This is a genomic window from Yoonia maritima (assembly GCF_003003285.1).
Classification (GTDB): Bacteria; Pseudomonadota; Alphaproteobacteria; order Rhodobacterales; family Rhodobacteraceae; genus Yoonia; species Yoonia maritima.
Genome location: NZ_PVTP01000013.1, coordinates 54701 through 111821, shown reverse-complemented (window position 1 = coordinate 111821; position 57121 = coordinate 54701). Strand labels below are relative to the sequence as shown.

Annotated in this window: 56 protein-coding genes (2 of these 56 cut by a window edge); 28 read left to right on the top strand and 28 right to left on the bottom strand. The window is 52.4% G+C overall.

What is annotated here, in order from left to right; genetic code table 11:
* The 5 genes from CLV80_RS16235 to CLV80_RS16215 all read left to right on the top strand — a co-directional run.
* Nucleotides 1-1087 carry the 3' portion of a DEAD/DEAH box helicase gene (locus CLV80_RS16235; protein ID WP_106358989.1) on the top strand. It extends 737 nt beyond the left edge of the window, so the window shows 1087 of its 1824 coding nt (coding positions 738-1824); its start codon lies off the left edge, out of view; the stop codon is at nt 1085-1087.
* Nucleotides 1084-1512 carry an EcoRII N-terminal effector-binding domain-containing protein gene (locus tag CLV80_RS16230; RefSeq protein WP_207766604.1) on the top strand — a complete coding sequence of 143 codons (429 nt, stop codon included), beginning with the start codon at nt 1084-1086 and terminating at the stop codon, nt 1510-1512. Before CLV80_RS16235 ends, CLV80_RS16230 begins: the two co-directional genes overlap by 4 nt.
* Before the next feature lie 26 nt (nt 1513-1538).
* Nucleotides 1539-3701: a sigma-70 family RNA polymerase sigma factor gene (locus CLV80_RS16225; protein WP_133169788.1), complete on the top strand. Its 2163-nt coding sequence runs from the start codon at nt 1539-1541 to the stop codon at nt 3699-3701.
* Nucleotides 3702-3925: 224 nt separating this feature from the next.
* Nucleotides 3926-5182 (top strand): hypothetical protein, encoded by a 1257-nt coding sequence (locus CLV80_RS16220; protein ID WP_106358986.1) that lies wholly within the window; start codon nt 3926-3928, stop codon nt 5180-5182.
* Entirely contained in the window at nt 5179-6540 is a 1362-nt protein-coding gene (locus CLV80_RS16215) for a hypothetical protein (protein WP_106358985.1), read from the top strand. Before CLV80_RS16220 ends, CLV80_RS16215 begins: the two co-directional genes overlap by 4 nt.
* A 279-nt stretch (nt 6541-6819) precedes the next feature.
* Here CLV80_RS16215 and CLV80_RS16210 read toward each other — a convergent pair whose 3' ends face one another.
* A complete protein-coding gene (locus tag CLV80_RS16210; RefSeq protein WP_106358984.1) occupies nt 6820-7323 on the bottom strand; it encodes an EamA family transporter in 504 nt (167 codons plus the stop codon).
* A gap of 53 nt (nt 7324-7376) precedes the next feature.
* Between CLV80_RS16210 and CLV80_RS16205 the strand changes: the two genes are divergently transcribed.
* Nucleotides 7377-7871, top strand: coding sequence for a MarR family winged helix-turn-helix transcriptional regulator (locus CLV80_RS16205; protein WP_106358983.1), 495 nt, complete (start codon nt 7377-7379; stop codon nt 7869-7871).
* Between the two features lie 216 nt (nt 7872-8087).
* Here CLV80_RS16205 and urtE read toward each other — a convergent pair whose 3' ends face one another.
* From urtE to CLV80_RS16140, 13 genes are all read right to left on the bottom strand, one after another.
* Nucleotides 8088-8783 (bottom strand): urea ABC transporter ATP-binding subunit UrtE, encoded by a 696-nt coding sequence (gene urtE, locus CLV80_RS16200; RefSeq protein WP_106358982.1) that lies wholly within the window; start codon nt 8781-8783, stop codon nt 8088-8090.
* Nucleotides 8783-9526, bottom strand: a complete 744-nt coding sequence (gene urtD / locus CLV80_RS16195) for an urea ABC transporter ATP-binding protein UrtD (RefSeq protein WP_106358981.1) — start codon at nt 9524-9526, stop codon at nt 8783-8785. Before urtD ends, urtE begins: the two co-directional genes overlap by 1 nt.
* A complete protein-coding gene (gene urtC / locus CLV80_RS16190; protein WP_106358980.1) occupies nt 9523-10686 on the bottom strand; it encodes an urea ABC transporter permease subunit UrtC in 1164 nt (387 codons plus the stop codon). The genes urtD and urtC overlap by 4 nt, the downstream gene beginning before the upstream one ends.
* 4 nt (nt 10687-10690) lie before the next feature.
* Nucleotides 10691-12625, bottom strand: a complete 1935-nt coding sequence (urtB, locus tag CLV80_RS16185; protein WP_106358979.1) for an urea ABC transporter permease subunit UrtB — start codon at nt 12623-12625, stop codon at nt 10691-10693.
* Nucleotides 12626-12687: 62 nt separating this feature from the next.
* Nucleotides 12688-13917, bottom strand: a complete 1230-nt coding sequence (urtA, locus tag CLV80_RS16180; RefSeq protein WP_375342203.1) for an urea ABC transporter substrate-binding protein — start codon at nt 13915-13917, stop codon at nt 12688-12690.
* A gap of 444 nt (nt 13918-14361) precedes the next feature.
* On the bottom strand, nt 14362-15141 hold the full coding sequence (locus tag CLV80_RS16175; RefSeq protein ID WP_106358977.1) for a hypothetical protein: 780 nt from the start codon (nt 15139-15141) through the stop codon (nt 14362-14364).
* 36 nt (nt 15142-15177) lie between these two features.
* Nucleotides 15178-15540, bottom strand: a complete 363-nt coding sequence (locus CLV80_RS16170; protein ID WP_106358976.1) for a hypothetical protein — start codon at nt 15538-15540, stop codon at nt 15178-15180.
* A gap of 86 nt (nt 15541-15626) precedes the next feature.
* Complete coding sequence (locus CLV80_RS16165) at nt 15627-16493, bottom strand: dynamin family protein (protein WP_106358975.1); 867 nt, start codon at nt 16491-16493, stop codon at nt 15627-15629.
* On the bottom strand, nt 16493-18577 hold the full coding sequence (locus tag CLV80_RS16160) for a dynamin family protein (RefSeq protein WP_106358974.1): 2085 nt from the start codon (nt 18575-18577) through the stop codon (nt 16493-16495). The genes CLV80_RS16165 and CLV80_RS16160 overlap by 1 nt, the downstream gene beginning before the upstream one ends.
* Before the next feature lie 161 nt (nt 18578-18738).
* Nucleotides 18739-20079, bottom strand: coding sequence for a GTPase family protein (locus CLV80_RS16155; RefSeq protein WP_106358973.1), 1341 nt, complete (start codon nt 20077-20079; stop codon nt 18739-18741).
* Entirely contained in the window at nt 20079-21092 is a 1014-nt protein-coding gene (locus CLV80_RS16150; protein WP_106358972.1) for a PP2C family protein-serine/threonine phosphatase, read from the bottom strand. The genes CLV80_RS16155 and CLV80_RS16150 overlap by 1 nt, the downstream gene beginning before the upstream one ends.
* Nucleotides 21076-21885 carry an FHA domain-containing protein gene (locus CLV80_RS16145; RefSeq protein WP_106358971.1) on the bottom strand — a complete coding sequence of 270 codons (810 nt, stop codon included), beginning with the start codon at nt 21883-21885 and terminating at the stop codon, nt 21076-21078. The genes CLV80_RS16150 and CLV80_RS16145 overlap by 17 nt, the downstream gene beginning before the upstream one ends.
* 55 nt (nt 21886-21940) lie before the next feature.
* On the bottom strand, nt 21941-24106 hold the full coding sequence (locus CLV80_RS16140; protein ID WP_106358970.1) for a serine/threonine protein kinase: 2166 nt from the start codon (nt 24104-24106) through the stop codon (nt 21941-21943).
* 464 nt (nt 24107-24570) lie between these two features.
* Between CLV80_RS16140 and CLV80_RS16135 the strand changes: the two genes are divergently transcribed.
* The 12 genes from CLV80_RS16135 (at nt 24571) to phbB (ending at nt 35603) form a co-directional block, all read left to right on the top strand.
* Nucleotides 24571-25545 (top strand): type I glyceraldehyde-3-phosphate dehydrogenase, encoded by a 975-nt coding sequence (locus tag CLV80_RS16135; protein ID WP_106358969.1) that lies wholly within the window; start codon nt 24571-24573, stop codon nt 25543-25545.
* 102 nt (nt 25546-25647) lie between these two features.
* A complete protein-coding gene (locus CLV80_RS16130; protein ID WP_106358968.1) occupies nt 25648-26574 on the top strand; it encodes an ABC transporter ATP-binding protein in 927 nt (308 codons plus the stop codon).
* A complete protein-coding gene (locus CLV80_RS16125; RefSeq protein WP_106358967.1) occupies nt 26571-27332 on the top strand; it encodes an ABC transporter permease in 762 nt (253 codons plus the stop codon). Before CLV80_RS16130 ends, CLV80_RS16125 begins: the two co-directional genes overlap by 4 nt.
* 36 nt (nt 27333-27368) lie before the next feature.
* A complete protein-coding gene (locus tag CLV80_RS16120; RefSeq protein ID WP_106358966.1) occupies nt 27369-28163 on the top strand; it encodes a S49 family peptidase in 795 nt (264 codons plus the stop codon).
* A 160-nt stretch (nt 28164-28323) separates the two neighbouring features.
* On the top strand, nt 28324-29100 hold the full coding sequence (locus tag CLV80_RS16115) for an SDR family oxidoreductase (RefSeq protein ID WP_106358965.1): 777 nt from the start codon (nt 28324-28326) through the stop codon (nt 29098-29100).
* 283 nt (nt 29101-29383) lie between these two features.
* Nucleotides 29384-31252 (top strand): excinuclease ABC subunit UvrC, encoded by a 1869-nt coding sequence (gene uvrC, locus CLV80_RS16110; RefSeq protein WP_106358964.1) that lies wholly within the window; start codon nt 29384-29386, stop codon nt 31250-31252.
* Nucleotides 31253-31342: 90 nt separating this feature from the next.
* Entirely contained in the window at nt 31343-32008 is a 666-nt protein-coding gene (gene pgsA / locus CLV80_RS16105; protein WP_106358963.1) for a CDP-diacylglycerol--glycerol-3-phosphate 3-phosphatidyltransferase, read from the top strand.
* Nucleotides 32008-32253: a molybdopterin converting factor subunit 1 gene (moaD, locus tag CLV80_RS16100; RefSeq protein ID WP_106359001.1), complete on the top strand. Its 246-nt coding sequence runs from the start codon at nt 32008-32010 to the stop codon at nt 32251-32253. The genes pgsA and moaD overlap by 1 nt, the downstream gene beginning before the upstream one ends.
* Nucleotides 32254-32694 carry a molybdenum cofactor biosynthesis protein MoaE gene (locus CLV80_RS16095; protein WP_106358962.1) on the top strand — a complete coding sequence of 147 codons (441 nt, stop codon included), beginning with the start codon at nt 32254-32256 and terminating at the stop codon, nt 32692-32694.
* Between the two features lie 68 nt (nt 32695-32762).
* Nucleotides 32763-33560 (top strand): EAL domain-containing protein, encoded by a 798-nt coding sequence (locus CLV80_RS16090; protein ID WP_106358961.1) that lies wholly within the window; start codon nt 32763-32765, stop codon nt 33558-33560.
* Between the two features lie 75 nt (nt 33561-33635).
* Nucleotides 33636-34811: an acetyl-CoA C-acetyltransferase gene (locus tag CLV80_RS16085; RefSeq protein ID WP_106358960.1), complete on the top strand. Its 1176-nt coding sequence runs from the start codon at nt 33636-33638 to the stop codon at nt 34809-34811.
* A gap of 66 nt (nt 34812-34877) precedes the next feature.
* Nucleotides 34878-35603, top strand: coding sequence for an acetoacetyl-CoA reductase (gene phbB, locus CLV80_RS16080; RefSeq protein ID WP_106358959.1), 726 nt, complete (start codon nt 34878-34880; stop codon nt 35601-35603).
* Between the two features lie 166 nt (nt 35604-35769).
* Here the strand turns inward: phbB and CLV80_RS16075 are convergent, their stop codons facing one another.
* The 3 genes from CLV80_RS16075 to CLV80_RS16065 all read right to left on the bottom strand — a co-directional run bounded on the left by CLV80_RS16075 (nt 35770) and on the right by CLV80_RS16065 (nt 37024).
* Nucleotides 35770-35937, bottom strand: coding sequence for a YdcH family protein (locus CLV80_RS16075; RefSeq protein ID WP_106358958.1), 168 nt, complete (start codon nt 35935-35937; stop codon nt 35770-35772).
* A 120-nt stretch (nt 35938-36057) separates the two neighbouring features.
* Nucleotides 36058-36813, bottom strand: a complete 756-nt coding sequence (locus CLV80_RS16070; protein ID WP_106358957.1) for a tRNA1(Val) (adenine(37)-N6)-methyltransferase — start codon at nt 36811-36813, stop codon at nt 36058-36060.
* Entirely contained in the window at nt 36806-37024 is a 219-nt protein-coding gene (locus CLV80_RS16065) for a putative signal transducing protein (RefSeq protein ID WP_106358956.1), read from the bottom strand. Before CLV80_RS16065 ends, CLV80_RS16070 begins: the two co-directional genes overlap by 8 nt.
* A gap of 54 nt (nt 37025-37078) precedes the next feature.
* On the opposite strand from CLV80_RS16065, the gene CLV80_RS16060 reads away from it, so the two are divergent.
* On the top strand, nt 37079-38077 hold the full coding sequence (locus CLV80_RS16060) for a polyprenyl synthetase family protein (RefSeq protein WP_106358955.1): 999 nt from the start codon (nt 37079-37081) through the stop codon (nt 38075-38077).
* 19 nt (nt 38078-38096) lie between these two features.
* On the opposite strand, the gene CLV80_RS16055 is transcribed toward CLV80_RS16060, so the two are convergent.
* The 4 genes from CLV80_RS16055 to sfsA form a co-directional block, all read right to left on the bottom strand.
* The gene (locus CLV80_RS16055; protein ID WP_106358954.1) at nt 38097-38612 is read right to left on the bottom strand and encodes a hypothetical protein; all 516 of its coding nucleotides are present in this window, start codon (nt 38610-38612) and stop codon (nt 38097-38099) included.
* A gap of 131 nt (nt 38613-38743) precedes the next feature.
* Nucleotides 38744-39778, bottom strand: coding sequence for a TRAP transporter substrate-binding protein (locus tag CLV80_RS16050; protein ID WP_106358953.1), 1035 nt, complete (start codon nt 39776-39778; stop codon nt 38744-38746).
* 107 nt (nt 39779-39885) lie between these two features.
* Complete coding sequence (gene map / locus CLV80_RS16045; RefSeq protein WP_106358952.1) at nt 39886-40758, bottom strand: type I methionyl aminopeptidase; 873 nt, start codon at nt 40756-40758, stop codon at nt 39886-39888.
* Between the two features lie 54 nt (nt 40759-40812).
* Entirely contained in the window at nt 40813-41514 is a 702-nt protein-coding gene (gene sfsA / locus CLV80_RS16040) for a DNA/RNA nuclease SfsA (protein WP_106358951.1), read from the bottom strand.
* 41 nt (nt 41515-41555) lie between these two features.
* Here sfsA and CLV80_RS16035 point away from each other — a divergent pair, with 41 nt between their 5' ends.
* Genes CLV80_RS16035 through CLV80_RS16025 form a run of 3 tightly spaced genes read left to right on the top strand, consistent with a single transcriptional unit; the run spans nt 41556 to nt 43982 of the window.
* The gene (locus tag CLV80_RS16035) at nt 41556-42278 is read left to right on the top strand and encodes a competence/damage-inducible protein A (RefSeq protein WP_106358950.1); all 723 of its coding nucleotides are present in this window, start codon (nt 41556-41558) and stop codon (nt 42276-42278) included.
* Nucleotides 42275-42997, top strand: coding sequence for a GNAT family N-acetyltransferase (locus CLV80_RS16030; RefSeq protein ID WP_106358949.1), 723 nt, complete (start codon nt 42275-42277; stop codon nt 42995-42997). Before CLV80_RS16035 ends, CLV80_RS16030 begins: the two co-directional genes overlap by 4 nt.
* A 4-nt stretch (nt 42998-43001) precedes the next feature.
* Nucleotides 43002-43982: an OmpA family protein gene (locus CLV80_RS16025; protein WP_243394603.1), complete on the top strand. Its 981-nt coding sequence runs from the start codon at nt 43002-43004 to the stop codon at nt 43980-43982.
* 4 nt (nt 43983-43986) lie between these two features.
* On the opposite strand, the gene CLV80_RS16020 is transcribed toward CLV80_RS16025, so the two are convergent.
* From CLV80_RS16020 to CLV80_RS16010, 3 genes are all read right to left on the bottom strand, one after another.
* Nucleotides 43987-44727 carry a GGDEF domain-containing protein gene (locus CLV80_RS16020; RefSeq protein WP_243394602.1) on the bottom strand — a complete coding sequence of 247 codons (741 nt, stop codon included), beginning with the start codon at nt 44725-44727 and terminating at the stop codon, nt 43987-43989.
* A gap of 83 nt (nt 44728-44810) precedes the next feature.
* Nucleotides 44811-45716, bottom strand: a complete 906-nt coding sequence (locus tag CLV80_RS16015) for a LysR family transcriptional regulator (protein WP_106358948.1) — start codon at nt 45714-45716, stop codon at nt 44811-44813.
* A gap of 141 nt (nt 45717-45857) precedes the next feature.
* Nucleotides 45858-47882: an NADPH-dependent 2,4-dienoyl-CoA reductase gene (locus CLV80_RS16010; RefSeq protein ID WP_106358947.1), complete on the bottom strand. Its 2025-nt coding sequence runs from the start codon at nt 47880-47882 to the stop codon at nt 45858-45860.
* Between the two features lie 160 nt (nt 47883-48042).
* Here CLV80_RS16010 and CLV80_RS16005 point away from each other — a divergent pair, with 160 nt between their 5' ends.
* Complete coding sequence (locus tag CLV80_RS16005) at nt 48043-48978, top strand: LysR family transcriptional regulator (protein WP_106358946.1); 936 nt, start codon at nt 48043-48045, stop codon at nt 48976-48978.
* 129 nt (nt 48979-49107) lie between these two features.
* A complete protein-coding gene (locus CLV80_RS16000; RefSeq protein ID WP_106358945.1) occupies nt 49108-49944 on the top strand; it encodes a DUF481 domain-containing protein in 837 nt (278 codons plus the stop codon).
* An 82-nt stretch (nt 49945-50026) separates the two neighbouring features.
* Here the strand turns inward: CLV80_RS16000 and CLV80_RS15995 are convergent, their stop codons facing one another.
* The 4 genes from CLV80_RS15995 to ilvD are packed head-to-tail and all read right to left on the bottom strand — an operon-like array spanning nt 50027 to nt 53573.
* On the bottom strand, nt 50027-50389 hold the full coding sequence (locus tag CLV80_RS15995; RefSeq protein ID WP_106358944.1) for a hypothetical protein: 363 nt from the start codon (nt 50387-50389) through the stop codon (nt 50027-50029).
* Nucleotides 50390-50409: 20 nt separating this feature from the next.
* Nucleotides 50410-51183, bottom strand: a complete 774-nt coding sequence (locus CLV80_RS15990; RefSeq protein WP_106358943.1) for a DUF6478 family protein — start codon at nt 51181-51183, stop codon at nt 50410-50412.
* A gap of 43 nt (nt 51184-51226) precedes the next feature.
* Nucleotides 51227-51835, bottom strand: a complete 609-nt coding sequence (locus tag CLV80_RS15985) for a dihydroxy-acid dehydratase (RefSeq protein ID WP_106358942.1) — start codon at nt 51833-51835, stop codon at nt 51227-51229.
* A gap of 4 nt (nt 51836-51839) precedes the next feature.
* On the bottom strand, nt 51840-53573 hold the full coding sequence (ilvD, locus tag CLV80_RS15980) for a dihydroxy-acid dehydratase (protein ID WP_106358941.1): 1734 nt from the start codon (nt 53571-53573) through the stop codon (nt 51840-51842).
* A 97-nt stretch (nt 53574-53670) separates the two neighbouring features.
* Here ilvD and CLV80_RS15975 point away from each other — a divergent pair, with 97 nt between their 5' ends.
* The 4 genes from CLV80_RS15975 to CLV80_RS15960 all read left to right on the top strand — a co-directional run.
* Nucleotides 53671-54588 carry a CPBP family intramembrane glutamic endopeptidase gene (locus CLV80_RS15975; RefSeq protein ID WP_243394601.1) on the top strand — a complete coding sequence of 306 codons (918 nt, stop codon included), beginning with the start codon at nt 53671-53673 and terminating at the stop codon, nt 54586-54588.
* Nucleotides 54589-54692: 104 nt separating this feature from the next.
* Nucleotides 54693-55634, top strand: a complete 942-nt coding sequence (accD, locus tag CLV80_RS15970; protein ID WP_106358940.1) for an acetyl-CoA carboxylase, carboxyltransferase subunit beta — start codon at nt 54693-54695, stop codon at nt 55632-55634.
* Complete coding sequence (locus tag CLV80_RS15965) at nt 55631-56905, top strand: bifunctional folylpolyglutamate synthase/dihydrofolate synthase (protein WP_106358939.1); 1275 nt, start codon at nt 55631-55633, stop codon at nt 56903-56905. The genes accD and CLV80_RS15965 overlap by 4 nt, the downstream gene beginning before the upstream one ends.
* On the top strand, nt 56902-57121 hold the 5' portion of the coding sequence (locus tag CLV80_RS15960) for a hypothetical protein (protein ID WP_106358938.1). It continues 287 nt past the right edge of the window; only the first 220 of its 507 coding nucleotides appear in the window; it begins with the start codon at nt 56902-56904; the stop codon falls past the right edge of the window. The genes CLV80_RS15965 and CLV80_RS15960 overlap by 4 nt, the downstream gene beginning before the upstream one ends.

Sequence of the window (57121 nt, the reverse complement as noted above, 5' to 3'; positions counted from 1 at the left end):
TTACGACACGATGGTGAACGATATATCAATTTTTTCTGCGTTTGAATGGTCCTGGGTGGTATGTGATGAAGCTCAAGCGATCAAAAACCCTCACTCAATTCGACGTCAAAGTGTCGCTACTATTCCTCGCAACCATACTATTCCTATGACGGGGACGCCTGTCGAAAACAGTTTAGTCGACTTATGGTCATTGGCTGATTTTGCGGTACCCGGTATTTTGGGGTCTCTGTCAGAATTTGAGGCGCGGTATCCCGATGGTATAGATACAGCAAAAGAAATCTCTGAAATTGTTGAACCATTGATGCTCAAGCGGCGCGTTGCTGATGTCGCGGGTGATCTGCCTCCTCGCATAGACATCGACATTCCATTGGAAATGGAAAACGAACTTGTCTCTCATTACAACGCCGTCCGTGAAGCTACACTAAAAAAATATCCTGTTGCTGGAGCTCTGGTCGCAACGTTACAATTGCAACTTGTTTGCTCTCACCCGTGGTTAAGACAAGAAGACGAAAGTGACGAAGAAGGTGAGGACGCCGTCATCGATCCGGCGCCAGGTTTGCCTCTGATGAATGCTAAGATGGATCGAGCACGGTCTCTTATTGGTGAAGCTTTTTCCGGGGAGCGAAAAGTCATAGTTTTCGCGATGTTTAATCGAATGGGAGGCCTTCTTAGAGAAGCTTGCCAAGATTTGCCATCAGCATATTGGGGAGCGATTAACGGCAGCACACCATCAAGTGAACGGCAATCGATTATTGATACATTCTCCTCACATAAAGGTCCTGCAATTCTGGTTTTGAACCCAAAAGCTGCAGGCGCGGGCCTTAACATTACTGCCGCGACAGTCGTTATACATCTGACACCAGTTTGGAATCCTGCACTTGAAGCGCAAGCAAGCGCGCGTGCCTATCGGCGCGGGCAGGAATTGCCCGTAACGATCTATCGGTTATTCTATGAAGACACTATCGAACGGGTCATGTTGGATAGATCTACGTGGAAAAATGCGATGGGAAATGAAATTACGCCGACCTTAGTTAGAGATAAAGGTGATCTTGAACAGGCGTTACTAATACAGCCGAGGAAACAATGATGCTGCAGGCGTACCGTAAGATCTTGAGTGCAAATGACACGGGACAAACAAAGAGCCACCAGGCAGGCATGCTCATTCCGAAAGGCGATAGTGAGTTTCGCGCCTTCCTTGGCGAACTAGATTCAAAAACGAAAAACCCTCGCAAAACGATACTCTGCCGGGACGAGAACGGAGATGAACTGGAGCTTCAATACATTCATTACAACAACAAACTCCATGATGAGAGAGGTACTCGAAATGAGTATCGCCTCACATGCCTAACCGCCTACTTGAGGCGGTCTGGAGCTCTTGCTGGCGATGAAATCGAGATTTCCAAGAACGAAATAAACAACTTCTATTACATAAAATTTCTGCCAAAGCATAAAGAAGATCAAAACAGCCAACCAACGAGGATAGTCTTGAAGGGCTGGAGGCGCGTACATTGACCTCCCCGAGTATCCGACATCTGCACATGGATCTACAGATTGCAGAACAACTGGAGGAGTTGGGCTGTGTTTGCCTGTCAGATATCTCGGGATTACTAGCTACCTACGAGCTAGATGACGAAATAAGCGAAGTCCTTGCTGAAACAAGTGCAGCGTTGATGGCATGTATATCGGGCGCAACAATTGACTGGTTAAGATTCTATGAGCGTCCAGAGTTTGAATGTAATGGACTGTTCTTTCAATGTGTAGAGTTTTCGAGTGTTGGCCTCGATACTCCAAATTTTGCAGTAAATCGCGCCAGTTTAGGGAACGCGGGGGCGATGTTAGAACGCGCAGGGCTTGATGATTTCGGTGTTCTGGTGAAAGAACTTCGTGAAGGTATGCGCGTACCGCCACCTGGAATGGGCGGTATCAAAACACTGGAGCTTTGGGAGAGCCTTACTCGGTTGGGTAAGGGTATGAGGGATGATGCGCCATTGCTCGAAGAATACGCCCAACGGTACCCAATCTATTCTTCAACCAGTGAACGGGGGCTTCGTGCCACAAGCAAACAAGTGTCGAATGAAGATATCTGCCAGAACGAGTTATCAGAATTAGCATTAAGTTTAGATATCGGAGTTCTGCACCTTGGCCCTAAGACAGAGAAACTTCGGAGCAAGGGTTTATCACGTGTCCGCGAATTGTTGGGCGTACCACTACCTGAGATACTGTCTTGGCAAGGTATGGGGCGGTCTACAACTTCCCGCATCCAAGAGGGTGTTGAGGCTCTTAAACGGGCACAAGTGCCCGAAGGGGACATCGATTGGGAGATTTACTGCGATCATATGCAGCTCACACTCCTTCCCAAACAGCCCTTAAGCCAAACGATGTCCGAAACGATTGTGCTCTTACCCTCAGTAATCGAGGAAACTGTTTTGGCAGGTGAAACAGAGGATAACCGTCTGATTTTGGAAAAGCGGATCATGAAACCGCCGGATGAAAGAATGACGCTCGAAGCCGTCAGCGAACTTATGCCTGTCAAAATTACTCGGGAACGCGTTCGCCAAAAAGAGGCCAAGATCCTCAAAAGACTGGCAAGTGCATTGATCTACAACGATTATGCTCAATCCCCTTATCATTTTCGCCCAGAATTTACAGCGCCTTGGAGCAAAGCTGCCGATCAGTTTGCCTCATCGGAGGATGAGATTTCTTTGACCTCTCTCGTTGAAGGATTGGAAATTGCTTGGGGGGTTTCGCGGGATGTATTTAGCGAACAGCTTCCTTTGATAACCGCAATAATAACGGGTGACCTTGCTTCCGGTGATGAGTTCAAGAGGGCTCTACCGGTAGAGATGCCACTGTTGCTCCAAGGGTCTGGCTTGGCCATGGAGCTACCTCTAAAACGATTGCAAATTGGGAAAGCTGCTAACAGCTTTGCAGAGATGGGCATCGACACAATAAGCGATTTTCTTAATGCGATTACATCAGGAGAGGTTGAAATTGACGAAAACACGGCCTCCAGAACGACATACGAACAAGTCAATATCTTTGCCCAGTGTGTAGAAGAGAACGGAGAGATTAACTGGCCGCAGTATGCTCAAGATGCGGGCGTTCCTGACCTACCAGCATACCAAATAGAAACCCCTCAAAACTTCCTCGAGGCTATAATCCCTACTGCAATAAGTGTCTTGCAAGCGCGTCAGCTTTCAGCAAGGGCCCCCGATATTTTCAAATTGCGCACGTCTGTCGGTCTTGCTACTCGCCCCACTATGGATGCGATGGCTGCGGAACTCGGCGGTTTTGGCCCAACAATAAAGCTCGTTGAGACCAAGTTACTTAGGTTTCTAAGCGAAGTATTCATTGAAGGAAATGTTGCGCTTGCACGGTCACATGTTGATGAAGAATTCTTATCATACTGGGCCATCTTAGATGATAGCTTTACGAAGTTTGATGGTGACGTTGAGCATCTAGTACGGGACCTGTGTGAAAAATGGGGTATCTCTGAAGAGGAACTTAACAAATATTTGCCGGCCATCGTCGCAATATTGACGGGATATCCCATGGGACGTCTTACTCGTCACAATACGGTTGATCGCAAAAAACCGACGTCTTCGCGAACCCGCCATGTGCAAAAGGTACTGAATGTTAGAGAAGAACACGATTTTGTTCCACGAATGGTGTCACTTCGTGGCTTTAGGCGTACACACTGAAATTCTCGATATCGATTTACGATGGTTTCAAAATGCCTATGACCGCAGTTTAACTTCGCTTCCGTCGCCAGCGCGGAAACCGCTCTTGGTAAGCGTTCCATCATACTAGGCATCATCGCTAAGATGGGCTTCGGTAGGCACTACCATTGACCTCGGTTGGGCGCCTTCTATGGTAATGCAGGCATCTTATTTTCCAGCCAACCGCCTCATCCAAGGAGAGATTGATGACATTGCAGGTCATAGACACCTTTGAGGAAGGAAACGCTAAGGGCTATTTTTGCCGCGTGGGCGCTCTCGACTTCATAGACAGCTTACCGATTGGGTTTAAAGACTATTTCGTCCAGCGCGGCATAGTCAGCAATCGCTACCTCGATACACTTTGGGAAACGTTGGAGCAGCGGCTCCACATACCAATAATTGTGGTCGTTGGCGATCCAAGCATTGAGGATTTTCCCAATCCAGAACTTGTAGGTAATTGGAAAATACTAGACGGCCTGCAAAGAACAAATAGACTTAAGATTATTGTCGATACGGCTAGGTTCATTGATCAAGAAATAACTGTTCAAACCGAGCTCTTTACAGATGGTCATTTAGACGTTCGGGGGCTCACCAAACACCACAGATCTAGGCTCAATGAATTGGGTTGCCCGCCAGTTCTCTTCGCAAAAATGGTGAGAACAAAGGCTAAAGAACGAAGTCAAACCCTATTGGATCTAATAGCAAAGAATACACTTTGGTTGGAGGTTTGGGTCGGGTTGACCGAAAATGAGCAAATCAAAAAGATGCTATTACTCAACGCGGGACATAAGTCAGTAAGTATCAAGCACCAAATTGAACTACTCTTTTCTTCGTATCTACCAATCTTTGAAGAGGCCTTTCCGGGTGGGATCGTTCGCGAACGAGAACAAAGTTCAACGGCGTACAGTAAGCGTAGAACGCAAGGCCAGTTCTTCTTCGCACATTTGGTAACAGCATTTGAATCATTGAAGCTTGGTCAACCTGTATCGACGAACGCAGAATTCGCTGCGGGTGTCGCAAATGAGAATCAAAGTTCTGCAGATACTTTCATAGACATTTCAGAAGCAGATTTACGTGATTTCTCCGGTTTTCTAGTAATACTCGACAATGAGTTTTCTGAGGATATTGAAATCCGCTGGCTCGGCAGAGAGGTTGTACTGGCAGGGTTGTTTGCGGCAATAGGTGTTTCATCAAAGCAAGCAAAAGTTCCGTTCCCTCAAATTTATGCAAAGCTGACTAACGATTTGCCAAGCTTCAAAAAATGGTTGGATCTGGATGAGTTTGAAGTTGTCCGAAATAGCCAAGACACAGGAAGTGTGAATATTGGCAACATGAACAAGAACGCTGTTATGTTGGCCGTCAAGGAATTCTTGGATAGTGGCGGCGCAGATAAAATAAGCTGGGACCAGTACTTTAGGCCTGACCGATCAGAGCTTGCCCGTTTGCGGGAGAGTGCGAGATGACCTTTGAAGAACATTTCGTTATGTTGCTTGCGGCTAACATTAGCTTCAATGGTGACGCCAATGAAGATGACTTGATCGCTGCCGATGATTTGCTAGGAAAACTGTTGGACGACGATAATCTCCCGTCAAGCAGGCCCGAAGATTTTTGGGCTTTTTTGACTGAACTAATCTCGCCGGACAATGCCCACGTAGACCTGATCACCGACCGTAATGCCAAAAACGTTGCAAGAATTATTGATGTTGGCAAAAAAATTAATCCGGAAAAATGGGCGGAGCCATACGATCCAGGACACGAGCTTAGCTTTCACTCTTTTCCCGAAGCTCACAACATACAAAAATCGAAAGGAATGGATGGTAAGAATACGGATTTTTACCATTACAATAGTGATGTAGGGTTTGCGAACTCTATGGCCTTCGTCGATTTTCGGGTTGATCCGACGATTGTTCTTGGAAGCAGGTTCAATGTTGGTGACGAACACATCCAAGTGATTGCATGCTTACTAATGATGGAGAACTTAACCGAATTGTCCGAAGGGAGCGTGCTTATTTCATCGATTGAGGACGTCAACCAAGCACAAGCGCAGCTACAGTACCATCTAGTCCTTTATGGAAGAAGTTGGTCTACGCCTGTGGAATTGCCAAGTGAAACAAAGGTGCGAATTCCTCAATTAAGAGCCTGCTTGGGAAGCCCTGAACACTATGTCCAGTTCCGTGAGCCGTTTTCCATGTTGAGCAGCGTGAACGCATCAACCGGTATACTCGAAGTTTTCATGAGTACTTACCATGCTTTAGAAAACTTTATGATCAGAAGCCAAGTGGCTAGCACTTTTACTGAGAACGCAAGCTTATCCCTCAATCGTGTGAGGGATTTTAAGCGTCTTGGGGCGCGCATTGACCAAAGTGAGAGCAGATTCTTGAAAGATTTGTTCGTTGGGTGTTGGGGCCATCAAGTTGGCGACCAGAGCCTTATTGAAATGGCTTTAGAATGCAGGCAGGCATTTCGCGATGAGCACCACGATGGATCAGAGGAACTCGATAGGTTCTTCAAGTTGCTGGATATCAGAAAGGCAAGAGATAAACCAAAACTAGAGTATGAAGCATTTATCAATGGCGATGATGATCATTTCCGTGGCTGGTTCTCATTTTTGATCTATGGCATTCGGTGTTCTGTCGTCCACAACAAGGCTACCGAGTTTCACATTTCGAATGAGAACCTAGCTGAAAATCCGGATTGGCAAGCATTGCTAGCAAAATTATGTATGCCGATAATGATTCAACTCGCATTCGGATTACCCTCAGTCGTCGCGCCTGAGAACCCCATTCGATACTCTACACCGACGATTTCCTTATATGAGTAGCTCATTTAAGCTTCGCATCCAGCAGAATGCTACTCTCTTACCAACACTGTCGCCCATTCTATTATCCTGCGAAGGTCTAGCTTGTTCCATGGTTGTTGGACTATTTTGAACACGCAGCAAACGTCCGGTTTTCGCCTTCATAGCCAGCAGACTAAACCACACACTTCAGTATCGGTAGATTTCGGCGGTTGCGCCCTCCCGCAACCAAATCTTACCAACATTATCAATGCTGTAGAGCCCCTTGGGGCGATTTTTGCATTTCGACAGAAATGCCCGGTGCTACAATGGTGCTACGTTTAGCGATTGCGTACCCGCCCCCATTGAGACTGCTCCGCCAAGACCTGCGAACAGTCCAATCGAATCCAGGGTACTTCCCCCGCCCAGTACAAGAAATCCAACACCCAACATGCCGATGGTGGCGGCAGCGACTGAACTCAATCTGATGGTGGTCCCCAGGATTGTCGAAGCGAGAAAGACAACAATAAGTGGCTGAACCGCCCCAACCGTCGCAGCAACCCCGCCCGGAAGTCGATAGGCGGCGACAAACAGCAACGTCCAAAATAGAGCAAAATTGAGCGCACCAAGTACAAACACGCGCGCCCACCAAACCCCTTGTGGCAATTGCCGGGCCAGAATGAGTAGTAACAATCCAGCAGGTAAAGCGCGCAGTGCAGCCATCGAAATTGGATATCCTGCTGGCAGGTACTCTGTCGTTACATAGTAGGTACTACCCCAGATCAAAGGCGCAATGGCTGTGATGGCGATGTCAAATTGGCGTTTCATGTTGAGCCTCCATGTATCTTGACGTCAAGATAAAATAGCTTTACGTAGTTACCATGGACCATATTGACCGCATCGTCTCGCAATGGAGCAGCGCTCGCCCCGACCTTGACGTTGGACCAATGGAAACTATCGGTCGATTGTTACGCCTTTCGATGCTGTTGAGAAGCGAGATGGAGAATACTTGGAAAACCTTCGGTCTAAACTCCGCCAGCTTTGATGTACTGGCGACATTACGCAGGTCAGGAAAACCGAATGGACTGTCCCCGGGTGAACTTCTGGAACTGACGATGGTGACGTCTGGCACTATGACCAACCGCGTTGATCAGCTGGTAAAGGCTGGACTGGTAAGGCGAGTTCAAAACCGCAATGATAAACGTGGCTTCCTTATTAGACTTACTGACGAAGGCATGACAGTAATTGAGGCTGCGGTAACCGATCATGTAGAAACACAGCATCGATTGATGGATGGGCTGTCTGTCAACCAAAAAGACGAATTGAACGGCCTTCTCATAAAGCTGACTGCATCAGTAAAAACTGGCGCAGATTAATTCAGAGCGGTCATTGCCGGGTGATCAACCAACGGCAGTTTCATCCCGCAGACTGTGAGTCCACCCGGTTTCGGGTGTTGCACTTGCAGCGAATGGCAGCAATGCGGGCTGCGGCCGCAGCATCGCGATCAGCCTGTTGGGCTGAATTCCGGCGCAGCCCTCGCAACCGTTGTCGCATTCGCTAACCGAACTCGCACAAAATTCACACCTTAGTTTTTAAAGAGCTAGCTCTGCCAGCATGGCTGCGGGAGTAACATCAGCTTTGTCGGCGCGGCGTTTGACTTCGCCGCGTGTAATGACAACAAAGCGATCTGCTAGTCCGTAGGCAAAGTCAAAGTTTTGCTCGACCAATACGATGGCCATGTTGCCCTGTTCGCGCAGCAGGCTAATCGTACGACCGATTTGCTGGATCACGTTCGGCTGGATGCCTTCTGTCGGTTCATCGAGAAGCAATACCTTAGGTCGTGTGATCAGTGCGCGTGCGATGGCCAGTTGTTGTTGCTGGCCGCCGGACAGATCGCCGCCGCGTCTTGCTTTCATGTCCAGTAGAACTGGGAAGAGCTGGAAAATCTCTTCAGGAATGAAACGTTCATCCTTGGGAAGGCAGGCAAAGGCAGTCTCTAGGTTTTCTTGGACTGACATCAGCGGGAAGATTTCGCGCCCTTGCGGGACATAGGCGATGCCCGCACGGGCGGCTGCGAATGCGGATGGATGATTAAGCTGCTGATCACCAACTGCCAACGTGCCATCGGTATAAGGGTGGCGGCCAGATATCGCCTTGAGCAGGCTGGTTTTGCCCACACCATTCGTCCCCATCACAGCGGTCACTTCGCCAACAGGTGCATTCAGCGTGATGCCATGCAGGATTTGGCTTTGCCCGTAATGCAGGGTCAGGTTCTCAACATTCAGCATTATTGGCGTCCTAGATACACATCGATAACGGTTTGGTCGGCGGTCACGTGGTCCAGCGATCCTTCGGCAAGAACCGATCCTTCGTGCAGCACGGTGACTTTGCAATCAAGGCGGCGCACGAATTCCATGTCATGTTCAACCACCACAACCGCACGCGTCTTGGCCGCGCGTTTTAACAGGTCAGTTGTCAGTTCGCGTTCCGCAGTTGTCATCCCAGCGGCGGGTTCATCGACGAGCAAAAGGCGTGGATCTTGGGCAAGCAGCATCCCGATCTCGAGCCATTGTTTTTGACCATGGCTTAATTCGCCAGCGCGGCGTGTCAGACTATCGGATAGGCCAATCTCGGCCGCTATTTCTTCGATCCGTTGGCCACCTTCTTTGGTCTTTTTATAGAATAGAACAGCGAATGGTCCGCGGGGGTTACGCAAAGCCATCGCAAGGTTTTCGCGTACGGTTTGATCTTCGAAAACAGTGGGCTTTTGAAATTTGCGCCCGATCCCTTCCATCGCGATCTCGCTTTCGGACATACCAAGCAAAGATATGTTGCGATCACCCCATGTGACACGCCCTTCATCCGGCTTTGTCTTGCCCGTAATAATATCCATAAAGGTCGTTTTACCTGCGCCGTTCGGGCCGATCACCGCGCGCAATTCAGGTTCGCCGATTTGGATGGATAGGTTGTTGATCGCGCGAAAGCCATCAAAGCTAACTGACACACCGTCGACTTCTAAAAGCGTGCTCATGATGGTTTCCTCACCAGATAATCAAACAATCCGCCGATGCCCTTGGGCGCGTATAGGGTGACTGCGACGAACGACACGCCAAGCAGCACAAGCCACCAGTCGGTCCATTGGATCGTGTAAAAGCCAAGTGGGATGGCCGGTGCGCCACCGCCTGTGAACCAGCTAGACAACAGCGACACAAATGCGGCCCCGATAACCGCGCCATAAAGCCGCCCGCGCCCGCCAATCGCGACCCAGACCGCCAAATAAATTGACGCGATAGGTGCGATTTCTGCCGGGTTAATGATGCCAGCTTGCGGGTAGTACAATGCGCCTGCAATGGCCGCCACCACGGCGGTGATCGTGAATACAAACAGCTTGTAGCTTTCCACGTGATACCCAAGAAACCGAACGCGAGATTCATTGTCGCGGATTGCCTTGATGACGCTACCCATCTTGCCGGATGTGACCCATGCAAACAGAACGTAACCAAGCGCCACGGCCAGTGCGGATGCGTAGAAGAACGCGAGCGAGATGGTGGATTGCGGTGTGTCTTCAAACCCCGGAATGTTTTGCAGTCCTGACAGGCCGTTATTTCCGCGTAACCCACTGTCGTTTTGGAACAGATACAGTGCCAGCGCGAGGGTCATCGCTTGGGTAAGAATCGACAGGTAGACTCCCGTGACCCGGCTGCGGAACGCGAGCCAGCCAAAGACGAGCGCGAGCAATCCCGGCACCAGCACGACCATTAACAGCTGAAGGAACAAACTGTCAGAGAACGCCCAGATCACCGGGAATTCAGAACTACCAACAACGCCAAAGATTTGGTTGCCGATGGCATCAGTGATTTCTTGCGCGGTTGGGGGGATGGTTTGCGTTGCAAGGCTGTCGAGCACGATCCCTTCGGTCCGCGCGTACATTAGCCACATGCCAACGGCATAGCCGCCAATCCCGAAGAAGGCGAAATGCCCAAGGCTTAGGATACCGCAATATCCCCAGACGACGTCCATCGCGACGGCAATCAGGCATAGGCATAGTGTCTTACCCAGCGTTTTCACGAATGACGTGGACATGATTCCAAGGCCGGCGTCGGATAGAATGGTAACGACGATGGTAAAGATGCTGAGCCCCAGCAAGAACCAAAGTGTCGACGGATTGCGTATTAGAAAGCTTTTATTCATTGGTTTAGTCCGCCGCTGCCCGGCCCTTAAGCGCAACGATGCCTTTGGGTCGGAACTGAATAAAGAGAATGATGAACAGGATCATGTAGGTCTGCGCCGCCAAGGTATTTGACGGGTTCAGCCATTCGATCCCTTTTTGCAGGAAGCCAATCAGCGAAGCACCCGCAAGCGTGCCCCAGACATTCCCAACGCCGCCAACAACCACGGTCATGAACGACTGCACGATATAATCGGCACCCATCTCGGAGGTGACCTTGGCGTATAGCCCAATCGCAACTCCTGCGATCCCCGCGATCCCCGAACCAAGTCCGAAGGTCAGCATGTTAATCCGGTCAGGGTTGATTCCCATGGATGCGGCCATGCCGGGGTTTTGGGTGACAGCACGTACCTCTAGCCCAAGCCGGGTGCGTTTCAGGACGAACAAGATCAGGAACAGGAAGATCACGGCGAGTACAAAAATCGCGATACGGATATAGCTGATTTGAACCACATCGTTGAACACCCATGCGCCGTCTAACCATGCTGGCGATGTCAGGGGGCGCGCTTGGGTGCCAAAGATGTTTTTGGCCAGTTGTTGTAGCGCGATTGAGATACCGAATGTCGCCAGCAGTGTTTCCAGTGGGCGGTGGTATAGGTGACGGATCACCAGACGCTCCATTGCGACACCAGCGGCAAAGGTGACCGCAAAGGCAAGCGGTAGCGCGATGATGATGGACAGCGTGTAGCTAGGAATGAATAGCTGCACGACATAACCGGTATAGGCACCCATCATGATGAATTCGCCGTGGGCCATGTTGATGACGCCCATAACGCCGAAGGTGATGGCAAGCCCAATGGCCGCCAGAAAATAGATCGAGGCTAGTGAAAGTGCATCAAGCGCGAGGTCGGCTGATTGGCCAACGGCAACGCGTGTCTCAACTGAGGCAAGTGCGGCCTTCGCGGCATCGGTGATGGCAGGATCGGCCTCGTTGTAAATCTCAAAGAACGTGTATTTCGCAAGCGCCGCATCGCGGTCTGTTTCGGTCACCATCGGTGGAACCGTACCGGAATGGGCTAGCTGTGCGTAGGCGCGGTTGCGGTTGGCTGTGGTGCCCAGTTGCGCGACAGGCACATCGCCAACGCGACCGTTGATAATGTTGGATGCAAGTGCCGCCTTGATCGTGTCCGCATCGGTACGTGGGGCGGCAAGGTCATCAGCGACCAGCAGTTCGTATGCGGCATCTAACGACATGTCTGCGCCGGGGTTCAGGACACGGGCGATATTGACGTCAGTTGGCAGTTCTTCGGCCAGTGCAGGGCTTGTGGTCAGGATTTGGTTTAAGACGGCACGTGCCTCGACGCTGACATCGGTGGATAGGCTGTTGATGGCTGCAATGCGGTCTGCAGTGTCCTCAGCAAAGCTCGCTGACAGGAAATTCGCGAGCTGGATTTTTCGAGCTTTTAGTGTGGAGTCTTCTTCGCCATCAATCGAACCAAGCAACGGGGAAAGCTGACTTGCCTCTGGGCGCCGGGCGATGGATGCGACAGCTGTGGTCCGGCGGTTTAGGTCGGGATCCATCAGTTGGAACTGAACAAGCGCTGTGCCGATCACGCGACGCACGCCACCGTTGGGCTTAAGCTGTGTAAAACCGTCAGAGGGGGCGGTCGTTTCTACACCGCTATCGATATCAGTGAGGATCAGGCTGTCGCCGTCCTCGTCTGCAATAAAGAACAGGCCTTCAGGGCTTTGCCAGACGGATTTATCCTGCCATTCCTCTAAAAACGTTGCGACTTGCGGAATGCCGGAACTAGCAAGGTCATCCAGCACGGTACCAACAGTGCGGCGGCCCGGCTTGGCGACTTCTTCGGCGTGGGTTTGCAGTAGGTTTTGGAGTTCTTGGGCCTGAACCGCGGGTGAAAATCCCAACAGCAAGGCGAGCAAAATTAAGACGCGGGGCATGAGGGTCTTTCGGAATTCAAAATTGGTCAGGCGCGGAAGGACTCCGCGCCTGATTGAAATGTTTAGTAGTTTGAAGTCAGCTGAACGCAGCTTTCAGTTTCGACATTGTACATGCCGCAACCCAGTTCCTGCCAATCAGACTTAAGAACCGCTGATTCAGGCAAGAAGTCTGTCCATGCGTCGCCCGGAACTTCTTCGGTTTGGCTGATGATATCGAACTGACCGTCGGCTTGGATTTCGCCGATCAGAACTGGCTTTGCCAAGTGGTGGTTTGGCAGCATGACGGCTGTACCGCCTGTCAGGTTCGGGAATTCCTGACCGTACATTGCGTCACGAACAGCGTCGACGTCAGTAGTTCCGGCAGCCTCGACCGCGTTCACCCACATGTTGAAGCCGATGTAATGGGCTTCCATTGGGTCGTTTGTGACACGATCTTCGCCAGCGAATGCTTTCCATGCCGCGATGAAGTCAGTGTTCGCGTCGCTTTCAGCAGACTGAAAGTAGTTCCAAGCGGCCAAGTGACCGACAAGGTTGGATGTATCCAGACCTGACAGTTCTTCTTCACCAACTGAGAAGGCCACAACAGGGATGTCGTCAGCGGATACGCCAGCAGCAGCCAGTTCTTTGTAGAAGCCGATGTTTGCGTCGCCGTTGATTGTGGAAATCACACCAACCTGTTTGCCGTCTTCGCCAAGCGCAACAACGTCAGCAACAATTGTTGCCCAGTCAGAGTGACCAAACGGTGTGTAGTTCACAAAGATATCTTCTTCGGCGATACCATTATCGATCAAGTATGCTTCGAGAATGTTGTTGGTTGTACGTGGATAAACATAGTCTGTACCCAACAACGCAAACTTCTCAACGCCAAGCTCTTCAAGGAAGTAGTCCGTCGCTGGGATCGCTTGTTGGTTCGGGGCCGCACCTGTGTAGAAAACGTTACGCGAAGATTCTTCGCCTTCGTATTGTACAGGGTAGAACAGCAAGCCGTTCAGCTCTTCGATCACAGGCAATACTGATTTACGTGAAACCGATGTCCAGTTACCGAAAATAACGTCGACTTCGGATACGGTCAGCAGCTCGCGTGCTTTTTCAGCGAACAGTGGCCAGTCGGATGCCGGGTCAACGACGACGGCTTCGATTTCACAGCCCAAAAGACCGCCAGCTGCGTTTTGCTGTTTGACCAGCATCAGCATTGCGTCTTTCAGTGTGGTTTCGGAAATCGCCATAGAGCCGGATAGCGAATGCAAAACACCGACTTTGATCGGCTCGGCACAATCTTGGGCTGCAGCCATGCTTGTGCTGGCCAAAAGGCCGGCAAAAATAGAAGCGCTGAGTGATTTATTAAATTTCATCGAAACAATGTCCCCGTTTCGTTGTCGCGGTGCCCTAGTTTTTGGCAAAAGCCAAAGCTATAGCAGGCCCACAACAGTGTTGTTGTAGTCGCGCGGCGGGAGTTTCTGCCAGGAAGGCCCGTTGCGCGGCGATTGATGTCTGAACCAGACGATCATGTAAGTAGGCTGCGAATTGGGCAGAGTCCTCGGGAGAACGCTGAATAACCCGGCAGCTGTGTGTATGTGCGACAATAAACGCCAATATTCACACCTACCGCCCAAAAAATAGACGTACCACGTATCTGTAGGTTTGGCATCGCAACAGGTCGTATTCGTACGGTCCCCTCGCTTGCGTGCGTTAGGGGTGAATTCCACTGCTTACTATAAATCTATGGTTGCTCTAGGTTAGCCTAAGGCAGAAGTCCAGGCAGATACGAGCTTTGGCATTTGACTAGGCTTATAGCTGAATAGGCCAACGTCATTCCCGTCGATTGCAACGGCAACTGTTGTGTTTTCACCCAAAGGTTCGTTCAAACAGATTAGCCGTGGCCCTTCCTGTTGGGGAAGAACGGAACGATGCCGCTTTCTGAATGTTGCGATCTGTGTGCTCCAAAGTGCATCAAGCATTGCAACATCGCCAACGGTTTTCGCAACGTCACCGTTTGACACATATAGATACGCCGTCATGCCGTTAGAATGCGCGGCAAAGAACCGTTCAATCAGGGCAACAGGTTTTGCGTCGAGGTCTATGTGCCAAAGCTTAGCGAGCCCCGCGGCCGATATTCCCGCTTCGGCGCTCGTGCCAAAGGGCTGTGATGGCAAACTGCGTACAGTGACTTGGCTTGCTGATGCGCAAAGCAACATCATGAGATCACCAGCCGCTTGCAACGTTTCTGGTTCGTCGCGCGATAGCACTTTCCCAATGACGCTTTCTGCTTCGGGGAGGTTACCTGATACGTCGACCAAGCCACGCAAGCGACGACCGGCAACGATCATGCTCACGTTTACATCATCAATGCTAAAGACAAGCGTGCGTTCCAATACGGTCGCATCTATTTCATTCAAAAGGGCTGCAAGTGGAGTCGGCGCACCACTTTGAGAAATAATGCGCGCACGACCGACATAGATTTCATCTTCAGACAGAAGCGCCGCGAGTTTGTTTGCGATAATTGACGTGTCACTCACGATTGCGGCCTTTGCTTAAAAAAATGTTCATTCTGCTCATCCACCGGTGCTGAGCCGTTCAAGTAGTGGCTGCGCATCCGCCAAAAATGCATTGATATCTAGATCTGAGGAGCTCACGCAGCACATTACGTCGTTGGGTTCAGCTTTGGCACGCAAGAATAGACGTACTTGGCCGCGACTGGCGACGACGGCGCTCGCGCTTGGTTCAGTGCCAAGGAATTGCTGCCGCTTGGTGCCCATCGTTAACGCAGCTTCAGCACATAGGTTATCAAGCCCCTCGCGTGGAAGCGAAGACGCTGAATTCGTCACAAGAATCATCTGTGTCGACAAATCCGCAAAGGCGATAGTGTCGCACGCTGCGAATTTTTCTTGCAATGCATCTAGATCGTCCACAACCATGAGTGTTGGCCCGCTAATTTTTCGTTGATATCTGACTGACTACGTCAAAACAGCCATATGTGAAAGCCTATCAAATGGATACACGCCTAAGATGTTGGCGTGCCCGGTTTCGATGAGGGTTCTGCCGCCGGGCGTTCTCGCTTCGGGGCATTTTCATTCAAAGGCCGTTTTACGCGACGTGGCAGCACCGCGGTTGTGATTGGTTCAGGGATCGCTGTGCCGTCGGCAATATTGTAAAGCGGCAGCTCTGTGCGTGCAGCTAATTTACTAAGCGTCTCAACCGATTGAATAAGATGTTCCACAAACGGGCCCGCACCGCTGGCGTCCCAACGTTCATAGTCGTCGCCTGCTTCAAGTGCTTGCAGCAACGAAATTGGGAAGGTTGCTGCAAATTGGCCCTTCGTCTCGCGTAAAACCCGCTTAAAGACGCGCACGCGATCTTTTTCTGTGGTTAGCTTGTCAAAACGTGTGATCAACAAAACTGAATTTTCGCGGACGGCGGTTGGCATTGTGTCCCAAACGGCGGCTTCTGATTGACGCCACGCTTGTGTAGCATGCGTCAGCCAGATGACGGCATCGACTTCTGGCAGCATACGTTCCCAAACTTCTGACGACATGTTTGGGTCGGAAATGCCTGGAAAATCAATGAGGTCACAGACATCCAGTATATCGCATTCTAAGAACAATCGAATGCACATGGTTTGCTCGACCGGAATTCCTTCAAGCTGATCCAGCGAAACAGGTTCCGTCGTGCCATCAACGTCAACGCGGTAAGGCGCATCAGTCCCATGTGACATCCACACTGGCGAAAGGCGCGTCGCTGTCACCTTTTCGGGAAGCGGACGCGCACCCATCAAAAGATTAGATAGCGTGCTTTTCCCCGCAGAAAACTCGCCCATGAGCGCGATACGAGGCTTACGTTTCCCACCGGTCGTGGGGCTATGATCTGACATTAGGCTTTTCCTTCGGCTACGGCAGGTGCGCTATCGCTGAGCTCTTCGAAAATGTAATCGAACAGCTCCTCACGCTCTTGCTGTGCAGTGATGCCAAAGATTTCTTTTAAGTCGTCTTTATTTAGATTCGATTTTTCGCTCAGGTCGGTAAGGAAGCCGCGCTGTTCTTCAAGGAAGTTGCGTAGTTCTACCTCGGCTAACTTACGAATTTCATCTGCCTGCCGGACCTTCAATTCATCCACAATCGGTGCTGTTTCTGCTTCGATTAGATCGTAGAAACCACTTGCAAATGCACGATAACCTTTGCGGCGTTTCCACCATCCCTTCCACCACGATGTTTGCAGATCTAGCGCGATCGTTTGCCCAAGAGAAACAGGCGCTGGAATTTCTGGCGCGGCAGGGGGCGTAATCGAAAAGTTTTCAACCGCGACACCGAAAGCGCTACGGTATGTTTCAGCTAAATCAGAGGAAGCCGCCGCAAACACTTGATCACAGGTGGATGAAACATTGCGCCGCATAACCTGATAGCTTGTGCGCAGCAGCATGCGAAGACCGTCTGGACTGTATTGCCAGACTTCTTCCTCACCGTTGTTTTCCAAATGCTGAAGAAGCGATTCTAACGCGCGATCCAAGAAACGTTTATGAGACTGGTCGACCCGAGACCCGAATTGTTGAAAGACGATATCCATACGGTCGTCCAAGAATTTTAGGTTGTCAGCTTCTAGTTTATCAAGGTGCGCGACCAATTGATCGTGTGGCATGACGTCAACGGAGTCACCGTCCAATCGCATGGAAACCATCGATGCAGATGCCCGTACGCCACCGACAAGGTTCAGCGCGCGCTTGCGGGACGCAGCAAGGATTTCCGCACCGGGGCCTTCGGAGATACGTTCAGACAAAGCACGATAAAGCTGAGGGACCCCAGAAAGGTGCCAAACCAGCTCATTGATTTCCATGTCGGCCGTTTCCGAGCTTAGTGATGCTTCAGCCCAATTGAACATCGCTTCGGCGCTTTCTGCGACGATATCGTCAAGGGTTTCACCAAGCGCAATATTGGCCCAATAAGCGCTACCAAAAATGAGTTCGGGATTTTCGGGGCCGTTATGGTCCTTGAGCGTTTGCAGAATGCTTTCGCGAATTTCGGGAACCTGCTCAGCTGGGTTCGACAATTCGTCGATACGGTTCACAAAGATGATTACTTCGCGCGATTTAACGTTAGCTATAAGGCGGATTAGCCCCATATCCATCGAGCTCAGCGCCTGATGGGCTGAAAGTACGACGACGCAAATACGGCTGTCGCGCAGCGCGTTGATCGTAATTTGTTCGCGCATCATGAAGGTATCGTTCACGCCGGGCGTGTCACGAACGCACAGCGGCATTGGGATGGCCTTCGCGCCTAGATACAGGTCTGCGGATTTCGTGATGTCAGCAAAACGACCTTGCTGATCTTCCTCGTCCATATCTTCGAAATCGTCGCCCATACAAACATACCGCTGGACAAGATCATCTGTAAGGTCGGCATAGTTGTGTTTTTGGCCGAGTAGCAGTTCAAATTTGCGACCGAGGCGGGCTTTTGTCTTATCTCGCATCTCTGCGATCTGTTCGCGGACTTTTCCAAGTTCTTCGTCCGCACCAGCACGGCTGGAGAGCTCACCGATTCGGCCACCATTTTCGATCAAATGATCCCATTCGCCTTGGCTGAAAAATTGGAACGTTGCTGTTGGTGCATCCTTTGAAAGAGGCGCATTCAAGTGCAGCGATGTCACGACTGATGTCCACGGGTTCACATCCGCAGGTAGCAAATTGGGGCGGCCAACCATGGCATTTACAAGTGAAGTTTTACCGGATTTGATTTGCCCAATCATCGTAATACTGGGTTCAAAAGCACGTAACTGTTTGATTAGTCGTGTGGATTTCTTTTCCGCATCACTACCGCCCAGCTTGACAACGTCAGCTAGCGTGGCTTCCAGATCAACGATCTCGTCGTGAAACTCTTCAAGCTTCTCCAAACCAAGTCGCATGAACGGGTGGGTTGCTGCCGGGACTTTGTAACCATCCCCTTTTGTCAGCTCTTCCATCTTCATTCGTGTCCGTCCTCAATAGTCTTATTAGCTACCACTCTTATCAGTTGATAGCCGCTTCGCCAAATCACGAGGCTATCACTGTTTTATTGCTAAAACGGAAACAGAATGGTGCAGCGTCGATTAGGCACTTATCAGTGTTCATTGACAAGTGTCGCGTTGGGTCAGGCCGCCAAGTCAGCTTGCAGCTCGTGCTTGATTTGCAACAACAAACTAAGCGCCTCAATCGCTCCATTGTCATTTTTTTCCATTTGCATAAGTTGCGCAAGATCTGCCGCATCGAATGCTGTGTCACGTGCGCGCTGAAGTGATTGATCAGACACATCACCGTTTTCATTTAGATAATCGCATACCCACTGCACCTGCTCCAGTGTCGCCGAAATGACTTTGCCAGGCGCATTTTCACCAGATTTTGCGATAGCCTCGGCTAAATTGCGACTTTGTTCGGCAATGTAATTAAGGGCTGTTTCGTAAGTTGCGCGTGTGGCTGGACGCAGGGTGACGACTGCATTTTTTGTTGTTGAATTGGCATGTGATGTTTGATCTGCGGCGTGTTGCGTTTCTGTGAGGGAAACAGTGGTGTCTTCCAACACTGACAGCGGGATCGTCTGATTTACATCAGCCGCACCGGATGGTTCTAAGTTAACACGCTGATCTTCAACATAAGTTTTCTTACCTGCCAAAGCGTCAGCGTTTTGATGTAATAAAATGTCACCCATGTCGACTGCAGACTGCTTGCCTTGGTCAACTTGCTTTAAGACGGCAGCAATGAGCGCAGTTCCGCCGCTGCTACGCATTTGATCTTTGTTCACGGTTCCGTCTGACTTTCGGGCGGAAAGTGCATCAAGGGTTGCAATAGGCAAAACATGGTTGAATTCATCACCGGCGGCTTTACGAACTGCTGTCATCGCGATGTCTAGCTTGCCCGCAGCCGCAATTTGATCTGCATGTGTAAGCATCAGGAACCCATGATCTTTGATCATGTCGGGCATTTGGGCCCAGATATTCTGCTCAGCAGGTAGATAACCTCTGGTGCACCACATCGCGACGTCGCAACGTTTTGCAGCCCACTGGCTTGCGCTATGCAACGCTTTTGTCTCAGCAGGTGAGTTAACTTCGATCACGGAAATTTTCTTAAGCGCGGGTAGGGGCATGCGTAGTTCAATAAATATTGGCCTGAGCGTAGCAATTTCTTGCATATCGATTGTGTCGAAGGTCTGTTTGTCTTCGTCTTCCAACGTGCATATGGCTTGATTCGTATCGCCATAAGTCAATTGGATCGTGGGTAGATTAACACCATCAGGTATAACATCTGCACCGACCAGAAGATTTAGAATTTTGGATTTTCCAGAGCCGGGCATACCAATCAGCCCAACGCGCACTGGCTGTTCGATTCTACCCAAAAGCTGCATTGCACGCCGATGTGCCGCAGTGGGAAGCAGGCTGCTAGAGACAGCCTGCTTTAATTCTTCATGAACACGTGTGCTCAGTGGTTGTGACGACATTACTTGCCTCCGGCGGCCACCTTAGCCTGAGGAACAGCCCCATCAACTTCCTGAGATGGGGTGTCATCAACTTTAGCGACTGGTTTCACTTCTTTGATGACAGGTTTTGTGTCTTTTGCTGCGACTTTGTCAACATCGGTCGGATCGACAACTCGTGTGATTGTTGATGCGTGTGTATCGACGTGACCTACCGGCTTCGCGCGGATCGCGCGGATAACAGGCTTGTTGTGGTTCAACTTAATGACCGAAAAAGACACGTTATCTTGGTCCGGGTCAGCGAGATTTTCGATGGCTTCAAGTAGATATCCAGCGATTTCAGCGCTCTTGCGGCGGCGATAGCGATGCAGGATCTTTTGAATCTGCGCTTCTTCTAGGTACTGAAGCCCATCGCTTGATACGACCACAATATCGCCGACTTCCAGCTCAAAAGGTGTTTTTGGGCAGTCAGACTTTGCAACGCGGTCACCCAAAATCACAGACGTAAGGCAGTTGCGATCGGGATGATTTCGCCCAGCTTCAGCATCAAGCAAACCAGACTGCACCATAAAGTCGATCTGTGGCGCCATCGAGTGGTCTTCGTTCAGCTGTTTTATCTTCCCGTTACGGAAGTGATACAGTGGTGAATCGCCAATCGACATCCAAAACATGCGATTTTCAACCAAAACCAGTGAAACAAGCGTTGCGCCCATCCCGCGTGTCTCTGGGTGTTCTTGGACGTGTTCACGCACGACATTGTTTGCGTTTACGGCAGCAGCAGTAAGATACTGTGGGATTTCACTTTCGAAATCTCCGAAATTAGCACTTTGAAATTTTAGTTCGCTAAATACTTCGGTTACGACGATCTTACTGGCGACGTCGCCAGCGGCGTGACCGCCCATACCATCAGCAAGGACAACAACGCCGGTGTCAGCCCCAAAGGGGAAGTCGCTGACAATTGCGTCCTCTTGATAATCGCGGCCGCCTTGAACGATCGCAGATGCGACGTCAAAACGTGGTTCAGGCGATCGCCACATCTTCGTCCTCCCCAGAAGTGCCGTCGGTCCAATTAAAGGATTTGTCGCACAGCGCTACAAAACGCAGCACTGTTTCGCCAAGCCGGATAACATCGCCAGACTTCAGGGCTTCGTTACTGATGAGCGGTTTGTCGTTCAGACGCACGATGTTTGATTTACCGCCGTGGCCCAACAGAAATTCTTTGCTTTCTGGATCAAACACGATTGCAGCGTGGTTGGTCCGCGAAATTGAGTTGTCGCCGAAATCAAGCTGTACGGCTTGATCTTCCCCGCGGCCGATTTGGGACATACCTGTCATCAATGAAAAGCATTCTCCGCGGCCGGGGCCTTCGGATACGACGAGCCACCCTACAGGGAATTTTGCGCGTGTTGTCGGCGCTGCCTTTGGGGCATCAGTGAATAAATCAACCACGTCACCGTCAGATTTTTCAAATCCGATCAGGCGGGTCTTGGTACGGCGAGCCCGGGCAGGTGAGCGCGCTGCTGCTGCCGATGCGGCAGCAGGTGCTGCGTTGGGTAGCTCAGGCGCAGTTTCTGGCAGTCCGGTCGATTCAGTTTCATCCGCCGTATCCCAGATGTTTGCAGGCTCGCTAGAAGCTGCCTGACCCGCAGACGGCGCAACTTTGGTGTTCACCGATGATAAAATGTCTGTAACTGCCGGTTCAGCCGCATCGTCACCAGTAATTTTACCCACGGTGTCACGATATGACTGCTCAAGTGTGTCAACACCAGCAGGGCGGCGGGGCGTTTCGTCGCGCCGCTTTTTGCCAAGGAGATCACGAATGAATTTCATTTTTTCTACCTTCCAATTTGCGTCATGTTGCGGACCCCGGAGGCCGCAACATGAATTAGTTTTCAGCGCCTGAATAAATCAGTGAGGCTACCCACATGGTGCCGTCACGTTGTACGGCAAACATAAACTGCTCAACTTCATTATCCAGCTCGCGGTTGAATATGTTCAACAGAGAATCGCGTTCTGTGATATTTTCTGCGGTTGGGATGTAAGATACAACAACATCGCCGGTTTGCAGGCCCCCTGCTAGATTTGTAGGCATAGCGGCAACAGTTGTCCGCCATGAATCACCTGCAAAGGACGTCTGGAAACGCACACCATTTAACAACGTCACCTCTTGTATAACGGGCAAGCGCCAGTTCTGCTCAGCGGTTTCGCCTGTCACTGGATCAACAGTTCCAAAAGTGACATCAATTGCTGTGGGTGTATTGGCCGGATCGCTAGATGCGCGTAGAACGTCTGAGATTTCCGAAATCGCATCAACCTCTATTCCGTTGACGCTCGTGATTTCCAACCCAGGCTTAACCCAAACTGGTGAAATAAGAGCTACTTCAGAAATAGCGTTTGATGTCTCGTTCGCGGCTGAGAACGGCAGTTCTACACCCCAAGATGATTCCACAAACGATGGCACAAGTTCGTTGCCTGGAACGACAACATCGATTGCGACGTCAAGGCCGGTTCCGATGTCATCAACTGTTTCGGGCGTCGCAGGAAGTGCAACATCTGCAGTTTCGCTATCTAGAACTGGGCGATTACCAGTTTGATCTGGAAATTCAGCGCTCACGTCCGGGTCAGCGGCTGTCGGCTGTGGTGTCGCAACTGGCTCTGGTAGCGGCTCTGGAATGGCCGCCTGTTCAACGCTTTCTGGACGAATGGTTGGACGCAATGATGGTGCGTCAACGATTACCGGGCCGTCGATGATGACCGGGGCAACCGTTGCTGTCGTAGGTTCTTCCACGATTTCAGGCGTAGGTGCTTCGACCTCTGGCGCAATTACCACTTCTTCTTCTGGTGTCGCTACTGGCGTTTCGGCAGTAGGTTCCGGCGTGGACGGTACAACAGGAGCCTCAACAACGGGCTCTAATTCGGTCGTCAACTCTTCTGTTGGGGGTACGGGTGCGTTTTCGCTACCGCCTGACATCGTCAGAACCCCAACTCCGCCCAACAGGGCAACAACCGCAACGGAACCAAGTAAAAGAGGAAGTTTGGACTTCTTTTCAGGTTCAGATGCAGCCGAAGACGCTGCGGCAGGCGTTGCCGTGCTTGCCACGTTTAGCGGTGTGACGTTGTCTTTTTTGCCGTCGATCGTATCCAACCAATCCTGAGCGGATTGAATGCGGTCTTTCGGAAGAACGGCTAGCGCCTTATCGATCGCAGCAAGGAATGTTTCATCATAGTCAGGGAAACGTCCCGCAAGCTTAACGTAGGGGTCAGCGTCACCAGATGCGATCGCAGCCAAGCGGGCTTGGCTGTTTGGCGGCACATCATTCTCAATCAGGTGATAGAATGACGCAGCTAGCGCATACAAATCACTACTTGGGTTCTGTTCAGACCCGGCGATATAGAATTCTTGCGGCGAGTATCCATCCTTAACAACGCGAAGCGCAGAAAGAACACGGCTTTGCTTGGTGGCTTCTTCGCGGGCTGCACCAAAATCGATCAACACAGGATGGAAGTCTTGATTGATAAGAATGTTATCCGGCGAGATGTCACGGTGCAGGATGCCTTGGTCGTGGATGAAACCAACGGCGCCCAATACCTCTTTTAAGATGACCTTGATTTGCGCAGGCGTCAGCGTGTTGGTCGGATCTTCGATGGTATCGAGCAGATCGCGACCTTCGACAAAGTCGAGCGCCATGTAGGCGGTGTCGTTGTCTTCAAAGACTTGGTGCACGCCCACAATGTTTGGGTGGTTCAGCTTTGCAAGGCTGCGTGCTTCTTGAACGAACAGGCGCACAATGGACTTGAGTTCATTCTGGTGCGCGCGCGAACGGGCCTGCACAACATAGCGGCTGCGACGGCAAAATGCCCCAGGGAAGCATTCTTTGATGACGATTTTCCGGTCAAGGCTGTCCTTGGCAAGATATGTGATGCCAAAGCCGCCTGCGTTCAGAAAGCTTTCAATAGTATACTGACCGTGCATCAGTTTTGTGCCCGGTTTAAGCTCGTCAACGAAACTGTCTTTATCGTCCGCGTTTTCTTTCACTTGCGCCTCGGCCATCCTACATCCAGCTTTCAAACTTCAACGGCAAAACGGAACAGCCGTTTGCCTTTATCGTCTATTCTCATCCAAATTAGGCCAAAAAGTGACGCCAACCTGTTGTTTCGCGGTTTGTAATCTCCCAAAAAACAGGAGATTGCCACCGCAAGGAGAAACAGTTCTAGGCGGTTTTTCGCCTAATAGTACCTATTTTTACTGATCCATACTGCTTTTCTTCTAGATCTATGAAGAAGGCTAGAGCCCTAAGAAATAAATAGTCGAATTATTTTATTGGATACAGAATTTGCATCAATGTGATGCTTTGAAGCGTCACTTTTGCCTATAATTGGGGGGAATTGCGCGGTTTTCCCCCCCGATTCTCCCGCTCCAAGCCCTTGGGTTTGCGATAAAACTGCAGCGAAATCAGACCTTGTCGCTATGCGATCAAGGGTGCACCATTGCGAAAACCGTTAAGAGGCAGGCGAATGGCGCGTATTTTCATCAATGGCTTTGGTCGAATCGGTCGGACCATGTTGCGGGCTTGGGCGTCGGGTGGATGGCCGGGTGTCGAAATCGTCGGTATTAATGACATTGCCGACGCAGACCTGTGCGCGCATCTGTTTGCATATGACAGCGTATTTGGCCCCTACCCGGGGCAGGCCGATCTGGTTGGTGGTACGCTGATCATTGACGGGCATTCTGTTCCATTTCATCAAACTTCAGACGTGAGCACTTTGGACCTTAAAGGGGTCGATCTACTGCTAGAGTGTACGGGTAAGGCCGACACGCGCGATGTCGCAAGGCGCGGTATCGATGCAGGGGCCGGGCGCGTTCTGATCTCTGGCCCGTCTGGCGCTGCGGATTTGACAGTCGTGTTGGGTGCGAACGATCAATTGCTGGCGGATCAACAGATTGTATCGAATGCTTCGTGCACGACGAATGCCTTAGCCCCCTTGGTAAGATTGATCGATGACACGTGGGGTCTGCAAACGGGATGGATGACGACCATACATTGCTACACTGGTAGTCAGCCAACTATCGATGCCCCACGCGGAGACATGATGCGTAGCCGTGCGGCTGGGCTATCTATGGTTCCGACGACCACTTCGGCGCAACGTCTTTTGAACGAGGTGCTTCCTGACATCGCGGGGCGGATTGAAGCCGCCGCAGTGCGTGTGCCCGTCGCGTCGGTTTCAGCCGTTGATCTTACTGTTACCTTGGGCCGGCCCGTCGCACTGGATGAGGTGCACGATGTGCTGCGCCAGCAGTCCGGCGTAATTGGTCATACCGACAAGCCGCTGGTGTCATCTGATCTACGTGCCCGTCCAGAAAGTCTGATCGTGTCCCTACCAGAGACACGCGTGACCGCCGGTGGTTTGGTCCGTGTGTTTGGGTGGTATGACAACGAATGGGGTTTTTCATGTCGGATGCTTGATGTGGCGCAGATGATGACTACTTAGCATCAACATTCCCCAAAACCTGTGCGCCGCCGAAGGTATAGCGTAGCCTTTCACTTTCGCTCCGTTCACGTTAAGTTCCATGAGCTAATCAAAGGTTGCTTCATGCCCTCCATCGTTTCTGTCGAAAATCTACGCAAAGCATACCCAGGTGGCTTTGAGGCGCTTAAAGGCGTCAATCTTGAAATTGAAGAGGGCGAGATACTTGCCCTTCTTGGCCCGAACGGGGCTGGTAAAACGACCCTGATCTCGACTGTGTGTGGGATTACAGTGCCGACGGGTGGTTCGATCACGGTGGGTGGTTTCGATACGCTCACTGATTATCGCGCGACGCGTGACCTGATTGGTCTCGTCCCCCAAGAGATAAACCTAGAGCCATTCGAGACAGTCTTTAACACTGTAAGCTTTTCACGCGGACTGTTCGGCAAGCCGCGCAATGATGACTATATTAACCGTATCCTTGATCAGCTGTCGCTTGGTGACAAGAAGAACAGCAAGATCATGGCGCTGTCCGGCGGCATGAAACGCCGGGTTTTGATCGCTAAGGCGCTTTCGCATGAACCGCGCGTTCTGTTCTTGGACGAACCCACCGCAGGTGTTGATGTCGAACTGCGCAAAGATATGTGGGACGTTGTCGCCGAGCTAAAGGCCGCAGGTGTCACGATCATCCTGACGACACACTATATAGAAGAGGCCGAAGCGATCGCTGATCGTGTGGGCGTTATTAATGGCGGGCAAATCCTGTTGGTGCAGGACAAATCCGAAATGATGGCGCAGATGGGCCAAAAGCAATTGCAGATTTCGCTTAGCGAAGCAGTGGCCGAAGTACCCGCAGCGCTTGCGGGTTATGAGCTTGACCGTGCGGATGATGGGCTAAGCCTGACATATACATATGACACCAACGGCGAACGCACTGGCATCACAACATTATTGAATGATCTGGCGGCAGCGGGGCTGACCATGACCGATCTTCAAACCAAACAAAGCAGCCTTGAAGACATCTTTGTCGGCCTCGTAAAGGAAACAGCATGAACATTTACGCAGTTCAGACAATCTATCGATCCGAAATGAAGCGCTTCTTTCGGACGATTATGCAAAGCTTGATCTCTCCGGTGATCTCGACCTCGCTTTACTTTATCGTCTTTGGTGCCGCTATCGGTAGCCGTATCCAAGAAGTCGAAGGCGTCAGCTATGGTGCGTTTATTGTGCCGGGGCTGATCATGCTGTCAGTCATGACGCAGGCCACATCAAACGCGAGCTTTGGGATATATTTCCCGAAATTCACAGGCACGATCTACGAACTACTGTCAGCACCGGTCAACTTCCTAGAGATCGTCTTGGGGTATGTCGGCGCAGCCGCGACGAAAGCGATGTTTATCGGCGTGATAATCCTGATCACCGCATTCTTCTTTGTTGATCTTAACATCGCGCACCCGATTGCGATGGTCGCCTTCTTGGTGATGACCTGCCTTAGTTTTTCATTGCTTGGGTTCATCATCGGCATTTGGGCCGGCAATTTTGAACAGTTGCAGTTGATCCCGCTATTGGTCATCACACCGCTCGTGTTCCTTGGTGGGTCGTTCTATTCAGTGTCGATGCTACCGGGTATTTGGCAGACGATCGCCATGTTTAACCCTGTTGTTTATCTGATCTCTGGGTTCCGCTGGGCGTTCTTTGGTGCAGCAGATGTGGATATTGCAGTGTCGCTTGCCGCAATTGCACTGTTCACTGGTGCATGTTTGGCCGCCATCTGGTGGATATTCCGCACCGGCTGGCGGATCCGTCAGTAAGCTTGCGAAACCCGTAATTCTGCCTAAGGTTAACCTATGAAACGCTTTATCCCTTTTGTGAAAACGCCCCCGTTTGTTGCAGTCATTCGGCTGCAGGGGGCGATCACGAATAATGGTCGCGGGCTGGATAGCCCCAGCCTTGCCCCAGCCTTTGAGAAGGCGTTTCGCAAGGGTAAACCTGCGGCGGTTGCGCTTGAGATTAACTGCCCCGGCGGATCGCCTGTGCAGTCATCACTGATTGCTGCAGGTATCCGGCGGTTGGCAGATGAAAAGAAAGTACCGGTCTTTGCCTTTGTCGAAGATGTTGCCGCATCCGGTGGCTATTGGCTGGCATGTGCCGCCGACGAAATCTTCATTGATGCTTGCTCGCTGACTGGCTCCATCGGCGTCATCAGTTCTGGTTTTGGTGCGCACGAGGCTATCGCGAGTTACGGGATCGAACGCCGCGTGCATACAGCCGGTAAATCAAAATCAATGATGGACCCGTTTAAGCCCGAAAAACCTGCTGATGTGAAAAAGCTCAAAGTTTGGCTAGATGACCTGCACGAGACCTTTATCGCTTATGTGAAGTCGCGTCGCGGGCCAAAGCTTTCGGATAACCCTGATCTGTTTACAGGCGAGGTCTACATCGGCCAGAAAAGCGTCGACGAAGGTCTTGTCGATGGGATCGGCCACCTTGTACCCGTGATGAAGCAGCGCTTTGGCGACGACGTCCAGTTCCGCCGCTACGGGCAGAAAAAGACAATCCTGTCTCGCTTTGGTGCGCAGATTGTTGATGACACTGTGGCTGGGATCGAAGAACGGGCCGCATTCGCAAGGTTCGGCCTGTGATCGTCAAAGCAATATTTCTGTTTCTGGCCTTCATGGCCGTGCTTGGCATTTTCGGTAAATGGCGATTTCCGGGACAGCAGCGATTGTCCGATGCGAAATGTCCGAACTGCCAGCGCTATCGGATAGGTAAAGGCCCATGCCAATGCAAAAAGGGACGCCCATGAAGGCGCTTGTAACAGGTGCAGGTGCACGGTTGGGACAGGCGATGGCGCTGTATCTAGGGAAGCGCGGGTATGATGTGGCCGTCCACTATGCTGGCTCCGCCGATGGTGCTGCCACGTCAGTAGCGCAGTTGCAGGATATGGGGCGTACAGCGGTGGCTCTTCAGGCTGATTTGCTAGACGAAAGCGCCGCCCAAGCGTTGGTCGGGCGTGCTGTTGACGCGCTGGGCGATCGGTTGACCTGTTTAGTGAATAACGCTTCGATATTTGAATATGACAACGTGACGTCTGCCACCCGTGAAAGCTGGGACAGACATATCGAATCTAACCTACGTGCGCCTTTCGTTTTGACGCAGCAGTTCGCGGCGCAGGCCCCCAAGGCAGGCACTGATGAAAACGGTGAGCCGATTGCGCAGGCGCTGATTGTGAACATGCTGGATCAAAGGGTTCACAAGCTGACTCCAGAGTTCATGAGCTACACGATTGCAAAGATGGGGCTGTGGGCGATGACACAGACCACGGCGCAGGCATTGGCCCCTCATGTGCGGGTGAACGGCATCGGGCCTGGTCCGACCTTGCAGGGCCATCGACAGACCAAAGCCCACTTTGATGCGCAGCGTGCGGCGACCATTCTGGGGCGCGGTGCTAACCCGGCAGACATCACTGCAGCACTTGGATATTTCTTGGACGCGCCCGCGGTCACGGGGCAAATGATTGCCGTGGACGGCGGCCAGCATCTTGGCTGGCAAACGCCAGATGTCCTTGGGGTTGAGTAGCGCCGCAAGAGTTGTGCACTATGCGGGTGGCATGGTCACGAAACTGTCATAATTAACCAGTTTTTTAGGGGTTTAATTGGTTGTTCATAAAAATACGTATATTTATCAATGGTTTAAATATTTGCCTATTTTTTGAGCAAATCGACGAACCCCGCTAAATAGAAGGGAAATTTCCGACTCTCACGGAAATGCCCACCGACTTATCCACAGAAACGGTGGATGCCTTTCCTCTTGTCCCTGCTGCATTACCATTGCAGCCAAAGTAGAATCAAAGAAACGGCCCATGACCGAGCAAACGACCCAGCAGCCGACGACAGGATATGACCGAATCTACGGGTATCTGCGTACGTTGGATTCTTCACCGGGCGTTTATCGGATGCTCGATGCGGAAAGCCGGGTGCTGTACGTCGGTAAGGCGCGCAACCTGCGGAACCGTGTTAGTAACTATTCTCGGCCGGGCAATCATTCGCCGCGGATCGCGCGGATGATCAGCGAAACCGCCTCGATGATGTTTCTTACGACTCGGACCGAGACAGAGGCGCTTCTTCTTGAGCAAAACCTGATTAAGCAGCTAAAGCCGCGTTACAATGTTTTGCTGCGCGACGATAAATCATTCCCGAATATCCTCGTGACAAAATCGCACGCTTATCCGCAGATCAAAAAGCACCGTGGTGCTAAGAAGGAAAAGGGTAGCTATTTCGGCCCCTTTGCTAGCGCAGGCGCGGTGAACCGAACGTTAAAGCAGTTGCAGCGCGTCTTCTTGCTGCGCAACTGTACAGATATCGAGTTTGAAAACCGGACACGCCCATGTCTGCAGTATCAGATCAAACGATGCAGTGGCCCATGCTGTGGCAAGATCTCGGACGAAGACTATGCTGATACAGTGCGTGACGCCGAAAGCTTTCTTCAGGGGCGCACAAAGCGGATTCAGGAAACGTTGGCCAAGCATATGCAGGATGCGTCTGACAACCTTGAGTTTGAACGCGCTGCGGCCTTACGCGACCGTATTCAGGCGTTAACGCAGGTGCAATCCGCGCAAGGGATCAATCCGCAATCCACTGAAGAGGCCGACGTCATCGCATTGCATACGGACGGCGGACAGGCCTGTGTGCAGGTGTTCTTTTACCGTGCGAACCAGAACTGGGGGAACCACGATTATTATCCGCGGATCAGCGGCGACGAAGACCCATCCGAGGTGATGGAGGCCTTTGTTGGCCAGTTCTACGCCCACCGAGATCCACCCAAAATGGTGATCCTTTCGCATGGGCTGGATAACGATGAACTGATGGCTGACGCGCTGGCAGAAAAGGCCGGACGCAAGGTTGATGTGATCACCCCACAGCGCGGGGAAAAGGCTGAGCTGGTCCATAATGCGCTACGCAATGCCCGCGAAAGCCTCGCGCGGAAAATGTCAGAAACTGCGACGCAGGCCCGATTGCTAAAAGGGTTGGCCGAAGCATTCGAACTGCCCAAACCCCCGCAGCGGATTGAGGTCTATGATAACTCGCACATTCAGGGTGCGCATGCTGTCGGCGCAATGGTCGTCGCAGGGCCAGATGGGTTCGAAAAGAACCAGTACCGCAAGTTTAACATTCGCGGTGATAACCTCGTGCCGGGTGACGACTTTGGCATGATGAAAGAGGTCATGACACGTCGTTTCCAACGGCTGTTGAAAGAAGACCCCGATAGAACAACCGGGTCTTGGCCCGACTTGCTGTTGATTGATGGCGGTGCAGGCCAAGTCAGTGCCGTGCGTGAAATTATGACTGAACTTGGCGTTGGCGATATCGCGATGGTCGGCGTGGCCAAAGGCGAAGACCGCGACGCCGGTAAAGAAGAATTTTACCGTACTGGCAAACGTGTCATGGCACTGCGCCACAACGACCCGGTGCTTTATTTCATTCAGCGCATGCGCGACGAGGTTCACCGCTTTGCCATTGGCACCCACCGCGCAAAACGTAGCAAAGCGATCGGCGCGACGCCTTTGGATGATGTGCCCGGCGTAGGTGCAACGCGCAAGCGGGCTTTACTCGCGCATTTCGGTTCGGCCAAGGCCGTCACCCGTGCCAATCTTGCTGATCTAAAGGCCGTTGTCGGTGTCTCGGATAGCCTTGCGCAAACGATCTATGACTACTTCCACGAAAAAGGCTAAGCCGAGAACGATATTTGCGTTTAGCTGCGGTATTTCGACACAAAAGAAGTGGGATATGGTCAGCGGCTGCGAAGCGGGGTAGGTAGAGGCATGACAATGAATATACCTAATATCCTCACGATCTTACGTTTGGCCGCTGCGCCAGGCGTTGTGATCATGTTCCTTTACTTTAACAGGCCTTGGGCGGACTGGTTCGCACTGGTGTTGTTCGTCGTGGCTGCGTTGACAGACTTTGTCGATGGCTACCTTGCGCGGCTTTGGAAACAAGAAAGCAAATTGGGCGCAATGCTTGACCCAATCGCTGACAAAGCGATGGTGATTATCGCCCTGGTGGTGATCACCGGCTTTTCCAGTATGAACCCATGGATCCTGCTGCCCGCCACCTTGATCATTTTTCGCGAAGTCTTTGTATCTGGATTGCGTGAATTCTTGGGCGATACCGCAGGCACGCTAAAGGTCACGAAGCTTGCGAAATGGAAAACGACCGCCCAGATGGTTGGGATCGCGCTGCTGTTTGCGGCTGGCGCGTTTGAACACTATTTCATGATCCATTCGCTCGCTATGACATCAGAAATGGTTGATGCCGCCCTGAATGGCACAGGACCAGATGATTTTGGCCTTTCATGGAAATACAACGGCATGATCTTTAGCAGCTGGGCAGGTATTTCGATTCTTTGGATCGCGGCATTGCTTACGGCGATCACCGGCTGGGATTACTTTAACAAATCTCGCCCATATCTTCGGGATGGTGCATGATGAACGTCGTCTACTTTGCCTGGGTCCGTGAGCGTATCGGTCTGCCGCAAGAACAGGTCGATACGAATGCGGCAACTGTGGCAGACTTGGTCGAAGAACTGAAAGCCCGCGAAGACCGGTACGAGGCAGCCTTTGCAGACATATCCGCGCTGCGGGTTGCATTGGATCAAGAACTGGCCGACTTTGATGCGCCGCTTGCTGGTGTCAAAGAGATCGCATTCTTTCCGCCGATGACAGGTGGATAAATGACAGTCCGCGTGCAGCCAGAATTGTTTGATGCCGGGGCAGAGCTTAATCGTTTTGCGCAGGGTCGCAGCGACGTTGGTGCCGTGGTCAGTTTCACAGGCGTTGTGCGCGACACCGATGGCGACTTACAGGAAATGCAGATCGAACATTACCCCGGCATGACAGAATCCGCGATTGCAAAGATAGTGCAAGAGGCAACAACCCGTTGGGGGTTGGCCGATGCGCTGGTCATTCATCGGTATGGGGCGCTGAAACCCGGTGCCCCGATTATGATGGTGGCCACGGCTTCAGCACACCGGGCAGCGGCGTTCGAGGCGGCTGATTTCCTCATGGATTACCTCAAATCGCGTGCACCATTCTGGAAGAAAGAGATCACAACAGCAGGTGCAAGCTGGGTCGCGGCTAAGGACGCAGACGAAGATGCGCTAAAACGCTGGTGACGCGTCTTTATTAATCCGATGTTAGTTAGCTTTGGTTCATTTTGGGCATGTCCCAATGGAATCGAAAGATGCAACAAGCTGTTAACGAACTGGATGATCATGCGCTGCTTGATCCCCTGCAATATGCGATGGCGAGCCGTGATGCCGATGTCATGGACTTGGTGCGTGACGCGTTAGGCGCTGGGCGCGCGCAACTGGCGTTTCAGCCGATCATGACTAGCGAAGCATCCCCGCAAGTCGCGTTTTACGAAGGTCTGGTGCGCCTATCGGATGACGCTGGCCGGATCATTCCAGCAGCGCATTTTATGCCCTTGATAGAGGAAACGGTGATGGGGCGTCAGATTGACTGCGTGACCTTGGATCTGGCGCTAAAAATGCTTGTGGCACGCCCTAATCTAAGATTGTCAGTGAACCTATCCGCGCGATCAATTGGCGACGGTGAGTGGCGGCGAATTCTGGACAACGGCTTGCTAAATCGGGCTAAGCCGGGTGATCGGCTGATCTTTGAAATCAGCGAAACCTCTGCGATGATGTTACACGAAAACGTCATTCGTTTTATGGCCGAGATGCAACCCAAAGGCGTTGCCTTCGCGCTCGACGGATTTGGTGCAGGTTTTACCGCGTTTCGCCATCTTAAAGATTTCTTTTTCGATCTGGTCAAAATTGACAAGAGCTTTATCCGCGGAATTGATAATAATACTGACAATCAAGTGCTCGCCGAAGCGCTGGTTACTGTCGCGCATCAGTTTGAAATGTTTGCCGTCGCAGATGGGGTGGAAACAGCGGAAGAAGCTGCTTTCTTAGAACGTCTTGGTGTCGATTGTTTGCAGGGGTATTTCTACGGGGTGCCAAAATTCGAACTGTGACCGCATGTCAGCTTGCGCCTTTTGCGTGTAAATGGCACCGTTCCCCCGAGTGAGGAAAATAAAGGGGACAAATTCATGACTAACGTTGTTATCGCATCCGCTGCACGCACCGCAGTAGGAAGCTTTGCTGGTGCTTTTGCTAACACGCCAGCGCACGATCTAGGCGCCGCGATTTTAGAGGAGGTCGTTGCCCGCGCTGGAATCGATAAGTCAGAAGTAAGCGAGACAATTTTAGGTCAGGTCTTAACCGCAGCACAGGGCCAAAACCCAGCGCGTCAGGCGCATATTAATGCAGGTCTTCCAATTGAATCCGCAGCTTGGAGTATTAACCAAGTTTGCGGTTCCGGTCTTCGTGCCGTTGCATTGGGCGCGCAGCACATTCAGCTTGGCGACGCTGCTATTGTTGCGGCAGGCGGTCAGGAAAACATGACGCTTAGCCCCCATGCGGCGAACTTGCGTGCAGGTCAAAAGATGGGCGATATGAAGTTCATTGACACCATGATCCGCGATGGCCTTTGGGACGCTTTCAACAATTATCATATGGGCCAAACAGCCGAAAACGTAGCAGATCAATGGGGAATCACCCGTGATATGCAGGATGAATTTGCCGTTGCGTCCCAAAATAAAGCAGAGGCCGCACAAAAAGCTGGTAGATTCGCCGATGAAATCGCGGCCTTTACGGTGAAAACACGTCGCGGCGAAACAGTTGTCGATCAGGATGAGTACATTCGCCATGGTGCGACGATGGACGCCATGCAAAAGCTACGTCCCGCCTTTACCAAGGAAGGATCGGTTACCGCGGCCAATGCGTCTGGCTTGAATGATGGTGCCGCGGCGACGTTACTAATGACAGCGGATGACGCTGAAAAGCGCGGCATTGAACCGCTTGCGCGTATTGCGTCCTACGCGACGGCAGGTCTTGACCCGTCAATCATGGGCGTAGGCCCCGTTATGGCCAGCCGTAAGGCGCTTGAAAAAGCGGGCTGGAGCGCATCTGATTTGGACCTTGTTGAGGCGAACGAAGCCTTTGCCGCGCAGGCTTGCGCTGTAAACAAAGAAATGGGTTGGGATCCCGCGATCGTAAACGTTAATGGCGGTGCGATTGCTATTGGTCACCCAATCGGTGCGTCAGGCTGTCGTGTATTAAACACACTACTGTTTGAAATGAAGCGTCGCGGCGCCAAAAAAGGTCTTGCAACTTTGTGCATTGGTGGCGGTATGGGTGTTGCAATGTGCGTCGAGTGCGCGTAACTATATGTCTGCAATTGAACGTTTTGAGCAATAAGATTGCTTTCTAAATCTCTGGGAGGAGAAAGAATGACACGAGTAGCTCTCGTCACAGGAGGCTCGCGCGGTATTGGCGCGGCAATTTCAACAGCACTCAAGGACGCGGGCTATTCGGTCGCAGCAACTTATGCCGGAAACGACGAAAAGGCAGCAGCCTTTACGGCCGAGACCGGTATTAAGACCTATAAGTGGGACGTTGGGAATTACGAGGCATGTGCCGCAGGTATCGCACAGGTCGAGGCGGATCTTGGGCCTGTCGATGTGCTGGTGAACAATGCGGGTATTACGCGCGACGCGCCATTCCATAAAATGACACCACAGCAATGGAAAGACGTAGTCGATACGAACCTATCCGGTGTCTTCAATATGACCCATCCGATTTGGCCGGGGATGCGCGAACGCAAGTTTGGTCGCGTCATTACTATTAGCTCGATCAACGGTCAAAAAGGCCAGTTCGCGCAGGCCAACTATGCTGCTGCAAAGGCCGGCGATATCGGATTTACCAAGGCTTTGGCCCAAGAAGGTGCACGTGCAGGCATCACCGTTAATGTGATTGCTCCGGGCTACATCAACACTGAGATGATGAGCACGATCCCGGAAAAGGTGATGAACGAAGTCATCTTGCCGCAAATTCCTGTCGGCCGTTTAGGTGAAGCATCTGAAATTGCGCGTGCGGTGCTATTCTTGGCGTCCGATGATGCAGGTTTTGTTACAGGTTCGACTATCACTGCGAACGGTGGCCAGTATATGACCTAAACCGGTCATCAGCTTACAGAAAAGGCCACGTCACATCGACGTGGCCTTTTTTATGTTGGGTTGCCCGGGCTTTGTCTACGCATTCACGAGAACGGTGTATGTGCCTGATTCTCGGATCTGAGGCGCGTCAAGGCGCAGGAGCAAGTTCCTACTTTTGGCGTACTCTTTAGTGCGTGCTAAGTTTATTGATTTCTTCTTTCAGCATAAGCTTTTGTTTTTTAAGCTTTGCAATTTCAAGATCGTCTGTCGCAGGGCTTCGCTGCATAACCGCGACATGGTCCGAGAGGTGTTGGTGTTTTTTCTTCAGTTCCTGCAGGTGTGAACTCAAGCTCATGATCGTCCTCCTCTAGGGGTTTGTGAGTAATTTGATTGCAACACATTTGTAACGCAAAGTCACGCTGCACCACAGCAAGACAGTGTGAAGTCAGGTTGGTTGAAAATTCTTGCAAGAAGATTAACGGAGAATGGGTAATTCAGCGCCACTTCGCAAAGCAGCACTTACCTCAGATGTGTAGCTTTCTTTATCGCCTGCGTGCACCTTGCCTTTGTGCATGATCAATGTCGGCATCATGTGAAATGCCGCGCGGCCTTCCTGTCTTGCCTGCATCAAAAACAGTTCAGGCGCACGGTCTTCGCGTCCCGCGATTGGTCTGGCGATCAGCGCGCCTAGTCGTCCTTTTAGTCCTGAAAGAACTTCGGGTAGGCGTTCCATTCTTTGAATGATTGTCAGATATCCGCGCGGGCCAACGCGGCGTGCACCGATTTCGAGCCAGTCGGCGAGCGGTGTATCCCCACCAAGCGCAACATCCCGACCTGTGTCTTGGGCCGCGACGCTCGTAGTTCGGTCAAAGTACGGCGGGTTCATAATAACGTGGTCAAATCGTTGTTGCCGAATTTCGACGGGTAATTGGCGCAAATCGGCATTGATGACGTTAAATGGCGCATCATTTTCGCGTGCGTTTCTGCGGGCGAGTGCAGCGTAATCTGCCTGCAATTCAATTCCGGTAATCGAGAGGCCGGGTATACGTGCTGACAAGCAAAGCGATGCAACCCCTACACCGCAGCCCAGTTCAAGAACCGATTGCTCGGGTTTTGCTGGGGTGCTTGCCGCAAGTAAAACCGGATCAACGCCAGCACGATATCCCTTTCGGGGTTGGTAGACACACAGTTTACCCCCCAGAAAATCGTCTTTTGTCAGTTCGTCAGTCACGGCCTAAATCAATCTCTGCGTCACGCATTACGGCTTCGGCAGCAATCAAATCATGGTCGACCACCATCAGGCGACGCGGCATTATGCCTATGCTTCCCTCGAGGACGCTCATATTTACGTCGAAGGTGAAGCAGGCTATACCCTCGCTGTCCAGCAGGGCGGTTGCAAAGGCGATGACAGTGGGGTCATTGGTGCGCAAAAGCTCTTTCATATCTATGACCTAAGGCGGGGCGACGCCTTTGTCTATCAGTTCACGGAACCGCGCATGAGCCTTGACCAAGCAGCCACTAAACCACACGAACAATTGGCCGCTGCATTGGCCGATGATTTGAACGCTGTAAATGACATGATCCGCGCGCGAATGGCGTCTGAGCATGCGCCGCGAATTCCCGAAGTTACAGCGCATCTGGTTGAAGCAGGCGGAAAACGTTTGCGCCCGATGTTGACGCTCGCTGCGGCGCGCATGTGCGGCTATGACGGCCCGTATCACATTCATTTGGCCGCAACGGTGGAATTCATTCACACTGCGACGTTACTGCACGACGATGTGGTGGACGAAAGCAGCCAGCGCCGTGGACGCCCGACTGCGAATTTGCTTTGGGATAATACCTCTAGTGTTCTGGTAGGCGACTATCTGTTCGCCCGTTCATTCCAGTTGATGGTCGAAACAGGGTCGCTGCGGGTGCTGGACATCTTGGCGAATGCGTCCGCAACAATCGCCGAAGGTGAGGTGCTGCAGCTGACAGCCGCGAGCGATCTGGCCACGACAGAAGAAATCTATATTCAAGTTGTACGCGGCAAAACCGCCGCTCTCTTTTCTGCCGCAATGGAAGTCGGCGGTGAAATTGCGGGAAAAGATGCGGAGACTAAGAAGGCGCTTTACGATTACGGCGACGCGTTGGGAGTATCGTTCCAGATTGTCGACGACCTGCTGGATTACGGTGGAACCAAAGCGACGGGTAAAAACGTTGGCGACGATTTTCGCGAACGGAAACTGACCCTGCCTGTGATCCGGGCCATTGCCGCTGCCGATGAAACCGAGCGTGAATTCTGGGTGCGTACGATCCAAAAGGGTCGCCAAGAAGACGGCGATCTTGACCACGCAATCGCGCTGCTTGCTAAACACGGCACAATGGAAAGCACACGGCTTGATGCGATTGCATGGGCCGAAAAAGCCAAGTCCGCGCTATCAGTGATCCCAGACCACCTGTTGAAAACGATGTTGATCGACCTCGCTGATTACGTCGTTGCGCGGATTACTTGAGCTACCAGTATCTTGGTGGCTAACGATGAAACGCGCGCTTGATATCCTCAATCGCGGAGATCTGGTTTTTGGATAGTTCGCCTTCGACCAACCCACCAAGGATATCATGCAGTAAGTCCCACGATGCATCGCCGGCGATCTTGCGTAGCCGTCGGGCTAGCCGGACAATAGCCGCTTCGGAATTGTTGCACTGACCTTGCAGCCAGCGCCCCAATACTTCCATTTCTTCGGCTTCCTCCGCTGAGCAGCGCAATTCTGTGCGAAGCAACAGATTGAGCGTATTACGCTGGTCTTTGGTCGGGAGATCGTCCAATTCTATGAACGCCTGCGCGATCGCGCAAATCGCGATGCGCGGATCATCGATGCCTTCGACTGGGTGTGCATTGGTTTGTTTCCGGAATGCCAGCTTGCGTGGTGCATTGCGGACAGTTGTGGCGACGTCTACGGCTGTATCAAGCGCGTCGCCGGGGTTTTGCCGAACCCACCACCATATTGCGGCGCCCAGCGTGCTCAGAATAAGAATAATAATTGGCATAAATAGTCCTGTAAAATCCGATGATTAAGGCTCATCGTTCTTCACTAAAGATTAAGTGCTGCCATAGGTAAACTGAAAATAGTTTTAATTGCCGCAGTGTTGCGGGGCGGCTTGTTTGCCGCCCCAACAGGTTATTCGTCGGCAATGTTGTCAGCGACAGCAGCTTGCGCTGCGGCGACCAGTGCTGCGCCGTCAAAGCCTTTGTCGTTCATCTCGCTGATCCAATGAGCGGTGACGTTTTCGCCTAGCGCTACAATGCGTGCTGTTTCTTCTTCGGACAATGTGGCGATTTCGTTGCCGTCGGCGATCATGACGTCACGCCCAACTGCATCCCCGGTGTCGTGCGCATTACCTGCCCACATGCTTGCCATCATACCAGAGTTCGCGTCGATGATCGCGCGCAGGTCTTCTGGCATGCCGTTATAGACATCTTTGTTCATCGCCCAGATGAAGTAGAGGTTATAAAGTGCGCGGTCACCTGCGACGTCGGTGTGGCTGTCTGTTAGCTCGTTTAGTTTGAGCGAAGGAGACATTTCCCAAGTGATCACACCACCATCAACAACGCCTTTTGACAATGCCTCTGGGAACTGCGGGACGGGCATGCCGATAGGTGTTGCGCCTAGTTCATCCAGCAGCATCGTGGCTGGCCGTGATGGGCCGCGTAGCTTTAGCCCGGCGAAATCTTCGACAGTCTCAATCGCGCCACCGCGTTTGTGTACGATACCGGGGCCGTGCATGTGGGCCGCGATCACGTGAACGTCTTGGAAGTCGTCCATTAGATAGTCTTGGGTGTAGACCCAAGCCGCTGCGCTTGCTTCTTCTGCGGACTTTGTCGTCATGAAGGGAAGCTCAAGCGCTTCGGCCTCGGGGAAACGGTTTGGCTGGTACGCCGGGACAACCCACCCGCCATCAATAGCGCCGTCGCGGATTAGGTCGTATTGGTTCGGCGCTGACCCACCCAATTGCATAAATGGATAGATTTCGACCTTGATCCGACCGTTTGATTGTTCCTCAATCGCATCAGCCCACGGCTGCATGAAATAGGTCGGATTGGCACTGGTTGGTGATACAAAGTGCTGAAAGCGCAATGTGACTTCCTGTGCGATGCTCGAAGTAGCGGACAGGGTAAAGGCTGCCGCAAAGGCGGCATGCTTAATCAGGTGCATGTGATGCATCCTCTCATCTAAATTTTGGGGAAGGGTGCCACCGCTAGCGACACCAATTATATAGTGGTGTTGCCTGCTAGTTGCAAGTCATTCGCAAAAAAGACGGTTTAAACGTTGAATGTTGGGTGAAAACGACCAGAGGGCGAACCTGTGAAAATCTCGCATCCATTTGCCGTTACACCAACGGAATGTTCAAACTGTGCTGATAAGGATTTGTCCGCCGTCACGGCAGTCCAGTCATCGCGCAATACTTCGACATAGGGCCGACCAAGGTTGATCATCGGCTCGATGGTAAAGAACATGCCTTCCTCAAGCTTCGGACCCGTACCGGGGCGCCCAAAGTGCACGACGTTTGGGGGGGCATGAAACACGCGCCCCAACCCGTGACCGCAGAAATCACGGACAACCGACATGCCTTGGCCTTCGGCGTAGGTCTGAATTGCGTGCCCGATATCACCAAAAGTGTTGCCCGGCTTAACGGCTTCGATACCGAGCATTAGCGCATCATGAGTTACATCGATCAGCTTTTTTGCAATCGGTTTTGGCTTGCCCGCAACATACATTCGGCTGCTATCACCGAACCAACCATCGACAATAACGGTGACATCGATGTTAAGGATGTCACCCGCCTTTAGCTTATCATCGCCGCGGCGTTTTTCGAGATCTTTGGACACCGTTTCACTGGCGCCCTTAGGGATGGCCGCGCCAGGTATACCGTGGCAAACGACGTGGTTCACTGAAATGCAGCTTGCGTGCTGATAGCCTTTGTAGCCGATGGTCGCAGATATGGCCCCTGCATCATCGACCATTTGGGTGATCAAGCGGTCCAATTCACCGGTCGTTTGGCCGACACGAACATGCTGTGCAATATCGTCTAGAATTTGCGCAGCAAGCGCACCTGCTGTGGCCATGCCCGCAAAGTCGGTCGCGTCATAAATGCGGATGCCATCTTTGGTGATGCGGCCTTTGTTCGTGTCCACAGTCGTAATCCTTTATCGTGTTATCTGCGACATAGGCGATTTGATGATCAGTTTCTAGGGGACCATCGGGATCAGAGAGCCAAGTTTAATCTCTTGCGGGTTAATCGTGCAGGTTTGCACCAAACTGGTCACACCTACCGCCTTTGCGTTGGCAAAGGCTTGGGCGTAAGTCGGGTCAATATCAGCGGCCAAAGACATTGTGTTGCAGTCCGTCCGCTGGACCAAATAGAACATCACAGCCCGATGCCCTTCTCGAACCATATTCGATAATTCATGCAAATGCTTTGCGCCACGCGCAGTGACACTATCGGGGAATTCAGCCAATGCGGGTGTTCGGTTTAACGTGACGCTTTTGACTTCGACATATGTGTCGGGGCCTTCACCTGTTAACAGAAAATCGATACGGCTGTTTTCACCGTATTTTACTTCGGACCGGACCTGAGTGTAAGGCGGTAGACTAGGTACCTGATGCGCCATCAACGCTGCTTTTAACGCTTTATTCGGTATTGATGTGTCCACGCCGGTGAAATGCCCGTTTTCATGGTCTACTAAGCGCCAGCCATATTTTAGCTTTTTCTTGGGGTCGTCGTTGGGTTCAAGCCAGACCTTGGTACCTTCTTTGGCAAGGCCCATCATTGATCCGGGATTGGCGCAATGTGCAACGGCTTCGCTGCCATCTGGCAAGGTGACGTCGGCTAAGAACCGTTTGTAGCGGCGGATTAAACGTGCGGGGATAAGAGGCGTGGCAAATTCCATAGCGCGCCCTATAACCTGATTATCACTATAGGAGAACCGCAATGCCCAACCCAACTGCTGCGATGCTTGTTATCGGCGACGAAATTCTTTCTGGCCGTACGCGCGATGCAAATATGCATTACCTTGCAGGGCAGTTAACGGCAGCTGGTATTAATCTTTGCGAAGTCCGTGTCGTAAGCGATGATCGCACTGCAATCATTGCGGCCGCTCGGGCGCTTTCGGTTGCGAACGACTATGTTTTCACAAGTGGGGGCATTGGGCCAACGCATGATGATATCACTGCCGATTGCATCGCGGCCGCGTTTGATGTGCATGTCGATGTTCGTGATGACGCGCGTGCGCTGTTGCAGGCACATTATGACGCATCTGGTAAAGAACTAAACGAAGCACGGCTGCGGATGGCGCGCATACCCGATGGTGCAACACTTATTGATAACCCTGTCAGTATTGCGCCGGGGTTCACGCTTGGCAACGTGCACGTGATGGCGGGGGTACCTTCGGTGTTTCAGGCGATGGTCGCTTCTGTTTTACCGACACTTGTAGGGGGCGCGCCGGTGCAATCACGGACCCTGCCGCTCATGCGGGGGGAGGGCGACGTTGCCGCGCCTTTGACTGCATTTGCGCAGGAATACAGCGATCTTTCCGTCGGGTCGTACCCGTTTCAGAAAGACGGTGCTTACGGAACGAATTTGGTCTTGCGCGGGCAAGATACCGTCCGGTTGGATGAAGCGTTGGGGGCACTCAAAAAGGTATTTTCTGTATGAGCTTTCCAACGGCCCAAAAACTATATGCCGTTATCGATGGCACATGGCCCGCAGCGGTCAAACAGGCACTGGGCCCGTGGACAGTGCGGTTAGATGAGAGCAACAGTAGCCGTGTAAACGCGGCAACTGCTGAGCTGCCATACAAAGCTGGTGATATCAAAATTGCCGAAGATGCCATGATTGACGGCGGGCAGCGCCCGCTTTTTATGATCCGTGAGGGTGAAAGTGACTTGGATGATCTGCTTGGCGCGCGCGGTTATCTTATCAAAGATCCGGTGAACATGTACGCGGCAGAGGTCGGTAGTATTGCAGGTACCATCGATGTTGAGCGTACATTGGATGTCTGGCCACCACTTGCAGTGCAGTCTGAAATTTGGGCTGCGGGTGGAATTGGCCCTGGGCGGATCGCAATTATGGATCGTGCGCGGCATCCAAAATCAACGGTACTGGGGCGTATAGCGGATACACCCGCAGGAAGCGGATACGTCGCTGTTGCTGCCGATTGCGCAATGATACACGCGCTAGAGGTCGCAAACACGCATCGTCGTATGGGACTTGCGCGTGACCTTACACGTGCTGCGGCTAATTGGGCATCGGCGCAAGGCGCGACATATCTGACACTGGTCACAACGCAGGAAAACGACGCTGCGAATGCGCTCTATGCTTCCCTTGGTATGACCCTTGTGGGACAGTATCACTATCGGATCTTACCGGAGTAACCCGTTGAACGGTTTCATATCTGCCTTGACGATTGTGCGATCTTTCCGTTCCTGTTTGTTGGCGGGTTTGGCTGTATCCGTGGCGACTGTTGGTGGGGCCGAAACGCTGAATTTCCCAAGTAACGCGACACTTCAGCTTGAAGAATTGAATGCTTTGGACAGCTATGCCGTGCCGATCGGTATTTGGTCTGACGGTGTGCTGCCAATCGAAAATGCCGAAGGAAAACTGACGAAGCAAGCCTGGAGGATCGACGCGCAAGCGCTGACCACGCTTCAGCTATTGCGACCTTTGCGCGAACAACTGCGCAACGATCGATATAGGATCATTTTCGAATGCCAAACCGAAGCTTGCGGGGGCTTCGATTTCCGTTTTGAAACAGTGGCGCTGCCACCGCCTGAGATGCAAATCAACATCGGCGACTTCCGGTTTCTTTCGGCAAGACGGTTTGGGGATGATGGCCCAGAATACATCACGCTATTTATAAGCAGAACCGCGCAAGCGGGATACGTACAGGTCATCCATGTAGGGTCTGCATCGGAAGATACCCTTCCAGTGTCCGCTGCTTCGGGTCCGGCATTGCGCGCAGCTGAAGGGCAAGGTGATATATCTTTGCGCGCTCAGCTTGATGATGTCGGGCGGGCTGTTCTTGCTGACCTATCATTTGAAACCGGTTCATCACGGCTTTCTGACATTAGGTTTTTGTCGCTAGAAGCGTTGGCTGATTACTTAAATGAATTTCCGGATCGTAAAGTGGCGCTCGTGGGTCACACCGATGCATCAGGAAGCCTAGATGTGAATATCGCGCTGTCCAAACGGCGCGCTGGTGCAGTTCTTGAACGGTTGGTTGCAGAATATGGAATCAGCCGTGCGCAATTAGAGGCAGAAGGGATGGGGTATCTCTCACCAATAGCAACGAACCTGACCGAAGACGGTCGCGAAGAAAACCGCCGGGTGGAGGTGATTATCACTTCGACAGTAGAGTGATCATTTAGTGAACAACCAGTTGATCGTTCCAAACGACAATGCGCGCGCGCCCGTCAGCTTTGGCGCGGTATAGCGCTTGATCAGCCTGAGCGAGCAGTGCACTTAATGATAGGTCGGGGCGGTTTTCGACCGCTCCAACCGAGAGTGTAACGCTCAGGTTTGCTTCTGTGCTGTGGTCTGTCGGGTGGAATGCAATTGGTTTAGTCAGTCGCTCCCCAATAATCTGTGCCTGCTGGATGGATGCGTTGCAGAGGAAAATCGCAAATTCTTCGCCACCAATCCGCCCAACAACATCATCCTGACGTACACTCCTTTGGAGTGTTTCTGAGATGCTTTGGAGACAAATATCACCGGCTTGATGCCCGTGAGCGTCGTTAATTCGCTTGAAGTGATCTGCATCAAGAAGAAGTAATGCACCCGTATTGCGATCCTCACGGCGCCGATCAGCGCATTCCAAAAAGGTGCGACGATTGTTTAGTCCAGTTAAGCCGTCTTTACGCGATAATAGTGATAGTTTGCGTTGTAGTCGTACCTGAAACATCATGATCGATAATGCGAATAGTGCAAATGGTCCGCCGACGAAAATCGCGTGTTTAAGGTGATAGAATCTGTCATCAATTATAATAGCACTTTGAAATCGTGCGAAAATGTAATTGGCAACTGTGATGAGGCCCACTGCAACCGCAAATCGCCCGAAGAGCGCAATGGCGCTGTGCGGTTCCAAAATGCGCATCAGTTTTTCCATGTTCGGCCCCCAATTTATAGGAGGCAGACAATAATGGCGAAATCATTAAGGCCGTGTTAATGATGTGCGAAAATCACAACAATCTACCAGTCGTTGGGGCCTTTGTCGGCAAACGCATGTGCTAAAAAGTCAATGAAAGCGCGCACTTTTGGTTGGGTGAAACGACCCGGCGGATAGACCGCGTAGATGCCTTGCGTTTCCACAGGCAGATCTGGAATTGCCTCTTCGACCAAACCTTTGCGCATCGCATCAGCATATAGAAATGACGGAAGATACGCGATGCCAAGTCCCCCCACACAGGCGTTTAGCAATGACTGGCCGTCGTTGACTGTCAGCCAACCAGCTGTGCGGACTTGCCGTTTTTCGCCGGACGGCGCGGTTAGTTTCCACACCGCTGAATTCGCTTGGTTTGAATAGTGCAACAGCTTGTGATCGTTCAGATCGTCGATCTTCTCTGGGCGACCATATTGTTCGAAATATGCAGGACTTGCGATCATGCGGCGCGTGGTTTCGGTCAGCTTGCGTGCACGCAGAGTGCTGTCTTCCAGCTCGCCAATCCGCACGGCCATATCAAAGCCTTCGGAGATCAGTTCGACGTAACGGTTGTTCAGCACCATGTTAACCGTGATGTCCGGGAATTCGCTTAGGAACGTGCCCAACACGGGAGATAGATGGTTAACCCCGAAATCGGTGGCGACACTAATCCGCAACAAACCAGATGGTGCTGATTGCATAGAGGTGACAAGCGCGTCTGCCTCGCCCGCATCGTTTAGGACACGTCGTGCGCGATCATAGTAGGCAAGCCCGATTTCGGTTGGGCTAACGCGGCGCGTTGTCCGATTAAGCAGGCGCGCACCAAGACGTGCTTCGAGTGAAGAAACATGTTTAGAAACAGCGGACTTTGAAATCCCCATTTTCTTGGCGGCGTCTGTGAAGCCACCTTGGTCGACGACCGTGGCAAAGGCTTCCATTTCTGTCAGACGATCCATATGTGTTCCTAAACTTCTAATTTCCATGCTTTTATAGCGAGGGAAATCAGGCAGGAATGGGACCAATGCCTGACAAATCCGGGGTATCCGACCTGTTAAGTCAGGTTAATTGCTTGTTAGAAGCGAATTTTCGTGCTTCGGTTACAATGAGGCGGCGAGCCTCGTGCCTTGATTGATTGCACGTTTTGCATCTAATTCTGCCGCGACGTCTGCGCCGCCAATTACATGCACTGTCTTACCTAAGCTAATTAGTTGATCGGCAAGGCTACGTTCCGGGACTTGACCTGCACACATTACGATAGTGTCTACCGCAATGACATGCGGGTCTTCACGGGTTTCCCCACGCGTCACATGCAGGCCTTCGGCGTCGATTTTTTCGTAGTTTACTCCGCCAACCATTTCGACGTTTTTCATCTGCAAGCCAGCGCGGTGAATCCACCCTGTTGTTTTGCCTAAGCGTTTGCCAAGTTTTTCAGATTTCCGTTGTAGCAGAGTAACTTGGCGCGTTGCGGGTTCCGGCTGTGGCCCTTCGGCCCGCAATCCGCCGCGTGTCGTTTCGGGGTCGCCGACGCCCCATTCTTCGAGCCATTCTTGTAGGTTTTCCGTCGGACTTTCGTCGGTCACAAGGTATTCTGCAACGTCAAATCCGATGCCGCCTGCACCGATGATCGCGACGCGTTCACCGACCTCGGCTTTGCCGCGCAGAACGTCGATATAAGACAGGACATTTGGCCCGTCTTGGCCCGGAATGGACGGATCGCGTGGGGCAACGCCTGTTGCGATGATCGTTTCGTCGAAATCAGCGAGCGTTTCTGGTGTGGCGGTTGTGCCCAATTCCAAAGAAATGTTCGATTTTTCGACCATTGTGCGGAAGTAATCCACCAGACCCCAGAATTCTTCCTTTCCGGGGACTTGTTTTGCCATGTTTAGCTGGCCACCAAGTTCTGTGGATTTGTCAAAAATTGTCACCATATGCCCACGGTCTGCTGCGGTTAGGGCCGCGGATAGCCCCGCAGGACCCGCGCCGACAACTGCGATATTCTTCGGGTTTGAGGTGGGTTCGATAACCAGTTCAGTTTCGTGACATGCGCGCGGGTTCACAAGGCACGACGTCAGTTTGCCGCTGAATGTGTGATCAAGGCAGGCTTGGTTACATGCGATGCATGGCGCAATTTCAGCGGGTTTGCCGGCGGCTGCCTTGGCGACGAAATCAGGGTCGGCAAGGAACGGACGGGCCATGCTGACCATGTCTGCGCAACCATCGGCAAGTACAGATTCACCAACGTCAGGCATGTTGATACGGTTGGATGTGATGATTGGGATTTGAACCTCGCCCATCAGCTTTTTGGTGACCCAAGTGAAGGCGCGGCGCGGGACCGATGTTGCGATCGTTGGAATGCGGGCTTCATGCCAGCCGATACCAGTGTTCAGGATCGTGGCACCTGCGGCTTCGACTGCTTTGGCAAGCTGAACGACTTCTTCCCATGTGGACCCGTTTGGCACGAGGTCGATCATGGATAGGCGGTAAATCACAATAAAGTTTGGGCCAACGGCCTCGCGGACGCGGCGGACGACTTCGACGGGAAGACGCATACGGTTTTCATATGATCCACCCCATTCGTCAGTGCGTTTGTTCGTATGGGTGACCAAGAATTGGTTCAGGAAGTACCCTTCGGACCCCATGACCTCAACGCCATCATAGCCGGCCTCTTGGGCGCGGGTGGCGGCGGTGACCATGTCGCTGATCTGTTTTTCAATTCCTTCCGCGTCCAGTTCGGTCGGCGGGAACGGAGAGATCGGCGATTTGATTGCCGAAGGGGCGACGCATTTGGGGCTATAGGCATAGCGGCCAGCGTGTAGGATTTGCATTGCGATCTTGCCGCCAGCGTCATGGACACGGTCGGTTACGATGCGGTGGTTTGCGATGTCCTCGTCCGTGTAGAGGCCAGCCGCGCCGGGGAAAACGCCGCCTTCGGGGTTGGGTGCCATGCCGCCAGTCACCATAAGACCTACGTCACCACGCGCACGCGCTGCATAGAATTCCGCGACGCGGTTCCAGTCTTTCGTTTCCTCAAGGCCAGTGTGCATCGACCCCATCAGCACGCGGTTCTTAAGTGTCGTAAAGCCCAGATCAAGCGGAGCGAGAAGATGTGGATAATCGGTCATTGCGTGCCTCCCATTTGGGCAAATCATGACTGAAGCTGACGCGCACGTCATCCTGTACGTGGCGTAAGATATATCCGTTCCGCGAAATTTCATCGGTTGTTTCGCGAGCAAGACCAAATATGAATGCTGTTAAGATGAAAAAGCGACATGGATGGCACCGATGGATATTACCCTGCTCAAAACCTTTCTAGAGGTCGCAGCGACAGGATCGTTCGTGTCTGCGTCGGATCGTCTATATGTGACGCAATCTGCGGTTTCGTTGCGTATCCAGCGGCTCGAGGATTCACTTGGTAAGCCGATGTTCACCCGTTCAAAGGCAGGGGCAGAGCTGACCAACGCCGGACGTGAGTTTGAACGCTATGCGTTGTCGATTATCCGCGTTTGGGAAGAAGCCCGTCAGCAAGTCGCCATCCCCGAAGGGTTTACCCGCAGTCTTACAATCGGTGCACAGTATTCGCTTTGGCCGCGCATGGGCTTTCGTTGGATCGACGGGCTAAGAGAAACAATGCCAGACCTGAATATCCGCGCTGAACTGGGGATGCCGGATCGGCTTACTCGGTTTTTGATCGAAGGGATCATGCACGTCGGACTGCTTTATATGCCACAGCTGCGGCCGGGGTTGGTGGCCGAACAAGTATTAGAAGAAGAACTGGTGATGGTGGCGTCATGGAAAAATCCGACGATGGATTTGGGCGGGCGCTATGTCTTTGTCGATTGGGGGCCTGAATTTGTGGGTGCGCATGCGCAAGCCCTGCCAGAGCTGACAAACCCCGGACTTACCTTTTCGTTGGGTGCGATGGCGGCGGAATATATCGTCAATCGGCAGGGCGCGGCATATCTGCCGGCGCGCTATGTCAAAAAGTACATTGATGCCGGACAGTTGTTCTTGGTCCCGGATGCGCCGCGCTTTCCCTATCCAGTGTGGGCTGTTTGGCGCGACGACGTAGATCCAGAAATTCGCAAGGTTGCGGCGCAGACTTTACACAGTGTTACAGATGTCGCTGAAGCCGATGGCGAGGCGGTACTGGCCCAGCTGCGTGACATTAGTGAGGATCACGAGGTTGAAGTGCTCGGAGAGCCTCACGATCATGAATAAGCAATAATCATGGTAAGCATGATTATTTTGAATTTTCCTTATTGACGGGTTGCCGCTAGATATCCGCTCAGCAGAGATGCTCCCGTTCCTTGAACCGGACGGGTCACCTTCTTGGGAGAGGATAGCCCCATGACAAACAACGTATTTATCATCGCTGTAATCAGCGGCTTCATCGCAACAGCTGGTGCAGCACAAACGACTGCTTTCACTAACCAAGACGCCTCAGCGGATGCTGTTGATGATCTGGAAGAAGACATTGAAGATGACCGTGAGCGGGATCTTGGCCGTTTCGGTAACGAAGGTCGTGAGCTTGGTGCTTATGGTTCGGTCGCGCTTCGTGGTACATCTGTAAAAGATGACGACGGCACAACAACCGATGTCGGTCTTGGCCTGCGTTACGGCACATATGACGGCCTGAACGGTATCGACCTGACAGCTAGCCTTGCTTACGGCGAAACTGATGGCGTCAAAACAGAAGACACTTTGCTTGCGGGTATCGATTACCGTCGTGACCTGACAAACACTCTGTTTGCGTTCGGCAAATTGGAAGCTGGTTTTGACAACATGGCTGACACTGACGGCGACTTTAAGCAGGACATCTTTGTGGGTGCTGGTCTTGGTTACCGTATCTACAACGCTGCTGACGTACAGTGGTCTGTTCAGGCAGGCCCAGGTTACCGCACAGCAAAGCGTGTGAACATGGAAGACGTATCTGAAGCAGCTGCTTCTGTGTCATCTAACGTGTTCAAGAGCCTGTCTGACGCGACTTACATCACGAACGACACAGATGTGATCTATTCGGAAACTGCGACAACACTGGTCAACGAACTGGCACTGAACGTCGCAATGACAGAAACTCTGTCGCTGCGTACAGGTTACACAACCTCGTTCAACAGCGAAACAGATGCTGACCTGTCCGAAGGTGTGAACACACTGGGCGTTTCGGTGATCTACAACTTCAACTGATCATTTGATCAGCGTTCCCAAGCCTCTGAGCGAACGATCGGGGGAGATGCAGATGGCGGTGAAAACCGCCATCTGTTTACGTTTAACCGTTACTGCAATGATGACGGAATGCTTGTTTTAGCATGTCCAGTTCAGAACGTAGCAGATCGACCTCTGCACGGATATCTTCGGCAAGAGCTTCGCCCGACAGCAAGGAAAAGCTGCCTAGTGTGTCGCCGGTATTGTCACTAATGATGAATGTCTGAACGCCGTCACTGATGAGATGTGCGGGAACTGGTATTTTGACACGCCAAACACCTTCTTTTTCTGGCTCAAGCTGCAGGCTATCAACGGTTTCGCCTTGATGGGTCACGACCAAATCAGGTTTTTCGGCCCCTTCTGCTTTCAGGGACCCTTCCCAGACGCCAGCAATAAGTCGAGTTTTGGTTAGTGTAAATTTGGCCATAATGGCTCCTTGCGGGGCATTCAGATTTCCGCACGTGGATAGCGGCATATGTTTAAGTCGCGGATTGTGACTTTGTTCATGTTCGGGTTTTCAAACAGCAAGTCGATCCATATTTTTTCGGTTCGGGCTTCATTCAGTTGCGTGTATGCAAGATCGAATTCGGCCATCGTTTCGCGTTGGTCTGACGGAAGGGTTAGCAATATCTGTTCGGTATTCGGCCCGTTTTTGACGTTTAGGCGCGCATAAATATTGATGGGTGTTTCGCGTTCAATCACCGCCGATAACTGGATGACGTGCCGCTTTTTCAGTCCCGTGGATGCGGCGGTGGGTAGATCAACAACCAAAGACAGAAAGCTACCGCCAAAGTGATACACTTCGAGCATGAGACCGTAGGCAGCAAGGTCATCAGCGCGCAGATTTCGGTATTGGGTTAAGCTGATTTCGGGCTGATTGCAGTCGTGAAAGATGCCGACTTCACTACCAATTTTTTCACGGTTTAATGCTGGTGCAAGGCCACGTTTCCAAAGGCCTGCACGCCACGCCATTGGGCGCCAAGACCAGTCAGTGCCTGCGGGGCGTGTGAAAGTATTGGTCCCAATTCGTGGCAGAGCGAGCCTATCTTCAGCGATATAGCTAAGTTCTTGGAGCGGGATCAAAAGCTGTCGCGCATTTTGGCGTAGCGCGCGCAGCGTCGACAGTTCCGCATTCGGCGCATTGCGTGCTGCAGCCGTCCAACGTGCCAGTGAAAGCCGCTGCATTAACCGCCCAAGAACGCCGGTTGGATTGATCGCCATGTCCGCAGCCTTTCCTTATCGCCCTAAGGTAACATGAAATCTGTTAGATATCGGAAGTTTGCGTTGCCTGAATAAGAACAGCCGGAGCGATCCCAACAGCCATAGCATTTAACAACCAAATTCCTGTGCTGTCATCGAGCGGAGCAGCAGATAATCCGCGTAAGGCAACGGTTACAAGTCGGCCATTCACGTCCGTAAATGTGCGCCATTCTTTGTCCTGTAGCCCGCCCATACTATGTGGTGCGGTGTCGTTAAACGCGACGGTGACGCGACCGTCAGATATCTGTGTGGAAACGTCACTTACTGTGCTGCTGTCGCCCGCGTTGCTAAGTAATATCGCGCCGGCTTCGGATTGGAGAAAGTTGCGCATATCGGTTTCTGACCCTGTCACGGTCCCGGACCCGTCGGCACCAACTTGGATAGTGGCGAGTGCAACTGCGCTGGGAAGGGCTTGGTCGGCACCCAGGGTTGCACAGGGCGCGATCACTGCGAAGTCAGCGCTTGGGCGGCTTGCGTGATCATCGACGCAAAACCCAGCTGGGGCACGGGCGACGACATCGCCGCCCGCCAATGCAATGGATTTTTGCGGAGACACAGTCGTGCAAGCTGACATTACCAACACGCCTGCTATCCCCGCAATAAAACGGATCATGTTCTTACAGATCCATGTAGATGTGTTTTTCGTTTTTCGCACCCGGATGCGTCACTGCGCCAAGACGTGTTGAACCCACCAATTGGGCGTATTTCCAAAGCGCGCCAGACGCGTAGATCGTTTCCTTTGGCCCTTTCCATTTCGCTTTGCGTTCGGCCAAAGCCTCATCAGTCAGGTCTACTGACAGTTCGCCTGTGATCGCGTTGATGGTGATCATGTCGCCGTCTTCAAGCAATGCAATTGGCCCGCCGTGCGCGGCCTCTGGGCCAACGTGACCCACGCAGAAACCGCGTGTCGCACCAGAGAAACGACCGTCGGTGATCAGCGCGACTTTTTTGCCCATGCCTTGGCCAGACAAGGCAGCCGTTGTTGCCAGCATTTCGCGCATGCCTGGGCCACCTGATGGGCCTTCGTTGCGGATTACCAGAACTTCACCTTCTTTATATTGGCGCGCTTTGACGGCCTCGAATGTGTCTTCTTCGCATTCGAACACGCGTGCTGGGCCGGTAAAGACCTGTTGTTCTTCATCCATTCCGGCAACTTTTACGATCGCTCCTTCGGGTGCAACGTTGCCTTTCAGGCCAACAACACCACCGGTTTTAGTGATCGGATTTTCAACAGAGTAGATGACCCTGTTGTCAGCTTCGCCTTTGATCATGTCCAGCTCTTCGCCGATTGTACGGCCGGATGCTGTCATGCAGTCTTCGTGGATCAGACCCGCTTTGCGCAGTTCCTTCATCACGACAGGAACGCCGCCTGCTTCGTAAAGGTCTTTTGCGACGTATTGACCGCCCGGTTTCAGGTCTACGAAATACGGTGTATCGCGGAAGATGTCGCAAACGTCGAACAGGTCAAAGTCGATGCCAGCCTCGGCCGCCATTGCGGGCAGGTGAAGACCTGCGTTTGTTGATCCGCCTGTACAGGCCACAACGCGCGCTGCGTTTTCGAGCGATTTGCGCGTTACGATATCGCGGGCGCGGATGTTCTTTTCGATCAGGTTCATGACCGCTTCACCAGAAGCGACGCTATACTGATCGCGTGATTCATATGGCGCAGGGGCGCCGGATGAGTTCATGAGCGCAAGGCCGATTGCCTCGGAAACACATGCCATCGTGTTGGCTGTAAACTGACCACCGCAAGCACCCGCAGAAGGGCACGCAACGCGTTCTAGGACTTCGAGTTCTGCATCAGACATGTTGCCCGCTTGGTGTTGGCCAACGGCTTCGAAGACGTCTTGAACTGTTAGGTCTTTGCCATTCAATCGGCCCGGAAGGATCGAACCACCGTAAATAAAGACGGATGGCACGTTCAGGCGGATCATCGACATCATCATGCCGGGCAGTGATTTGTCACAACCCGCAAGTCCGACCAGCGCGTCATAGCAGTGACCGCGCATCGTCAGTTCAACTGAATCGGCGATTGCTTCGCGTGATGCCAGCGATGCGCGCATGCCTTCGTGGCCCATCGCGATACCATCGGTGACGGTAATGGTTGTGAATTCACGGGGCGTACCATTCGCCGCTTTAACACCGAGCTTTACAGCTTGGGCCTGACGGTTCAGCGAAATGTTGCAAGGAGCAGCTTCGTTCCAGCAGGTCGCGACGCCAACAAATGGCTGCGCAATATCGTCTTCGTCCAGACCCATTGCGTATAGATAAGAGCGGTGCGGTGCACGGCTTGGGCCTACGGTGACGTGGCGGCTTGGTAGGTTGGTCTTGTCGGCTTTGCCTTTAAGCATTGGCTTGTCTCCCGGGAACTGATGTCGCAGGTCTAAAAGTTGGACGGGGGTGACGCAAGTTAGAACTGCGCTTGCGGGCGCGCAGATATGCGGCCTAATGTCCGCTATGACTGATCCATACGCCCTACATCACAGCTTTGTTAATGTCGCCGCGCGGGCGCCACAGCTTTGGCGGGTGGCCTTGGTGGTTGTTGGTTTCGAGGTGATTTTCGCGCTGTCACCAGACATCATGATGATTTTCTTATCTGGCGAGGCTGCTCGTGACGCATATTTAGAAGGTACATCAGCCTTCGGGACGCTCGCACAATTTTTTACATTTGTTATTGGTTGCGTGGGGCTGGTGATGTTGTTGAACCTTGTGCATGGGCGCGGATTCTGGTCGTTGATTGGTCCCGCACAAAGTGCATGGCGCAATTTATGCGCTGTCGCGTGGGGTGTTGCGCTTGTGTTGCTCGCGCAAGAGCTGCTGCCACCTTGGTATGATCTAGGGAGCGGTGTCGAAGTCCGCCCCTTTGCGCGGTGGCTGTTGCTGATTCCGGTTACTTTGCTAGCCCTGTTGGTGCAGGTGGGGACCGAAGAGATGTTATTTCGCGGTTATTTGCAGCAACAGTTTGCCTGCCTATCAAAGCAGCGTTGGGTTTGGATGGGTATCCCTTCCATCATGTTTGGCGGGTTGCACTACTGGAATGGAAATGGCGCCACTGAAGGACTTATGTGGGCGCTTTGGGCGACAATGCTTGGGGCTGCATGTGCTGATCTTACTGCTCGAAGTGGGAATCTAGGCGCGGCCGTTGGCCTGCATCTTGCGAACAACGCGTTTGCTATATTGTTGTACGGGATCAGTGGTTGGGCCGGCACAGGGGTTGCTTTGTTCCTGTTTCCTTACGTTGATCCAATCGAATACTCTGCAGAGATCAGTGCACTGCCTACCCCATGGATCATATTTCAGGTCGCTGGGCAGATGCTGTCCGTTCTTGTGATGTGGCTTGCTGCGCGGATCGCTATTCGCAAATAAATCAGGCGGGATCATGATGGTTTTGTGCCTTGGGGTGATCACCACTGATTGCATTTCGTGACGCCTCGTCATATCTGAAAGGCGTTAATGCAAAAGGCGCGCCAATGAACTGGATCACCAACTACGTCCGTCCGACGATCAACTCGCTTTTTTCGCGCCGTGAGGTGCCTGAAAACCTTTGGACCAAGTGTCCCGAGTGCGGAACCATGTTGTTCCACCGCGAACTGGCCGACAATCTGAACGTATGTACGAACTGCGATCACCACATGGCGATTTCAGCGCGTGAACGTCTTGTGTCGATCTTTGATGGTGGCGTGTTCGTCGAAGTTGCTGTGCCAGAGCCAGTCGCTGACCCACTGCATTTCCGTGATCAAAAGAAATACACAGACCGCATCAAAGAAGCCCGTAAGAAGACGGGCGAAAAAGATGCAATGCTGGTCGCCGAGGGCGAAATGGGCCGTACGCCTGTTGTTGTCGCTGTTCAGGACTTTTCCTTTATGGGCGGGTCGATGTCGATGTACGTCGGCAACGCGATTGTTGCCGCTGCTGAACGCGCAATTGCGCTGGGCCGTCCGCTGATCCTGTTTTCCGCCGCTGGTGGCGCACGTATGCAAGAAGGCATTCTTGGCCTTATGCAAATGCCGCGCACCACGATTGCGGTTCAGATGCTCAAAGAAGCAGGCTTGCCTTACGTCGTCGTGCTGACCCACCCAACAACCGGTGGTGTGACTGCGTCCTATGCGATGCTGGGCGACGTGCAGATTGCTGAACCCAACGCGCTGATCGGTTTTGCCGGTGCCCGCGTGATTGAACAGACGATTGGTGAAAAGCTGCCCGAAGGGTTCCAGCGTGCTGAATACCTGTTGGACCACGGTATGCTGGACCGCGTGACAAAGCGCACCGATCTTAAGGACGAACTGACCACTATTCTGCGGATGCTGATGGGGCTTGAAGCCCCTATCAAAGGTGACTTGCCTGCGCCCGAAATCGTTGCCGAAGCGGTTGAAGAAGCACCAAAAGAAACACCTGCGAAAGACGCAAAGTGACAGCGTCGTCTGATGTGATCCTTGAAAGGATGATGGCCTTGCATCCCAAGGTCATCGACCTGACCTTGGACCGCGTTTGGACCTTGCTTAAAAAACTGGACAATCCCCAAAACCGTTTGCCGCCTGTCATCCATTTAGCAGGTACGAACGGCAAGGGATCGACCCAAGCCATGATCCGCGCAGGGTTAGAGGCGGGTAATGCCAAGGTGCATGCTTACACCTCACCGCATTTGGCGCGGTTTCACGAACGTATCAGGCTCGCTGGTGAGCTGATCACGGAAGAGGCGCTGACCGAAGTCTTAGACCGTTGCTATCAGGCCAATGGGTCTGACTCGATTACCTATTTTGAAATCACCACCGTTGCTGGTTTGCTGGCGTTCGCTGAAACGCCTGCCGACTATACGTTGCTCGAGGTTGGATTGGGCGGGCGCCTAGACGCGACGAATGTGATCGATAAGCCAGCGGTAACCGTGATCACGCCTGTGGATTTGGACCATCAGCAGTTTCTGGGCGATACGCTGGCGCAGATCGCTGGCGAAAAGGCTGGGATCATTAAGCGGGGTGTTCCCTGTGTCGTTGGCCCGCAACATGACGAAAGCATGGACGTGATCGAAAACATCGCCGCCCGTCTTGGCGCGCCTCTTTATGCATACGGTCAGCAGTGGCACGTCAGTGCAGAGCATGAACGGCTGATTTATCAGGATGAGCGCGGGTTGCTTGATTTGCCGCTGCCGAACCTACCCGGACCACATCAGATCTTGAACGCAGGTGCCGCGATTGCGACCCTGCGCTTGCTAGGCAAAGACGAAGCCGCCTGCGAAGCAGCAGTGACCCGCGCCTATTGGCCTGCTCGGATGGAGCGTCTGACCAAAGGTGCGCTTGTTGATCTTGCTGCACCGGCAGAGCTGTGGCTGGACGGTGGTCATAACCCCGCCGCTGGTCGCGCGCTTGCCGAGACATTGCGCCAGCAACCCAAACGGCCGACCCATTTGATATGCGGTATGCTGAACACCAAAGATATCGGCGGCTATCTTGCGCCGCTGTCTGAGGTGGCGGACACGCTGACAGCGGTGTCGATCCCGGGTGAGGCTAACACGATCCCTGCCAAAGATACGGCAAAGGCCGCCACGGACGTCGGGATGCCAGCATCGGTGGCTGTTAGCGTGACGGATGCTATCACTACGATCAAAGCGTCAGCACCAAATGCCCGCATTCTGATCTGCGGATCTCTGTATCTCGCGGGTCATGTCATGCGTGAGAACGCCAAGTGATCCGCGCTGGTGCCGTCATATTGTCGCTGGCCGCGACGCAGGCGAATGCTGCTGATTTCTATTTTTGTTGGATCGGCGCGAATGACTATACAATGACCGGTCAGATGACGATCCCGGACGCGGCGCTTAGCCAGCCCATGGTGACCGAAGCAGACGTGACGCGTTTCAAAATCGCGGGCTATCAGGCAGGTTCTTTGTTGGGAAAGTGGGACATGG

What these genes read in the sequence shown, in the direction of transcription:
- CLV80_RS16115 (WP_106358965.1), top strand. Translation starts at nt 28,324, where the DNA reads ATGAAGGCGCTTGTAACAGGTGCAGGTGCACGGTTGGGACAGGCGATG.
- CLV80_RS16125 (WP_106358967.1), top strand. Translation starts at nt 26,571, where the DNA reads ATGAACATTTACGCAGTTCAGACAATCTATCGATCCGAAATGAAGCGC.
- CLV80_RS16005 (WP_106358946.1), top strand. Translation starts at nt 48,043, where the DNA reads ATGGATATTACCCTGCTCAAAACCTTTCTAGAGGTCGCAGCGACAGGA.
- CLV80_RS16120 (WP_106358966.1), top strand. Translation starts at nt 27,369, where the DNA reads ATGAAACGCTTTATCCCTTTTGTGAAAACGCCCCCGTTTGTTGCAGTC.
- CLV80_RS16165 (WP_106358975.1), bottom strand. Translation starts at nt 16,493, where the DNA reads ATGTCAGATCATAGCCCCACGACCGGTGGGAAACGTAAGCCTCGTATC.
- CLV80_RS16085 (WP_106358960.1), top strand. Translation starts at nt 33,636, where the DNA reads ATGACTAACGTTGTTATCGCATCCGCTGCACGCACCGCAGTAGGAAGC.
- pgsA (WP_106358963.1), top strand. Translation starts at nt 31,343, where the DNA reads ATGACAATGAATATACCTAATATCCTCACGATCTTACGTTTGGCCGCT.
- CLV80_RS16095 (WP_106358962.1), top strand. Translation starts at nt 32,254, where the DNA reads ATGACAGTCCGCGTGCAGCCAGAATTGTTTGATGCCGGGGCAGAGCTT.
- CLV80_RS15995 (WP_106358944.1), bottom strand. Translation starts at nt 50,389, where the DNA reads ATGGCCAAATTTACACTAACCAAAACTCGACTTATTGCTGGCGTCTGG.
- CLV80_RS16015 (WP_106358948.1), bottom strand. Translation starts at nt 45,716, where the DNA reads ATGGATCGTCTGACAGAAATGGAAGCCTTTGCCACGGTCGTCGACCAA.
- CLV80_RS16035 (WP_106358950.1), top strand. Translation starts at nt 41,556, where the DNA reads ATGCCCAACCCAACTGCTGCGATGCTTGTTATCGGCGACGAAATTCTT.
- urtD (WP_106358981.1), bottom strand. Translation starts at nt 9,526, where the DNA reads ATGAGCACGCTTTTAGAAGTCGACGGTGTGTCAGTTAGCTTTGATGGC.
- CLV80_RS16150 (WP_106358972.1), bottom strand. Translation starts at nt 21,092, where the DNA reads ATGTGGCGATCGCCTGAACCACGTTTTGACGTCGCATCTGCGATCGTT.
- CLV80_RS16140 (WP_106358970.1), bottom strand. Translation starts at nt 24,106, where the DNA reads ATGGCCGAGGCGCAAGTGAAAGAAAACGCGGACGATAAAGACAGTTTC.
- CLV80_RS16220 (WP_106358986.1), top strand. Translation starts at nt 3,926, where the DNA reads ATGACATTGCAGGTCATAGACACCTTTGAGGAAGGAAACGCTAAGGGC.
- CLV80_RS16145 (WP_106358971.1), bottom strand. Translation starts at nt 21,885, where the DNA reads ATGAAATTCATTCGTGATCTCCTTGGCAAAAAGCGGCGCGACGAAACG.
- urtB (WP_106358979.1), bottom strand. Translation starts at nt 12,625, where the DNA reads ATGCCCCGCGTCTTAATTTTGCTCGCCTTGCTGTTGGGATTTTCACCC.
- CLV80_RS16130 (WP_106358968.1), top strand. Translation starts at nt 25,648, where the DNA reads ATGCCCTCCATCGTTTCTGTCGAAAATCTACGCAAAGCATACCCAGGT.
- moaD (WP_106359001.1), top strand. Translation starts at nt 32,008, where the DNA reads ATGAACGTCGTCTACTTTGCCTGGGTCCGTGAGCGTATCGGTCTGCCG.
- CLV80_RS16170 (WP_106358976.1), bottom strand. Translation starts at nt 15,540, where the DNA reads ATGGTTGTGGACGATCTAGATGCATTGCAAGAAAAATTCGCAGCGTGC.
- uvrC (WP_106358964.1), top strand. Translation starts at nt 29,384, where the DNA reads ATGACCGAGCAAACGACCCAGCAGCCGACGACAGGATATGACCGAATC.
- urtC (WP_106358980.1), bottom strand. Translation starts at nt 10,686, where the DNA reads ATGAATAAAAGCTTTCTAATACGCAATCCGTCGACACTTTGGTTCTTG.
- CLV80_RS16230 (WP_207766604.1), top strand. Translation starts at nt 1,084, where the DNA reads ATGATGCTGCAGGCGTACCGTAAGATCTTGAGTGCAAATGACACGGGA.
- CLV80_RS16000 (WP_106358945.1), top strand. Translation starts at nt 49,108, where the DNA reads ATGACAAACAACGTATTTATCATCGCTGTAATCAGCGGCTTCATCGCA.
- urtE (WP_106358982.1), bottom strand. Translation starts at nt 8,783, where the DNA reads ATGCTGAATGTTGAGAACCTGACCCTGCATTACGGGCAAAGCCAAATC.
- CLV80_RS16020 (WP_243394602.1), bottom strand. Translation starts at nt 44,727, where the DNA reads ATGGAAAAACTGATGCGCATTTTGGAACCGCACAGCGCCATTGCGCTC.
- urtA (WP_375342203.1), bottom strand. Translation starts at nt 13,917, where the DNA reads ATGGCTGCAGCCCAAGATTGTGCCGAGCCGATCAAAGTCGGTGTTTTG.
- CLV80_RS16090 (WP_106358961.1), top strand. Translation starts at nt 32,763, where the DNA reads ATGCAACAAGCTGTTAACGAACTGGATGATCATGCGCTGCTTGATCCC.
- CLV80_RS16215 (WP_106358985.1), top strand. Translation starts at nt 5,179, where the DNA reads ATGACCTTTGAAGAACATTTCGTTATGTTGCTTGCGGCTAACATTAGC.
- CLV80_RS16055 (WP_106358954.1), bottom strand. Translation starts at nt 38,612, where the DNA reads ATGCCAATTATTATTCTTATTCTGAGCACGCTGGGCGCCGCAATATGG.
- CLV80_RS16010 (WP_106358947.1), bottom strand. Translation starts at nt 47,882, where the DNA reads ATGACCGATTATCCACATCTTCTCGCTCCGCTTGATCTGGGCTTTACG.
- CLV80_RS15985 (WP_106358942.1), bottom strand. Translation starts at nt 51,835, where the DNA reads ATGATCCGTTTTATTGCGGGGATAGCAGGCGTGTTGGTAATGTCAGCT.
- phbB (WP_106358959.1), top strand. Translation starts at nt 34,878, where the DNA reads ATGACACGAGTAGCTCTCGTCACAGGAGGCTCGCGCGGTATTGGCGCG.
- CLV80_RS16205 (WP_106358983.1), top strand. Translation starts at nt 7,377, where the DNA reads ATGGACCATATTGACCGCATCGTCTCGCAATGGAGCAGCGCTCGCCCC.
- CLV80_RS16060 (WP_106358955.1), top strand. Translation starts at nt 37,079, where the DNA reads ATGAGCCTTGACCAAGCAGCCACTAAACCACACGAACAATTGGCCGCT.
- accD (WP_106358940.1), top strand. Translation starts at nt 54,693, where the DNA reads ATGAACTGGATCACCAACTACGTCCGTCCGACGATCAACTCGCTTTTT.
- CLV80_RS16030 (WP_106358949.1), top strand. Translation starts at nt 42,275, where the DNA reads ATGAGCTTTCCAACGGCCCAAAAACTATATGCCGTTATCGATGGCACA.
- CLV80_RS16050 (WP_106358953.1), bottom strand. Translation starts at nt 39,778, where the DNA reads ATGCACCTGATTAAGCATGCCGCCTTTGCGGCAGCCTTTACCCTGTCC.
- CLV80_RS16210 (WP_106358984.1), bottom strand. Translation starts at nt 7,323, where the DNA reads ATGAAACGCCAATTTGACATCGCCATCACAGCCATTGCGCCTTTGATC.
- CLV80_RS16075 (WP_106358958.1), bottom strand. Translation starts at nt 35,937, where the DNA reads ATGAGCTTGAGTTCACACCTGCAGGAACTGAAGAAAAAACACCAACAC.
- CLV80_RS16160 (WP_106358974.1), bottom strand. Translation starts at nt 18,577, where the DNA reads ATGAAGATGGAAGAGCTGACAAAAGGGGATGGTTACAAAGTCCCGGCA.
- CLV80_RS16065 (WP_106358956.1), bottom strand. Translation starts at nt 37,024, where the DNA reads ATGAAAGAGCTTTTGCGCACCAATGACCCCACTGTCATCGCCTTTGCA.
- sfsA (WP_106358951.1), bottom strand. Translation starts at nt 41,514, where the DNA reads ATGGAATTTGCCACGCCTCTTATCCCCGCACGTTTAATCCGCCGCTAC.
- CLV80_RS16135 (WP_106358969.1), top strand. Translation starts at nt 24,571, where the DNA reads ATGGCGCGTATTTTCATCAATGGCTTTGGTCGAATCGGTCGGACCATG.
- CLV80_RS16155 (WP_106358973.1), bottom strand. Translation starts at nt 20,079, where the DNA reads ATGTCGTCACAACCACTGAGCACACGTGTTCATGAAGAATTAAAGCAG.
- ilvD (WP_106358941.1), bottom strand. Translation starts at nt 53,573, where the DNA reads ATGCTTAAAGGCAAAGCCGACAAGACCAACCTACCAAGCCGCCACGTC.
- CLV80_RS15990 (WP_106358943.1), bottom strand. Translation starts at nt 51,183, where the DNA reads ATGGCGATCAATCCAACCGGCGTTCTTGGGCGGTTAATGCAGCGGCTT.
- CLV80_RS16225 (WP_133169788.1), top strand. Translation starts at nt 1,539, where the DNA reads ATGGATCTACAGATTGCAGAACAACTGGAGGAGTTGGGCTGTGTTTGC.
- CLV80_RS15975 (WP_243394601.1), top strand. Translation starts at nt 53,671, where the DNA reads ATGTCCGCTATGACTGATCCATACGCCCTACATCACAGCTTTGTTAAT.